Here is a 54,277-nt window from a genome sequence, read left to right on the forward strand (position 1 = left end):
CCGCACTCGTCCAAACGGCACTGGACGCGGCCCGTGCGGAGAACGCGAAGGTCGTCCCCCTCTGCTGGTTCGTGCGGGAGTGGATCGACCGCCACCCCGACTACGCCGATCTCGTCGAAAACACCTGAACCTCCCCGGGCGTCTCGTCGCCTGTAACGCCCCATACCGAGCGGGTTTGTGTCATTCGCGCTTCGGGTAATCGAGTCGGAGCGAGTGAACGCGCTGGTCGTGCCCGTGGCGGACGCCACCATTCCCGGGCGGTCGAGGACCGGAACCTCCGGGCGGGTAAAGTGGCCGCTTCACCGGGGTTATCGTGAGAACCAGGACGGTTTCGCGACAAGACTCACGGTAGATCGTGATCGTCGGAACGCGTTCCGTACGGCATGATGCTGAAAATCACCCGGTTGGTGTAGATCGGCCCTGGGCCTGTCGTACGGACCGGATCACCGCCCGATCCCTTGCTAGGCTGCAGGGAACCGTTCGAACCGGGCGTTGTCTCACCCCGGCAGGTGAGACTTCTCAAGAAGTGGGGTCACACCGTGAAGAAGTTGCTCGTTCTGGCGCTCGTCGCCCTCGGGGGGCTGCTGGTCTGGCGCAAGGTGCAGGCCGACCGCGCCGAGCTCGACCTGTGGACCGAGGCCACCGGCAGCGAAAACTGACATACGCGGCTACCGATTCGGGTGCTTTCATGGTCCTTGCCCAAGATGGAATAACACCCATCAGGCTTGTCTGCCTGGATCTGGCAGGCACCACGATCGGTGATGTCGCCATGGTCGAGCGGGCGTTCGCCGAGGCGATCGCCACTCAGGGCATCGTGCCCGGGACCGGTGCGTACGCTCGTGCCATGGTGCACGTGCACCGGTCCCGGGGATTTCCCACGATCGACGTCTTCCGAGGCATCTTCCCGGACAACGAAGCCCAGGCCCAGGCGGCCAACCTGACCTTCGAGCGCTCCTACGAGGGCGCCATCGCACGCGCGGGCCTGGCCCCGCTCCCCGGGATCGTCGGGGCACTCGACAGGCTCCGCGACGCCGACGTCAAGATCTGCCTCACCACCGGCTTCAGCCGCGTCACCCTCAGCCGCGTGCTGAGCGTCCTGAGCTGGTCCGACAGGCTCGACCTCGCCCTGTGCCCGGAAGACGCCGGACGAGGACGCCCCATGCCCGACATGATCCTCAACGCGGTCATGCGCCTCGGCATCGAGGACGTACGCCAGGTCGCCGTCGTCGGCGACTCCGAGAGCGAGATGCTCAGCGGCCGCCGGGCCGGCGCGACGATGGTCGTCGGCATCATGACCGGAGTCCACAGCAGGGAACGCCTCCTCAACGGCGGGGCCACCCACATCCTCGACTCCATCACGTGCCTGCCCGGCCTCCTTGGCGGCGTTCCCGCCGAAGCACCCTTGGCCGCCGCGTCCCGCTGACGGGAAAGCGACCCGCCCCGACAGCGGGAAAAACAGGGCCGAACAGAGATACGTCCCTCCCATAGGTGAATGGGAATTTCCGCGCATTCGACCGTCATTCCCAGAATGTCGTCTCAGGGGAGGACGTCGAGTCGAGCGTTACCGGCCGGACTCTGCGCCGTGGCTGCGGGGTAGGTCGTAGCCGATTTCCCAGCGTTCGCCGGACATTCGACAGTCGTTGACTTCCAGAATCTGTCCGTCTGCGGACCGGGTGGTCCGAATGAGGCGTAGCAACGGGACGCCCGGTGCGAGCTTCAAGGAAGTCGCTTCGCTCTCTGAAGGTGCCGATGCGACGACGACCTCCGACCACTGCAACGGAGCATGGCCCGCCTCTTCGAGGCGGTCATAGATGCCGCCCGGCCCGGTGTCGACCTCGGCGAGAACGGTGTTTCTGGCCAGGTCCGCCGGAAGGTAACTCGTGGCGAGCTGGACGGGATCCCCTGTCTGCGGATCGCCCATTACCCGGTCTCTGATCAGCACCTCCGTTCCCGGCTCAATGCCCAAGGAATGCGCGATGTCATGGGGAGCGGGCCCCCAGCGGACCACCGGAGGACGCAAAGCGGTCCAGGGGCGCGCGGCCGGATCGAAGTAGTAGCCGCGCTCGTCACGGTAGACCGTCCGGGCACGGGTGATCCGGTTGCGTTCGTGCCGTTCCCTGACCTTCGTTCCACCTCTGCGGACCGGTGTCAGCAATCCTTCGGCGCTCAGCTGAGCGACTGCTCTGCGTATGGTCGAACGGCTGACGCCGTGAAGTTTTTCCAGTTCTTCCTCTTTTGGAATAGTGTCTCCCGGTCGATATGTACCATTAAGAATCGCTTCGCGAAGTGAAGCGGCAACAGCATGCCATCGCGCCAAGTAACTTCTCTCCCTTCGAATACATCAGTATCTATTGACAGGGATTCGACGGCCAGTCGAGACTGAATAGGTAGCTATCTATTGGAGAGGAGGTTGTCCGAGATGCCCATGCTCGCTCACAGGATCTTGATCTCGGTCACGTGGCCCGCGAGAACTCGGCAATCCCCGTCCGCCTCCACGATGAGCACCGGAATGCCCTCGCCCAGGCGTAGTCGTCTGCGCTCTTCCGGGGTGGGCATGCGGGTTCGAATGAGTGCCGGGCCTCGAAGAGACACCGAGACGGGTTCGACTCGATCCCGAACATACGTCCCGTCTCGGCTCACGGTACGAACAAGACCTTCGCCGCGTAACTGGGCCAGCGCATCGCGAAGGGCGTCCTTGCCAACGCCGTATTCATGAGCGAGGCGCGCTTCGGGTAGGAGTTTCTGTCCAGGTGCGAGACTTCCGTCTTCGATACGCCGACGCAGGTCATCGGCGATCTGGTGGTAGGCGGGAACGTATGAGTCCGGGTCGATTCGCACGAGAGCATCGCAACAGGCCTCCTGGCTACCTCCCCTGTTGGCCAACAAGCCAACAGAATATCGCTCAGGAAGTAACTTTTCGACCGATTCACGGCGCTATCGCGTCGTACGCACACCTCGATCAGGAAGGGAGCGCTGACCCGTGAACAACCCTGGTGCTGCGGTTCTCGACCGGACCAAGGCAAGTGGCTGCGGTTGTTTCGCCGAGGTGCCGCCGATGCCGATGGGGTGTGCCGTCTGCGGGCATGCCCCTTACGCGCACGGCTGCCCTGATCGGCCCGCCGATCACGAGTACGTCCAGCCTTCCGGCGACCTGATGGCCATCCGGCTGCGGGTCCGTCGTACCGGAGACCGTTCCCTGCCGTGTTTCGAGCCCGCCCCTGTGGCCTCGTCCGCCGTGATCCCCGCTCAGGGATCCATCGAGGGGATGCCGCCGATCCCCGAGCAGCGTCGTCCTGAGCGGAGTGCGTCCGCCGAACGGCTCGTACCGGTGTCGTCGCTTCGGCGGAGGCTCTGTCGCCCGCGTCCGGCGTCGCCGTCAGGGACCGCTCCTGCCAGGCCGTCTGGGCTGGGCTCCCGGCATCGCCTCGTGTCCCGTCCGAGGCGAAGAACCACCTGCGCACCGAACCGCTCAGCGGTCACCCCATCTTCGTGCCGGTCACCTGGCCGGTACGGCGAACCCCTCCATTTCATGAGGCAGGCCCGCCCCACGCTGCGAACGACCGGGCGGGCCTTTGATCGGATCGAGGTCCAATCAGTGACAGATGGTAGTTCCACCCACCCAGAGCCCACCAGTAGTCCCACGACGATTCCCGGCTGGCGGCTGATCCTCAGCGACGCCGGACGGCTGTGGGCCAGCCGCGAACGGCCCTTTTCAGAGGTGGCCACCCATGCCGGGGCCGAGCGGACCGTCGACGCCGACGACCTGGAGGCGTTGCAGGTCGAGACCACCCGCCAGGAGACCTTCGCCCGCGAGGTGGAGGAGGCAGCACACGAACAGGTGGCACGGGAGATACCTGAGCGGGAGCAGGCCGGGCAGGTGATCTCATGATCCGCCGCTGCCTGTCCGCCGCCAGGGGCCGCCACCGCGACGGCCAGGCCGTCATCGCGGTGCCGCGCTACACCTGGGATCACGAGGCCCGCGCCGAGGCCGCGATGCTGCAGGCCACCCGCCCAGGCTGGTCGGTGCTGTACGGCACCGGCAGCCGCCTGTTCCACGCCATCGCCACCTGGCCCACCCCGGAGCCGCTGATCATCTGCGACCGGACCCTGGAGGGGCTGAAGACCCAGATGTACGAGGCCGAAACGACCGTCCTCCACCGCTGGGCCCTCACCTCCAGCTCGGTCACCATCGGCCACTTCTGACGAACGGGCACGGCGGGTGCGTCGGGTCCGTGACGTACCCGACGCACCCGCCTCGCCCCTGCGATCCAGGCTTGCCCGCTCGGCTCAAGCCAGTACCGGTCCGCCCGATAGGTTGATCGCCAAGGCCGCCCCCTTGCCCTGGAACCCTCCAGACCTCCGGTTGTTTCGCTCAGTACGACATGCCGGCGCCCCGCCAATCCAATTGGCGCCAGGGCGGCTCCTGTTGCTACCGTGTACGACTGAAGCAGGTCCCCTCTCAGGTACCCGCTTGAATCTCGGGGCCTTAGCTCAGTTGGCAGAGCGCCTGCTTTGCAAGCAGGATGTCAGGAGTTCGAATCTCCTAGGCTCCACTCCCTCTCGGACACGAAAAAGCCCAGGTCAGGCATGGTTGCCGTAACCTGGGCTTTGATCTTCATTCGGCCTTCTTTCGCTCTCGTGCCCGTTGTGTGCCCGATCCCTTCGCGAGCGCCCCACGGGCGAGGCCGTCAAGGCGACGGCGCGGCGCGCCGCCGCACGGCCCGGCGCCTGCCTGCCTGCCTTCCGGGCGTGCGGCGTGGGCGCAGACACTCCGCGTGCCCGTCAGAAGGGTGATCAAGGGAGAATCACGGGGAACCGCGGATAATCGGAACCCTCCCTCGCAGGTCATCGTCTCTCCAGCTCAGTGACCAGGTGCGATAGAGACTTCCCAAGCTGATGTTGTCGCTGGAAGAGCACCTGATCTTATTCATCATCGTCGTCACTCGTGTACGCGTCATATAACTTGCGGCGGAGGAGATCGGTTCGGACAGTCAGGGCACCAAGAAGTTCCTCATCGCTCAGCCCATCCGTGGTCCTGAAGGCCCATGAGGAGTGGCCTTCCTCATCAAGGCACTTCACGAGAACTATCGCGCCCAGAGCGGTCCATCCTTCGGGAAGCGAGTAGACGTTGAGACCATTCAGGGCCTGGCCTACGGGTATTTCTTTCTCTCCCTCTGTCACGGAGCCTCCTGATGGCCGGTAGTGGCACGAATCGAGATGTGCTGCTCAAGCGCGTCGCAGCAAACATCGAAACCACTGTGTCGAGGGCACTCGACTTCACCAGCTCGCGGGCAGTAGTAGATGTTCGAGCAACCGCAGTCGAAGAACACAGGCAAGGGGTCAGGCAGGCCAGCCATGTTTCTGATCATGTGCCGTTGGTTCCCTGCCGTGCAACTGCTTTGATCTTCGATGGTCCGGTAGTACCCAACAGAGGCACATGGCGGCTCATGTCCACCCCGTCCAGCACCGGTCAGGAGCAAGTTCCGAGTCACTGATCATGGCCGGGACAGTCCTGATAAGGAAGCGATCAGGCCATTGAGGGAGCCCTGGCTGTACAGCCATAAGTACAGCCAAGAGGGCGAACGACGCCGGGACTCAGCGAACGTCCACGGACACCGCCCCCAGGCCAGAGCCCCAGACCTCGACTAGACCGACTTCTTTTAATCCGCAGGTTGATCGTTTTCGTCGACTGGCAGTGCACTGCACGCGCTTTCAAGCTCTCCAGTCGCGATCATGTCTCGTACGGCGTCGGTCATCGAGACGAAGCCAGGCTTGCGGATGATGACCAGGTCCGAGCACCAGAAGTACCGGCCGTTGAGGCATTCGCCCGTACCCCGCCAACGATCCATGGTCCCGGAGATGGTCCCGAGGGTTATAAAGGTGGCATAGCGCCGAGTGCCGTCAGGAAGCGTGATGGTCGCGTCGGCCTGATCGGCGGTCTCGGGATCATGCCCTTCCCAGCGGGGGATCAGCATCTCGAAGCCAGGGTCGCTGATGCGATAGAAGGGGCCGTCGATCTCGATCATGTGGTGAGTCTGTCAGCCGTGCCCGCTGCGTGCCCGATCCGCTGTTGAGTTGCCCTCTCGCGAGGCTGTCGATCTGCTTCGCGACCTGGTGCCCTCGCTTGTCGGTAGCGTGCTTGTAGATGATCGCGGCGCGTGTGCTGGAGTGGCCCGTTATGATCTTGTGATCCGCGCGCGGGCTGTGCCCTACGATGTCCGTCACTGTTCGGGGCGGCACCCAGGGCGAGCGGCGCGGCGCCTCTGCCGTACTAGGTTCCTTGCCGTCTCTGTGTCACGGAGGAGATGGTCACGTTGACCAAGTATGTGATCGGGCCGGACGTGGCCCTTCGATTGGCCCATAACGAGGCCGTGATCCCCGGCGAGCATCAGATCCTGGCTCCAACGCTTCTTCGCTCACAGATGCTGTCGCTTCTCTACCAAGCAGTTGGCCGCGGTGAGATGACCAAGAAGGACGCCGATCGCCTGCTCAACTACGTGCGAGGGCTACGGATTCGACTGCTCGGCGACCGTGTCCTTCAGAGCACCGCGTGGAAGATCGCCGACCAACTCGGGTGGCCGGACACGTTCGCCGCCGAGTACATCGCCCTGACCCTGCTCCAAGCCGATGCGTTCATCACGCTCGACGCGGAGCTCGCTCAGGCCGTGCAGGAGCTGGTGCCCACAGCACCCATCGAGGCCCTGTCTTAATCGGGCACCGGCATGGTCGGGGTGCAGCGCCAGGTGGCCGACTCTTGGCGAGATCCGGCGCCTGTTCGTTCGTCTGCGCGACCGGGCCACCTGCATTGTGGCGGACGTCCTGCACTGGTCCTATTGGAGGCGACGCCGTTAAGTCCGCTCCCGGTCAGCCACTACCGGCGGGAAGCCGCACGCGAGGCGTGATCAGGATCTACGGTTGGAGTACAAGGTCCACCGCAAAGGCCACTTCCCATGATCAGGAAATGGTCTTTCGGTGCCGGCGGCGCGGTGAAGTATGGAAACGGTGCCGATCCCTCCGCCCAGATAGAGCCTTACTGCTCAGGAGTCGAGTACGGCGGCGACGGCTTCGATTTCAACGAGCTGGCCGTCGTAACCAAGCACGGTGACTCCCATCAAGGTGCTCGGTACGTCATGGTCACCGAACGAGTCCCGGACTACCTGCCAGGCAGCCACCAAATCCTCCCGCCGGGTGGACGCGACGAGAACCCGTGTGCTGATGACGTCCTGCAATGATGCGCCAGAGGCAGTGAGAGCCGCCCGCATGTTCTCGATGGCTTTCGCTGCTTGGCCCGCGTAGTTTCCAATCGCTGCCGTCGAGCCGTCCTCGTTCAGGGGACACGCTCCGGCGAGGAAGATGAGTCGTGACTCGGCAGGCGCCGTGGCTGCGTAAGCGTACTCGGCGATGTCGGACAGAGAAGCGGAGCGGATCAAAGTGATGGCGCTAGGCATGGTCGCTCAGTTCCTTTCATATCGGGCACAGAGCGACCATCCTGACGTGGGCCTCCTACCGGTCGCCTCCTATTTTCACAGGCCAAGCCGCCCGTACCTCGTGGCCCGCCCATGGTCACGCCGCCGCACAGATACAGCCCTACGATCGCCACTGCGTGGTCGGACGCCGTACGTGGTCGGGGGCCGATCGCTGATCCGGGACTTCGTTCCTCACCCTGGATCAGCGAGGTGGAGTGCTGTAATTAGCGCGAGACGTCAAAGTGTAAAGATCGGGCTGAAGCCCTTCACCGTGTTGGGCACGAGTGGGAGTACGTTCTCAGATGAGGCGATGGATCGCTGCGTCGGCCGTCATGCTGGTCGTCCCGATGGTGGCTGGATTCGGTACCACCGCAGGCGCCCAGGGAGCTCCCGTTGACCCGATCGACGCTCTCAAGCGCCGGCTCGTCGAGAACCGGGGTGTGAAGATGTCGATGGTCCGCACCGTAACGGAGGAGCAGAAGGATAAGGACTACGTCTGGACCAAGGCCGTCGCCGAGTTCGGTAAGGGCAAGATCGTAGCCGTCGATATGACACATGACTCCGACCGCATAAAACGGGTCGATCCCGTACGGCAGATCATCTTTGAGGGCCGCCAGTACATCCAGAACGACTACTTGCCCGACGGCAAAAGCTGGTTCCTCAACGAGGACGACGAGGTCCGTCCGGAATTGGACGCCGGCTGGATCAAGCTCGCCGATCCAGCCATGCTGAAGGCGGTGCTGGCCACTACCAAGGTCAAGCGCCCCGCAGGCGTCTACGACGGCACTCGTACCACGCTCTACCAGGGCACGATGACCGTCGGTCAGCTCTCCAAGGCCTCTCAGGGATTCCCCTTCGGACTCGTGGTGATGCTCACCGAAAAGGAAGCGAAGGCCAAGATGTCTTGGCGACTCTGGCTCGGTGAGGACCAGCTGGTGCGCAGGGCCTGGGGTTCATGGAGCCAACCGTTTTCCAAGAACGGTGGTGTCCCTGTCTCGTTTGTCGTTGATGCTCGTCTGACCGGCTGGGGTGCCGAAACCGACATCGCCGCGCCTTCCGCCGATGATGTGATAGACCCCTCGCACTGGTCGATGCCCGAGACTTCCGTCCCCCTGAATCCGGCTGCCGAATAGTAACCGCCGCTCCAAGCGGCCAAGGCGTCCTGATATCCAGTACACACGAGGGAGCTCCAGCCGAAAGGCAACGATTTATGATTGGAGCGCTGATTTTACGTAAGAGGCGCCATCAGGATGGAACTCGTGTCTGGCGAGCAATAGACGTCTCAGGCGGGCCCTGAACGGCAGAAGAATCAGGTAGGCAATTCCCGATACCTTCAGCAGGGGCCAGTACGGCAACGGTATAGGAGACTGGATCAATGTGAGATACAGGCTCCAGCCAAGCACGGCGAAGACCACATGCCGTTCCAGGAAAAATCGGCCTTGGATATCGTCTCTGGCCCACCAGCGATATTTCCAGGGCAGTCGCCAGCCGAATGCCCGATAGGGCAGCCAGTGCCACACCGGCGGGTGCTCGCGCAGGCGCAGCGTGAGTCCGCCACGGAGCACGTCCAGGCCGTCGCGCAAGGTTGGGCTGCTCTGCCCTGGTTCGGCCAGATCCATCAGGGTGCTCAGCAGTTCGGCACCGCGGAACTCCCGGAAGCGGGCTGGGTAGGCCAGACGCATCAGCAGTCGGCAGCGACGCTCGTAGGTAGAGGTGACCTCGGGGGTCATCACATCCCCATCCCGGGCTGGAGGCTCAATCGGCGCTGAGCGGTGGCGGCCAAGCGCGTCAGGCGGGCGGTCTCCTCGGACAGCACCTGACGACCGTGGCCGGTGAGATCGTAGTAGCGGCGATGACGGCCGGAAACGACCTCCTCCTTGACCACGATCACCAGTCCGTCGCCCGCCAGTCGATCCAGAGCGCCGTAAAGAGTGCCCGCGCCAAGGCGTACACGCTCTTCGGACAGTTCCTGCACTGCTTTGATCACCCCGTATCCATGGAGCGGGCCTTGGGACAGGGCCAGCAGGATCAGGTAGCTCTGCTCGCGTAGCGCCATAACTGATATATATCGCCATTCGTACTATTGGTTCAAGAAGACCCATCGATCCTCCAACGTCAGGTCGGTGGCCGGCTGCTCCGCTCTTCGAGGTTGCCACCCGAGGGCCGAATCTCTTCTTCGCTTCTGGTGATCTGCCTGGCAGGCCGCCTCCGTCGTCTCGGTGGAGGGGGCGGTGTGCTCCCGAAACATAAAACCGACAGGCCGATTGTTTCAGACACATTGCCGTAAGAATATTGACGCTCAGGTCGGCAGAGCCCTAATGTCCTGGATCAATGACCGGTGTGACATTCCGAAAGTTTCATGTTCAAGAGCGATGTCAGAAGGCTTCGCAGGTGAGGCGGCAGGTCGGCATGGCGGTGTCGAACCTGTCCGGCGTTCGCGATCCGGAGTCTGAGGCGGCGCGGCACCGTCCTGCGCGCGGAGGAGGTGCCCGGCGAGCGCGGCGCGTCCTCGCGTTGCCGGGCCGCACATCGCATCCCTGACCACAGCAAGCGAAAAGAGGTCGCCGTGAAGTTCCGTAACGTCTCAGCGGTCGTGTTGGCCGCTACCGCGGCCCTCAGCATGGCAGCGTGCTCAGGCTCGTCGTCCGGGACTCCCTCCGGCGAATCGGGCGGCTCGTCGTTCGAGTTCTGGTCGTTCACCGGGATCAACCAGAAGGCGTCCGTCGCCGAGTACCAGAAGAAGAAGCCGGACGTGCAGGTGAAGCTGACCGAGGTGGGGAACGCGCAGGAGACGGCGCAGGCACTCACCACCGCGCTCGCCGGCGGCAAGGTGCCCGACCTGGTGCTGATCCAGGGCGACGACCTGCCCAAGTTCGTCCAGCAACCGCAGAACTTCGTCGACCTGCGCACGCTGGGTGCCGACAAGGTCAAGGGTGACTACCTGGACTGGGTGATCAGCCAGCCCACGGCCAAGGACGGCTCGATCATCGGCATCCCGACCGACGTCGGCGGTATGGCCATCGCCTACCGGACCGATCTGTTCAAGGAGGCCGGGCTGCCGACGGACCGTGAGGAGGTGGGCAAGCTCTGGCCCACCTGGGACGCCTTCATCGAGGTCGGCAAGAAGTACAAGGCGGCCACCGGCAAGGCGTTCATCGACAACGCGGGTGGGAGCGTCTACTCGCAGGTGGTCAACCAGGGGCAGGAGAAGTACTACGACCCCGCGGGCAACCTGGTGTACGAACGCAGCCCTCAGGTCAGGGCCGCCTTCGACCAGGCGCTCAAGGCCGTGGCCGCCGGGATCACCGCGAAGCAGAGCTCGTTCACCGAGGGGTGGAGCGCCGCGATGAAGCGGGGGGACTTCGCCGTCGCCGCCGCACCGGTCTGGTTCCTCGGCCAGATCCGCGACAACGCCCCGGACACCAAGGGCAAGTGGGACATCGCCACGATCCCCGGCGGCTCGGGCAACTGGGGCGGCAGTTTCCTCGCGATCCCCAAGAACGCCAAGAACCCGAAGGCCGCCTGGGAGTACATCGCCACCATGCAGTCGCCGCAGGGCCAGCTCGAACACTTCTCCGAGGCCAGGTCGCTGCCCGCGACCCCGTCGGTCTACCAGGACCCGAAGCTCACCTCCGCCAAGGACGAGTTCTTCTCCGGCGCACCGATCGGCAAGATCTACACCGATTCGCTGCTCGGCCTCAAGCCGTTCCTCATCGGGCCGGAGAGCACGACGATCGGCACGGAGTTCACGAACGCCATCACCAACGTCGAGCAGGGCAAGGGTGATCCCGCGAAGGCGTGGGACGCGGCGGTGACCAACATCAAGACCGCGATCGGTGGTTAGGCCCCTTCGCGAGCGTCGCCGGCGCGGGCCGTTCCAAGGGGCCCGCGCCGGTGGCGGGGAAGCGAGCAGACCGTGACGACGAGCATCAGCCCCACCAAAGCGGACCTGCCCCCGGCCCCGCCGGTGGAGGCGGCGCGGCGCGGTTTCGCCGAGATCGTTGCCCCCTACGCCTACATCGCCCCGTTCTTCGTGCTCTTCGCGGTGTTCGGTCTCATCCCGCTGCTGTTCACCTTCTACGTGGCGCTGTTCGACTGGAACCCGATCGGCGAGCAGGTGTTCGTCGGCCTGGACAACTTCGATCGGCTGCTCGGGGACGTGCGGTTCTGGAACGCGGCGCGCAACACCGTGAGCATCTGGCTGCTGTCCACCGTGCCGCAGTTGCTGGTCGCGCTGCTGCTCGCGCACCTGCTCAACCACGTACGGCTGCGCTTCGCCGTGTTCTTCCGCATGACGATGCTCGTGCCGTACATCACCTCGGTGGCCGCCACCGCCATCGTGTTCGTCCAGATGTTCGACCGCGACTACGGGGTGCTGAACTGGCTGCTCGGCCTGGTGGGCGTCGAGCACATCGACTTCACCCAGTCGGTGGCGGGCAGCCATGTGATGATCGCCGTCATGGTGGCCTGGCGGTGGTTCGGTTACACGACTCTGCTCTACCTGGCCTCCTTGCAGGCCGTTCCCCGAGCGATCTACGAGGCGGCCGCCGTCGACGGAGCCGGAGGTGTGCGGCAGTTCCTGCACATCTCCCTCCCCGCCCTGCGGCCGGTCATCGTGTTCACGATCGTGACCTCGACGATCGGCGGGCTGCAGATCTTCACCGAGCCGCTGCTCGTGAACCGCGGCGCGGCCACCACCTGCGGGCCGATCCGTCAGTGCCAGACGCTCACCCTCTTCCTGTTCGAGCAGGGGTTCACCCAGTTCAAGTTCGGTTACGCCGCGTCGGTCGGCGTGGCGCTGTTCGTGATGGTCGTCGTGCTCGCCGGCCTCAACTACTTCCTGTCCACCCGGATCCGCCCGGTCAAGGGCTGAGGAGGCGATCGTGAGCACGACGAGACCACGCTCCGGCGATCGTGTCCGATGGTGGACCTACGCGCTGCTCGCGCTCGCCGTCTTCTTCTGCCTGTTCCCGCTGTACTGGATGTTCATCGTCGCCACCACCGACACCGCGACGGCGACGAATCTGCCGCCCGAGATCGTGCCGGGCGACAACTTCTTCCACCTCGCGGGCCTGGTGTTCTCGACCGTGCCGTTCGTCCAGTCGATCGTCAACAGCCTGATCGTGGCCGGGTCGATCGGCGTGGGCCAGGCGGTGCTGTGCGCGCTGGCGGGCTTCGCGTTCGCCAAACTGCGCTTCCGCGGCCGCAACACGCTGTTCCTGGTCGTCGTTCTGACGATGACCGTGCCGACCCAGCTCGCCATCGTCCCGCAATACATGATCATCTCGTCGCTGGGCTGGGTGGACACGCTCCAGGCGCTGATCGTCCCCGGCCTGGCCAACGCCTTCGGTATCTTCTGGATGCGCCAGCACATATCGTCCGCCATCAGCGACGAGATCCTTCAGGCGGCCCGCATCGACGGGGCGTCGACCTGGCAGATCTTCTGGCGGGTCGCGTTCCCGCTGGTACGCCCCGCCGCCTTCGTGCTCGGCCTGCTGGGCTTCGTCACCGCGTGGAACGACTTCCTGTGGCCGTTCGTGGTGCTGAAGTCGCCGGAGATGTACACCGTCCAGATCGCGATCAAGGCGTTGCAGAACAGCTTCAGCATCGACCTCGGGCTCGCGATGTCCGGCTCCTTCCTCGCCACCCTCCCGCTGCTCGTCCTGTTCGTCTTCGTCGGGCGGCGCATGGTGGCCGGGATCATGAACGGCGCCTTCAAGGGCTGAGGCCGCCGCTCACCTGTCCCTCGGCTCCACTTCAAAGGCCACCTCTCGTGATCGGGAAGTGGCCTTTGTGATCCCGTGCGGCAGTGAAAAGCGGTAGCGGCGAATCCGGTCGCTCACCGAGCCGCTTGAGAGATCGGGAGCTGTGGAATTCGAACCGGGTCAAAGAGGCTTCCAGGCCGGTAGGGCCGACCGCCTCACCGAACGAGGTGGTCGGCCCATGCCACGTCAGGAGAGGGTCATCTTCTCGTGCCAGGTGTAGTAGAGGTAGGTGCTGCCGGGGCCGGTCAGCGTGCCGTAGACCTGCCAGAAGCTGTTGGGAGCGAGCGTGTAGCGGAAGATCTTGTCCCCGGGCCGGTCGTCCACGAACGACGTCTGTGTCCCGTTGTTCCAGATCCGTACCTCGATGGTGAACGTCGAGGTGTCCGGGATGTCAAGGCAGATATCGAACGTGTACGTCAACGAGCCGCCGATGTTGTAGCTGCGGCCGTCTATCGCCCCCCTTTCGAGGTTGGTGGGCATGTAGCTGTTCAGGACCCGGGTGTACTCGCCCGTGGAGCAGTCGACTGCGGAGGTGGCCGCGGACGCGGGGCTGACGCCGGTGAGCGTGGCGCCAAGGGCGACGGCGGCGACGAGAATGGAGATGATGCGCTTCATGCCTCTCCTCATCCGTGCAGTGACCCTCCAACCAATTAGTTGAAGGCTGAACTGATTTTGACTCGGTTACCGAATCCGAACAAGCCCGGGCAAGCATTCGTGCGGTTCCGAGTCAGGCGAGTCGTGTTTCGCCCTTCATCGATGAACCTGGCCTGCGTGTTCTCGTGAAAGCGCGGTTCGCGAGGGTGCGGCACCACCTCGCACAGGCACACGAGGTCGAGTCTCGACCAGCTCTGGAGCAGGGCGAGGAGCCCGCTACGTCGCGAAGGGCTCCCGTTGGTGAGCGGGAATTCAGGGGTTGGAATCTTCGCGGCTCCACGGTGACACCATGAAGGCCGATGAGCGTCGACTTACCGCCTCAGCCTGACAGCCGTCGGTGCTCATTCCTTACCAAGGGTGATCGGCGTATCTGTCCGCAGGTCACCGAGGTCGGTGGCCCTTCTTCTTGCGGCCGGTCGGCACGGTCCGGCGACCGGAGCCGTTCTGCGCGGGTTTCTGTGCCTGCCGCTTCGCCGGTTTCTTCGCGGGGGAGGCGGGGGTACGGCCCCGCGAGCTGTTCACCGTCCGGCCGCGGACGATGCCGATGAAGTCCTCCACCAGGTCGGTGGTCGCGTCCGTGGGCCAGACCAGCGCGACCTGAGACTGCGGCGCGTCCGGCACCGGCCGGTAGGTGAGATCCCTGCGGTGGTGGAGGCGTGCCAGCGACAGCGGAACCAGGAGAATCCCGGCGCCGGACGCTGTCAGCTCGACCGCGTCCGCCGTTGTGGCCGGGCGGGTGAACGCGGGCAGCCCGGGCCGGACCGTCCACTCGACGGTGTCGTCCAGAGGGTGGAACACCTCGTCGTCGTCAAGGTCGGCGAGGGCCACCTCGTCGGCGGCGGTCAGCACGTGGTCCTTGGGCACCACGACCACCGTGGTCTCCGTGTAGAGAGGGATCACGCTGAGCCCGTCCCGGTCGACCGGCAGCCTGGCGAATCCGGCGTCGGCACCGCCGTTCCGCAGGAGTCCCACCACCTCGGCGGCGGGAACCGCGACCAGGGTGATCGGCACCTCGGGCATTCGCTCGATCCAGACGTTGACCCATTTCGCGGGTGTCACCCCGGGCACGTACGCCAGTCGAAACGTCCCGCCGGTCTCTCCATCAGTCACTTCCCCAGGGTAGCGATGTCAGGGGAACCTGTTCCGGCTGACTATTCTTGACGTCATGACCTCGCCCAAACCGAAGACCACCCAGACGATGAAGCCCGCGACCGCGGCCAAAAAGCTGGGTGTCCCTCTGCCGGCCACTCCGGCCGAGTTCCAGGCGGGTGTCATCTCCAGGGACGAGCTGAACGAGTTGCAGGCGACGCCACCCGCCTGGCTCGCCGACCTGCGCCGCAACGGCCCGCACACCAAGCAGGTCATGGCCGCGAAGCTCAGGATCTCCGTCGCCGGCCTGCTCAGGGGCGGGATCACCGAACCCCTCACCACCGCCGAGATCGACGCGCTGAAAGCGGAGAACCCGGCGTGGCTGGAGCGCGAGCAGAGTCTCCAGGCCGAGGTCCGCAAGGAAGCACTCCGCCTCAAGCAGCGCGACAGCTGAGATCCCGTACGTCTCCGACCCGGGTCGCGCCTCCAGGCCGTCGCCGCCGTCGCCTCGCCGAGCGACTATCCGGGTGAACTCGCCGACGACGGCATCGACCTCATGATCTGAAAGTCCTCCGAAGGTGGTTTGCTCACCACCCGGACCTGCTCCCACGTTCCGACGACCGACCCGAGGTCGCCCGGCGTACCGGTCGCGACGAGGGTCTTTTGTCCGTTGACGCGCTTGGTGGCCGCATCGCTCAAGACGACCCGGCCGTCCTCGGCACGGTCGACGTCGAACGGCTCCTCCGTCCCTGACAACCGGACGGGAACCCCAGAGATCCGGACACGGCCTGCCCGGCGTCGTTCCGGCCACGGCATCGAACTGTTTCGATCCTGATCAGAACCGAGAGCGGAAGTGCTCGGCGGCGGCGACGTCGGTGACCGGCCGGCGCGTGCGACAAGCCGGGTCAGGATCAGCGGCGGAAATTGTCCGGCCATTGTCAAAGTGGCCAGGAAATGTCCGACGGCGGTCCTGGTGATATCCGGTCTGTTTGTCGGGAGACGAACTCACCTAACGGGCGGCTGGGGGCAGGCGGCTTTTTTTCGTGCTCCTTCGCCTGCGCGAAAATCGGAGAGGGCCGTGGCATGAATGTCACAGAACAACGCTGGCATGTCCTGATGGCGCACCGGCCGAGGCTGCTGGCCTTGGCGGCGCGCATGGGGGCGGGGGCGGACGCGGAGGACGTCGTCCAGGACGCGCTGCTGCGCACCGCCACCTTCGCCAACCTGATGGAGGAGCGGGCGTGGCCCTTCCTGGCCACCGTCACGGCGCGACTCGTGGTCGACCACCACCGTCGAACAGCTCGTGACCAGCTGTTAAGCCGTCATGCGGCGCTGATGCCGCGCCCCCAGGAATTCGAGGAGGCCGTGGCCGACGGGGACGAGGCCCGGCGTGCGGCAACCCTGATCGCGCGGCTCGACCCCGAGATCCGCCACCTGCTCCGCCTGCGGATGGAGGGCGCGACCTGGGTGCAGATCGGGAGCGCGCGCGGTGAGTCGGCCGCCGCCGTCGAGATGCGGTATCGCCGTGCGACGGCCCCCGTGAGGCGGGCCGTAAACCGTGCGGCCGGAAGTCGGAAATAAATTTGTCGAGCTTCCCTTCCAGGGCCGTACTACTAGTGGAAGGTCCATTCACTCAGGCCGATATGCGATTCTTCGCGATCGCGGAAGAGGACGGCAATGAAAAGCCTGCGAAGGCGTGTTCCGCTCGTACGACATGCGTTTGTCCTGCTGCTGGTGGCGGCGCTCACCTGCTTGACGCTCGCGCCCGCGGCGGGAGCGGAGAGCACGATGTCCCAGAAGGTCTCGTCGGCGGATCCGGACACCGAACTGGCCACCGTGGAGAACGGCGAGGAGCCGTTGGAGACCGTCTCCACCGAGGACTATCTCGCGAAGCTCGCCCAGAACGAGGTCATGGTCTCCGCGGAGGAGCGGGCCCAGATCATGGTGAGCTCGTGCTGGATCTCGACCGTTTACCGGGGAGGCAAGAACCGTGTCGGCCAGTGGCTCTGGAAGTACTTCCAGAGGATGGACTACTGCCGCGACGGCACCCGGATCACCAGCGCCCACTTCTACACCAGGTGGGCCGAGGTCTACATGGTGGGCTGGTCGTTCAAGGGCCACGAGTCGCTGGTGAGCAACGGCGGCCGCGGCTCGACCCAGTGGCGCAAGCGGACCCAGGGCGTCTTCTGCCTTGTCCCGTACCTCCAGTGCATCCAGGAGTCACACCCCTGGGTGGACCTGACCGTCTTCGGTAACGGCGCGACGTCCTCCAGCGGCGGCGGCTGACGCCGAACGCGCGCGAGCGCCGGGCGTGGGCGATCCGTGCCCCGCCCAGCGGCGGCTGACGCCGAACGCGCGAGCGCCGGCCCGGGGCCTTCCCGGGCCGGCGTCCCGTGTCGTTCACGGCGACCACGGGGCGACCGCGGGACCAAGCGTCATGATCTTCCCCGGAACCGCGACGGCGAGACCCCGGCCCATGCCACGAACGCCTGCCGTAAGGACTCGGCGGAGGCGAACCCGCACCGCCGGGCGATGGCCGCGACCGGCTCACGGGTCGCGGTGAGCAGTTGCGAGGCCGCTTCGAGGCGCGCGTCGCGGACCACCCGCGAGGGGGTCCGGCCGACGCACTCGACGAACAGCCTGCTCAGATGCCGCTCGCTCACCCCGGCGAGCGCGGCCAGGCGGGCGACGCTGAGGTCCTCGTCGAAGTGGCTGACCACGTAGTCGATGGTCCGCCGGACCAGGACCTGGTCGGAGTGCGGAATCCTGTTGAACAGGCTCACCTGCGCCTGATTCCCGGGGCGTTTCAGGTAGGTGACCATGCCCATGGCCACGCGACGGGCGAGTTCGGACCCGTGGTCCTCCTCGATGAAGGACAGCGTGAGATCCAGAGAAGCCGTGACCCCGCCCGACGTCGCGACGCTGCCGTCCCGGACGAAGATCGGCGCGGGATCGACCCGCACCTGCGGGAAGCGGGTGGCGAGCCGTCCGGCCTCGTACCAGTGCGTGGTGGCCCGGCGGTTGTCGAGCAACCCGGCGGCGGCCAGCACGGTCGCCCCGGTGCACACCGACGCGACCCGCCGCGACAGCCTGGCGAGCCGTACGACCTGGCTGACGAACCGAGGGTTGGCGGCGGCGGTCTCGTGCCCCTGGCCACCAGAGACGATCAGGGTGTCGATAGGGCCGTCCATCGTGTCGATCCGGCCCTGCCCGGGCAACTCGAGTCCGGAGTCGCACCGCACGGGCCGGCCCATCGGGGTCGCGAACACCACCTGGTACGCCGGGTCGGCCCCCTGCCGGTTGGCGTAGTCGAAACCGGTCGTCACACACGCGACGTCGACGAGCTCGATGCCGTCGAAACCAACGACGACGACCAGCCGTCCCACCATGGCTACACCATATGGGCGGGCGACGGGGACATGCGACAGGAATCCCAGCGAATCGGACGACGCGGCTGGGTGTCGGCCCATGTCATCGGTCCAGCAGAGGGGATGGGTGCCGGCCTTCCGGCTTGAGGCTCGCGCGGCGCTCGCTCCTGCGAATATCGCACACTGATGTGGTGGACGACGTGGCAGAGCTGTTGGACCGCATCTGGCGGACGGACGCGGCCGGCATGCTCGGTGCGCTCAGCCGGCGGCTCGGCGACTTCGACCGGGCAGAAGAGGCGCTGTCGGACGCGCTGGCCGAGGCTCTCAAGCGCTGGCCCGACGAGGGAGTGCCGCGGAGTCCCACCGGTTGGCTGGTCACCACGGGCTGGCGCAAGGCGCTGGATCGGCTACGCCGCGACGCCGTCGGTCGCGAGAAGCTGGCACGGGTGGCCGCGGAAGCGCCGCCGGAACCGGGTGCGGACGATCGGCTCGCCATGATTTTCGGGTGTTGCCATCCAGATCTCGCCGAGCCGGCCCGGGTCGCGCTGACGCTGTACGCCGTCGGCGGCCTGAGTACGGACGAGATCGCCGCCGCGTTCCTGGTGCCGGTGCCGACGATGGCGCAGCGGCTTTCCCGGGCCAAGCGTCGGCTGCGGGAGCGCGGTATCCGGTTCGAGGTGCCACAGCCGCATGAGTACGTCGACCGGTTACCGGCCGTGCTCGCGGTCATCTACCTCGTTTTCAACGAGGGGTATCTGTCCGGTGGCCGCTCCGCCCAGCGGCGCGAGTTGGCCCGCGAGGGGGTCGAGCTGGCATGCCGGCTCGCCGAGCTACTGCCCCGCGAGCCGGAGGCCGCGGGCCTGGCGGCGTTGCTGGAACTGCACCATGCCCGCGCCGACGCGCGGTTCGACTCGTGGGGTCGCATCGTGCTGCTCGAACAGCAGGACCGGCGGCTGTGGGACAAGGCGGCGATCGGACGGGCGGTGCTGCGGTTGCGGGCGGCGGTGCGCCAGGGCCGGCCCGGGTCCTACCAACTGCAGGCCGGTATCGCCGCGCTACACGCCCTGGCCACCTCGTACGAGGCCACCGACTGGGCCGACGTGAGGGCACTGTACGACCGGCTGTACACGCTGGGCCCGTCGCCGGTGGTGCTGCTGAACCGGGCGGTGGCCACACGGTTCGCGGTGGGGCCTGCCCCGGCGCTGGACGAGGTCGACGCGCTCGGGGCGCGGTTCGCCGGTTACCACCTGTGGCACGCCGCCCGGGCCGATCTGCTGACCACGCTCGACCGTCCGGCCGAGGCGCTGACGGCGGCGGAGCGGGCTCTGGAGTTGGCGAAGAACCCGGCCGAACGGGAGCTGATGTCGCGCCGGGTGGGGGAGCTGAGGCGCCGCCTGTGAGACCGGCGCCCAGCACCACCGCTACTCGCGGTTCGTCACCGGACGGACCTCCAGCGCGCTCATCCCGGCAGTGAGCGGCCAGGTGGCCGCGATCCGCCCGGCTTCGTCGATGTCGTCGCACTCCAGCATGACGATCGCGCCGATGACCTCCTTGAGCTCCAGATATGGCCCGTCTGTGATCACCGGTTGACCGTTAACGTCGGCGCGCACCGTCTTCGCCGTGTCCCGGGGCCGCAGTTCGGCACCGCCATCGGCGATCTTGCCGGTCGGCTGCCACCGCTCGTACCACTCGTAGATCCGCTCCATCGTCTCCTGCTCCTCGGCAGGGGAGAGCGCACCCCACTCGCGATCGTCGCCGAAGATCAGCATCGCGTACCTCATCGTTGCTCCTCGTGGTCGGAAGGGCTGTGTCGTACGGGTGACGAACGGCCGCCACCGGTTTTCGACAGGTTCCGCCGAATTTCCTGCCCGGGTTCCGGTGTCCGATTGCGCGGCCCCTCCGGTGTCGGAGGGGCCGCACCTGTTCCTTCGCCGGTCGGGCCTCGAGGAAGCGTTGCCGGTCAGACCACGGTGCAGGCGATGCCGTTGAGGGTGAAGGCGGTCGGCTTGGCGGTGTTGCCGGTGTGGTTGGCCTGGAAGCCGATGTCGATGGTGGCTCCGGGGGCGAGCGTGGCGTTGTGGCTGACGTTGACGGCGCTCACCTGGCCGCTGGAGGGCGAGTAGGTGGCGTTCCAGCCGGAGGTGATGGACTGGCCGGAGGGCAGGGTGAAGACCAGCGTCCAGCCGTTGATCGTCGTGTTTCCGGTGTTGGTGATGCTGATGTTGGCGGTGAAGCCGTTGTTCCAGGAGTTCATCGTGTAGGCGATCCGGGGCGCCGTCCCGCCACCGGGGGTGGGGCTGACGGTGGGGGTCGGGGTGGGCGTGGGGTCAGGGGTGTTGGTCACGCCGGTCACGAAGGTCATCATGCTTCTGGCGGGAAGCGTGACGGTGAGGGAGCCGTTCGACATGGTGGTCGTTCCCTGGGGTGCGACGGTCCTGCTCGCGTCGGTGAGCCAGGACGAGACGCTGGACGATCCGGTGGTGTTCGACACGGTGAACTGCTGACTCACCGCGGAGGTGTTCTTGTTGACGACGACGATGACCGTGGAGTTACCGCCCCGGTACGCCGAGACGTAGACGTTCGACGCCGGGTTCGCGGTCGCGTCGACCCGCACGTATCCGGGGCGGACGAACCTGGCGAAGTGCGCCATCATCGCGCCGCGCTTGCTGATCTGGCCGTCCTCGCGCATGGGGCCGTAGCTGCGCCGGATGTACCACCAGATGTACGCCTGGAACTCGGCGTCCACCATGGCGCGGTGGATGTGCTCTCCGACGTCGAGCGCCTGGGGCCAGAGGTCCGCCGAGTCGCTGCTGTTGGGGTGGTAGACCTCGGTCATCCAGAGTTCTTTGCCCGCGCCCTTCTGCTTGAAGAGGGGGTAGGGGAAATTGGAGAACTGCGTGCCGTAGAGGTGGGCGCCGAGGATGTCCATGTTGGCGAGCGCGGTGGAGTCGTTGAGGATCGGGTCCGAGATGTTCTTCAGATACTGGAAGGACTCGGGCGCGATCACCTTGGTGTTGATCGAGCCGGCGTTCTCCCGCATGAATTTGAGGATCTCCGCGGGGGTCCACCACGTCCAGTCGTGCGCGTAATCGGGCTCGTTCTGCACTGAGATGGCGTACAGGTTCACGCCGTTGTTCCGCATGTGCGTGTTGAAGTCGTTCAGGTGCTGGGCGTAGGCCGCGTACATGTTGGCCCTGAGGCGTTTCGCGTTGGTCTGGCTGCCGCGGGTAAATGTCTCGATCATGTTGGCGGGGGGATTCCACGGCGACGCGATGACGGAGGCCCCGAGTTCGATCGCGCGCTTCGCCGTCGCCACGTCACGGCTCCAGTCCGCCTGGTTCTCGGGGACGGGGATTCTCAGCACGGAGAACCCGAGCCGGCCCTCGCCGGTGCCGAACGCCGTTTCCCGCTGGGCGGCCGTGAGGTCGCCGATCCAGGCCGCGAAGGTCATGCCGCCGAAGCCGCGGATCGTCTGCCGCTGCGCCGACGGGTTGATGACCGCCGTTGCGGCGGTGGCCTCCGTGGCCGCGACGACGGAGGCCGCGCCGAGGACCGGCAGGGCTCCCAGCGTGGTCAGGACGGCCCTGCGGCTCAGCGGGTTTCGCTCGCCGTTCTCGGGCTCGTCGTGGTTCTGTGTCATGTCTCCTCCTCGTGGCTGTGGATGCCGATCCGCGCCTTCTCGGTCCCGTCGGCGCCGGTCTTCGGTGCCGACGGGATGATTCCTGGTCGTTTCGGTGTCGATCGGCTCCCACGATTGTTAGCGTTAACATTTCCTCGCGTGGACCGGCACGCGAGTGCGACGGGAATGCGGATCGCTCACGTGGTCGCGCGGAGGGGTGATACTCCGGCGGAGTCTGACCCGGCCCTCGGCGGGGGGCAAGCACGAGACAGGCCGAATAACAGTGAACTGTAGAAATGCCTCGCCGAGCGTGAAAATTTCAGGTTAAAAATCTGCGGCCTCGCGTCTGTTCCGCCGTCGAAGATCGTCATATGCTGAGCCCCTCAGGCAAAGCGGATGGCAAGACACCCCCCCAAAAGTGCTTTCCTGGGTGATCACCCGAGTGGCGAAGCCTCCGGGAGAGGTCGGACGACGGTGGGCCGCCGTGGAACCGCACCTCCACCGGACGGTTCGGAAACCATCCGCATCACATGACCGTGCTGGAGAGCATGTGCCTGTCTTGAGCAGCCCTTGGCGGGCTCCGGTCGTCCTGGCGTACGCGACCTTCGTACTGGCCGGGTTGAACGCCGGTGTGGGCGGAGTGCTGCTGCCCACGCTGATCGGTGACTACGGCGTCGACATGACGACGATCGGCATCACCTTCTTCGTCTCCTCCGCCGGGTTCATGCTCGCCGGATCCACCACGGGCCCGCTGCTCGAACGCCTCGGTACGCGCCTCTCCCTCGCCGTCGCCGGCGGCCTGTACGTGATATCCACGCTGTACATGGCGACCCGTCCCCCGTTCGCGGCCTTCGTGGCGGTGCAACTGCTGGTCGGTTACGGCACCGGCGTGCTGGAGTCGGTGCTCAACGCCTATCTCGCGGAGCTGCCCTCGGCCACGACGCTGCTCAACCGCCTGCACGCGTTCTTCGGTGTCGGCGCGCTGCTCGGTCCGTTGCTGGCCGCCTGGACGCTCACCTTCCTGCCGTGGACCGCCGTGTGGCTGGTGCTCGCGTTGGCGTGCCTGCCGCTGCTGGCCGGTTTCCTGGTCGCCTATCCCAGGCGCACCGCCGACGTCGCCGATGCCCTCGATGCCTCCGTGAAGCCTGGCGTGCCTGTGCCTCCGGCGGTCCCCGAGCCCTCCGTGAGGCCCGGCGCCCCGTCGTCCGAGCCCTCCGCCAAAGAGGAGGCCCCGTATCCGGACCCCCCGGTGCCTTCGGCGGGTCTCCTGGGTTCCGAACCGGAGCGGAGCGGTCTGCTCACCTCCGTGCTGCGTACGCCCGCGGTGGTGCTCGCCTCGGTGTTCCTCGCCGTGTACGTCGGCCTGGAGATCAGCGTGGGCAACTGGGGGTTCACCTTCCTGGTGGAGGAGCACGCGCAGACCGGTCTCACCGCCGGCTACATCGCCAGCGGTTACTGGCTCGGGCTGACCCTGGGGCGGTTCCTGATCAGTCCGGTCGCCACCAGGGTGGGGCTGACCGCGGTCGGCATGACCTACGTCTGCCTGGTCGGCGTGACGGCGAGCACGGTGCTCACCTGGGTGGCGCCGGGAGTGGTCGTGGCGACCGCCGGTTTCCTCCTGCTCGGCTTCTTCCTCGGGCCCGTCTTCCCGACGGCGATGGCGGTGGTGCCCACCCTGACCACAGCCCGGCTGGTGCCGACGGCCATCGGCATCATGAACGGGGTGTCGGTCATCGGCGGTGCGGCGCTTCCCTGGCTGACCGGTGCCATCGGGCAGAGCGTCGGGATCTGGACCCTGATGCCCGCTGTCGTGCTCCTCGCCCTGCTGCAACTCGCCCTCTGGCGGACGATCGTCGCCCGGATGGCTCCTGCCTGATCCGGCACCGGAGCGAGTTCCCCGAGGCGAACAGCACCCGTACGGCCTCACACGGTGATAACGATCTTCGCTCGCGCGTGCTCCTCGCTGAAGTACCGCATCGCCTCGGGGAGCTCGCTCAGCGGGTAGGTCTTCTCGACCGCGGGTGTGATCCGCCCGGACTCGATCAGATCCTTGAGATCGACGAGGCTCTCCCGGCTTCGCATCGCCATGCACGGGCGCAGGTTCTGCCGTACGAACGGCGCCAGCACCAGCGCCCCCAGGAGCCGGAGCACCGGACCGAAACAGCGCCCGCCTTTCGAGCTGGACAGTACGAGGGTCCCGCCGGGGCTCAACGCGCGCCTGCAGTCGGAGAGCGAGTGGTTTCCCGCCAGGTCGAAGATGAGGTCGTAACGTCGGCCGCTCCTGGTGAAGTCCTCCCGGGTGTAGTCGACGACATGGTCGGCACCGAGCGAACGGACCAGCTCCATGTTTCTGGTGCTGCACACCCCGGTCACCTCCGCCCCGTACGACGCGGCGATCTGTACGGCGAAGGTGCCCACGCCGCCCGACGCCCCGTTGATCAGGACCTTCTGCCCGGCCTTTATCCCGCCACGGTCGCGGAGACCGTGCAGTGCGGTGTTTCCCGCGCAGGGGACGGCGGCCGCCTGTTCGAAGGTGAGGTTGGCAGGCTTCGGGCACGGCAGGTCCTCGGGGACGCGGACGTACTCGGCGAAGCCTCCGCCGTTGACCTCGACGTACACCTCGTCGCCCGGCCGCAGGCGCGTCACGTTCCTGCCGACGGCCTCGACCTCTCCGGCGATGTCGCGGCCGGGGACCTTCTGCTTCGGCGTGGGCAGCCCGAACACGAGGCGGCCGAGGTACGGCACGCCCGTTATGGTCGCCAGGTCGCCGTGGTTCACCGACGCCGCGCGAACGCGCACCAATACCTCGTCGTCGCCGGGCACCGGCTTGTCGATCTCGTCGAGTCTCAGGACGCCGGAGAGGCCGTACCTCTCCTGGGTGATCGCTTTCATCGTGTCCTTCTTCTGGGTGGTGGGCCTGTTCATGGGGAGTCCTCCTGGTGGGCGACCGGTGGTGAAGCAGGAACCCTCACGGGTGACCGTGGGGAATCCCCTCCCTTCTGGGAGGGGAGGAGGTCATTCGACGGTCCGCAGGATCTGCTCGATCGAGGTCGCGCGCGCTCGCACGTCGGAGAGCTCGGTCGACATCCGCTGCTGGGCGTCCATGGTGTTCTCGGCGAGTTGCTCGTAGCGGCGTACCAGCTGTCGCAGGTCCTCCTGGACGGTGGCGGATATCTTCAGCTTGCGGAACTCGTGCACCGTCGCCGCGGTGCCGATGAGCAGGATCAGGGCGAGGAATGACAGGCCCAGGATCAGGACCGTGCCAGGCCAGGTCGTCGCGTCCATTCAGGACTTCTCCTTGGGGGCGGGACCCTTCTCGGGGTCCGATCGGGTGAGGGTCTGGACCGCCTCGGCCAAGGTCGAGGCGGTGAGGCGCAGGTGGAAGTCCGTGACCTCGTAGTACTTCATGGCCTTGCCGTCCTCCGAGAGCTCAAGGCTGCCGACGACCAGCCCGGCCGCCTCCAGCCGCTGCAGGTGCATGTGCAGGAGGGGGCGGCTGATTCCGATGTCGCGGGCCAGGTGGCTCACGTAGTCACGCCCGTCGGCGAGCCTCGCGACGATGCGCAGCCGCAGCGGGTTGGCGAGCGCCGCGAGCACCACGACCAGTTCGTCGCCGGTCGGCACGGCCCCTGTCATGACGCTCCTTCACCTGTAATAATTTTCTTACAGGTGAAATATAACTCATGCATGCCGATCCGACCAGAGTCGATGGTGTCGATGACCGTGAACTCGTACTCGCAGGGCCGCCGGCGACGGCGGCACGCATACGGCGCGGAGGGTCTCGTCGATCCGGGCGATGATCGACGAGACCCTCCGCGCCGTTGGGGTCACCGGGGAAGAAGCCGGTGAAGATCTCCGACGCCGTCGTCACATGACGGCGTCGTCCGAGGCGGGCGGCGAAGAATTCGCCGCCTGTGGTCAGGCGAGGTACACCTCCAGGTCAGGCACGGTGCACCTCGAACAGGAAGCAGCCGAACTCCACCGCCCGTACGTGCACCAGCGCCACGCCCGGGTCCGCGAACTGCTCCGCCAGGACGGCCTCCGCCGTGGCGGCGTCGAGGCTGAGGTGGCGGTCCACCAGCCGTCCGCCGAGAATGTTGCCGACCGCGTCGTAGGCGCGGAAGACCCGCCGCTCGCCGCACATCTCGACGGGAAAACCCGTCCCGCCGGGTCCCTCGCACTGCGCGGCGTGCACGAACACCGGGCCCAGCTCCTCGTACGGGCCGGGATCGCCCCCGGTCCGTGCCGCCCACCTGCGCAATGGCGCGTACGCGAGCAGGGCGAGCCGCTCGCCCGGCAGGCTGCGACGCAGGCAGCATCGCAGCGGAGCGCCTCCCTCGGTGTCGGTGACCACGCGGGGCGGGCGCCCGGCGTCGTCGCGGACACGCAGCTCGGCGGCGACCTCGGCTTCGATGGCGAGCGTACGAAGAGTACTCATGGATCCATGCTCGGCCGCGCCGAGGCGGCACGCTGGCGGAAATCGGCCGTCGTCGTGGGCTCCGCTGCCGCCCCTTCGCGCGGCCGGCCGATTTCTCGGTGCGGCTTTCTCGGTGCGGCGGACGTGCGAGGGCGTGCCCGCGGGGGCGGGCACGCCGATCAGCGGCGGGCGGGCACGAGAGGAACGATCAGTGCCCCTTGACGGCCACCACGTTGTACGGGGTCGTCGGGGTGGGGGTCGTGGTGAAACGGGCGTTGGGGAGATAGAGGCGGTCGCGGAAGGAGGCGACGGTGGTGGGAACGTCGAAGCGTTCGTCGACGAGTTTGCGGACCACCTTCCCTGAGGTGGCGGCGCGGTCCAGGGAGAGGGAGGTGAGGAGGTTCAGGCGGTTCTGTACGACGTGGAGGGTACGGCCCTCCAGCAGCAGGCCGTCCCCGCCTTCCAGGGACTCGGCGCCGATGTCCACCAGGGTGGCGACTCCGGTCGAGGGGTCGACGCGGAACAGCCTGCCGGTGTTGGACTGCACGACGAGCAGGCCCTTGCCGTCGGGGGTCTGGGCGATGCCGTTGGCGTTGTTGCCGGTCGTGTAGACGATGTCCCCGCTCAGCGGCACCTTCGCCGCCTGGGACGGCAGCGCTCCCCCGCGCCCGAACGGCAGCCTGTACAGCACGGGGTTGGCCGAGTCGGTGAAGTACGCCGCGTCGCGGGTGAGCACGACGTCGTTGACGAACGCGGCGCCGGTGGTGAGCCGGTAGCTCGCGAGCACCTTGCCGGTGCGGGTGTCGATCACGCGGGCGTCGCCGCCCGTGCCGCCGGCGACGAACAGCCGCCCGCGCGGGTCGACCTTGAGACCGAGCGACGGGGTGCCGGGTCCCGGATTGATGATCCGGCCTTTCCCGGTGCGCAGGTCGGCCCGGTAGATCGCGCCGGTCCCGCGCGAGCCGAAGTACGCGGACGGCCCCGGGCCGATGGCGATCCCTTCCGGCTGGAAACCGTCGGGAAGGGAGAACTCGGTGGGATAGGCCGGCTTCGCGGAGGAGGCGGAGGCCGGGGAGTCGCCGGTCCCGGCTCCGGTCTCGGCCGCCACCGGGGGCGGGACCGCCACGAGTATGGCCAGGACCCCTGCCGCGATAGATATCGCCTTCATTGGGAAACATCCCATCTGTCGCGAATGCGATGGTCTATCGGGATGCCCGGTCGGATGATGGATCTAACGTACGACGCCCGGTTCGCTCCCGTCCTTGGATAGCGTCGAGGTCATGCGGCTTCATGTGGGATGCGCGATGTGGACCCTCAAGTCATGGCAGGGGACCTTCCTGCCCCACCCGCTCCCGCCGGGAGAGCGCCTGCGGGCCTACGCGTCCTGGTGCAACGCGGTGGAGGGCAACACGACGTTCTACGCGACACCGTCGAGGAGCACGGTGGAGTCGTGGGCGCGGCAGACCGCGCCCGACTTCCGGCTGGTGGTGAAGCTGCCCAAGTCGATCACGCACGAGAGGCGCCTCACCGGCGTCGACGAGGAGGTCCGGTCGTTCCTGGAGACGATCGAGCCACTCGGGCCGCGAGCCCACGCCCTCTGGATCCAGCTGCCGGGGTCGTTCGCCCCGACCGACCTCGGCACCCTCGCCGCTTTTCTGCACCGGCTCCCTCGTTCGCACAGGTACGCCGTCGAGGTCCGCCACCGCGCGTTCTTCGACGACGCGCGGTCCGCGCGGCTTCTCGAAGGGGTTCTCGCCGGTGTCGGCGCCGAGTGGGTGCCCTTCGACACCACGACGCTCTTCCGGAGCCCTCCGACCAGCGACACCGAACGGGAGGCGTGGTCGAGGAAGCCCCGGATGCCGCTCCGGTCGGTCGCCCTCACCGACCGGCCGATCGTCCGCTACCTCGGCAGGGACGACACCGAGAGCACGATCGAGGGCTGGCAGCACTGGATCGGCACGGTCACCGGTTGGCTGCGCGAGGGCCGCTCGCCGACCGTGTTCGTGCACACCCCCGACAACGCCGACGCGCTCACACTCGCCCGTCGCTTCCACGACGACGTACGGGCCCTGCTGCCGGAGGTCGAGCCGCTGCCCGAGCCCATGCCCGCCGAGCCGCTCACCCTCTTCTGACCGGCCCGGGCTGCCGCAGCACGACGAGCGCGACGGTGAAGGCGGCGAGGAGCAGGGCGGCGGCGACACCGAAGGCGAGGTGGTAGCCGCCGGTGAGCGCGGAGGCCGTGCTCTCTCCCGCCGAGAGCAGTTCCTCGGTACGCCGGGCGGCCAGCGTGGACAGCACCGCGACGCCGACGGCCATGCCGATCTGCTGGGTGGTGTTGAACAGCCCGGACGCCAGGCCCGCGTCGTCGGCCCCCGCGCCGGACATGCCGAGCGTGGTGAGTGCCGGGAGCACCAGCCCGCCGCCCGCGATGAGCAGCATCACCGGGAGCAGGTCGGTGACGTAGTTCGCGTTCACCGGTACGCGGGTGAGCCAGCACATCGCGCAGAACAGGAGCACCAGGCCCGCGAGCAGGACGGCGCGCTCGCCGAAACGGGTGTTGAGCCGGGCGGAGAGGAACAGGGACACGCCGCCGATCGCCACCGCCGCGGGGAGCATCGCGAGGCCGGTGTCGAGGGCGCCGTAGCCGAGGACCCGCTGCATGTAGAGCGCGACGATGATCTGGAAGGCGAACATGGCCGACAGCGTCAGGATCTGGGCGAGGTTCGCGCCCGACACGTTGCGCGAGCGGAGGATCCGCAGCGGCATCAGCGGGGTCCTCGCGGTCGCCTGGCGGACGAGGAACGCGGCGAGCAGGGCGATCGAGACCGCGCCGAGGCCGAGGGTGTGGGTGGCGAGCCAGCCGTACTCCTCGATCTTGACCACGGTGTAGAGGCCCAGCATCAGCCCGCCGGTGACCAGTACGGCGCCGAGGACGTCGGCTCCGGCGGCGAGCCCGATCCCGGGCTCGCCCGGCAGCGCCCGGATCGCGAGCGCGATCGTGACCAGCCCGATCGGCAGGTTGATGAAGAAGATCCAGTGCCAGCTGAGCGCGTCGGTGAGGACCCCGCCCAGGACCTGGCCGATCGAGGCTCCGGCGGCGCCGGTGAAGCTGAAGACGCCGATCGCCTTCGCACGCTCCCCGGGCTCGGTGAACAGCGTCACCAGGATGCCCAGCACGACCGCCGAGGCCATCGCGCTGCCGACGCCCTGCAGGAACCGGGCGGTGATCAGCATGCCGGGCCCTGTGGACAGTCCGGCCAGGAGCGACGCGGCGGCGAAGACCGTGTTCCCCGCGAGGAACATGGTCTTGCGGCCGATGAGGTCGCCCAGCCGGCCGGCGAGGAGGAGCAGCCCGCCGAAGGCGATGAGGTAGGCGTTGACGGTCCAGCTGAGCCCGGCGGGCGAGAAGCCCAGGTCCGCCTGGATGGTCGGCATCGCCACGGTCACGATGCTGCCGTCCAGGATCGTCATCAACATCGCGGCGGACAGCACGGCGAGCGCCGTCCAGCGCGAGGGAGACGTATCGGCGGGGCGTGCGGAAGGTGCGGTACGCGACATGGGGTCGCCTCCTGTTCAGGGGGAACAGGAGAGACCGTAGCAGATAGTTTTGTTGTAGACGATCCTCTATGGATTCACTTTGTGCGCTGCCGTGCCCGCCGGACTCCCTGCGGTGCCTCCACGGGGGTGGCGAGATGTCCGGCCACCAGGCGCTTCAAGGCTCGTACGAGCACCTCGCCCTCGTCTCCCGGCAGCGCGGCCAGGGCCGCCCTGTGCACGCCGTCGACGATCTCCTGGCTCTGCCGCGCGACCTGCGCGCCCTTCTCGGTGACCGCGATGATCCGGGCCCGCCGATCCGTGCTCGACGGGCGGCGCTCGGCGAGGCCCGCCTTCTCCAGGGCGTCGACCGTGACCACCATCGTGGTCTTGTCCATGTCGCCGAGCTCGGCGAGCTGGATCTGCGTGCGCTCCTCCTCCAGGGCGTGGACCAGCACGCAGTGCATCCGTGCGGTGAGCCCGATCTCGGCGAGCGCCGCCGCCATCCGGGTCCGCAGGACATGGCCGGCGTGGTCCAGCAGGAAGGAGAGATCCGGCTCGGTACGGGCGGGTGCCATCGCGGTCATGCTCCTCACCATAGCCAACCGGTACCGTTCCGGATTATCCGCAAGCGGACGCACCCGCCGGGCCCCGGCCGACCGCGTTCGCCCGGCGAAGTCCCGTCGCGGTCCGCAGTCCCGCAGGGGGCCTGCCGGAAACGAGGCGAGAAAGGCACGGCCGGCGGGCGCGAACGGCCCCGGTTCTCCACGCGCGTCGTGATCGACGAGGGGTTGATCCTGACACGGTGGCAGGGCGTAGAACGGAACCATGAGCAGCGACACACTCAACGACCGTCTCGCCCTGGCCGTGAAGCAGGGCCGGGTGCCCGACCTCCACGGCGTGGTCGCCGTCCGCCACGGCCAGGTGATCCTTGAGCACTACGGCGAGGGCGAGGACTTCAAGCTGAACGAGCCGCTCGGCCGGGTGCGCTTCACGCCCGACACGCTCCACGACCTCCGCTCGATCACCAAGAGCGTCGTCGGACTCCTGTACGGCATCGCCCTGGCCGACGGCGAGGTGCCGGAGCCGCGCGAGCCACTGCTCCGGCACTTCCCCGAATACTCGGACCTCCCGCAGGATCCCCGGCGCGCCGCGCTCACGGTCGAGCACGCCCTCACCATGACGCTCGGCCTGGAGTGGGACGAGAGCGCCCCCTACACGAGCACGGCGAACAGTGAGATCGCGATGGAGTTGTCCCCCGACCGGTTCCGCTACGTCCTGGAGCAGCGCATCGTGGAGGAGCCGGGCACGAAATGGTCCTACTGTGGAGGCGCTTCCGCGCTGGTGGCGCGGCTCATCGCGAAGGGCACCGGACGGGCGCTGGAGGACTACGCGCGTACCAGGCTGTTCGAACCGCTGGGGATCACGCGCTTCGAGTGGTCGTCCGGCGAGGACGGGACGGCGATGGCCGCCGCCGGGCTGCGGCTCACCCCCCGCGACCTTCTCGCGATCGGGCGGCTCGTGCTCGAAGGGGGTGGCGACGTCGTCCCCTCGTCCTGGCTGAAGACGGCCCTGCACCCGCACGTGCGGATCGCCGAGGACCTCCACTACGGCTACCACTGGTATTCGGGCGACACGTGGAAGGGAGGGTCGGGCAACGGCGGTCAGGTGATCTACGTGGCGCCCGCGCTGGACCTGGTCGTCGCCATCACCGGAGGGCAGTACAACACGCGCGATCGCTCGATGACCTCGATCGTGCTCGAAGAGGTGATCCTGGAGGGGATCAGGTCCTGAAGACACGCCCGTGGGTGATGTCGATCGCCGGACGCCGCCAGGTGGCCGGGGAGTCGGGGACGTGTTCGACCGTGGGTCCGTCGGCTCGCCGGGGCGTTCTCGTCCGGCCACCGGAGGGCGCGTCGAATGTGCGCGACAGCGTCCCTCCACGCAGGGAAGTGCGTCAGGGATTCTTCGCCCGCGGCCGCTGCGTGATCGTGTTCCTCACGATCCACAGGACGCTCTGGTGGATCGCCACCCCGGCGGAGACGTTGAGCACTCCCAGCGCGGCCGCCGTCATGAGTGACCCGTCGAGCCCGATCGCGTCGCCGGCCAGGAGCACCACGGGCCAGAACACGGCGGCGGCGAGGAGGGAGGCGCGCCACCAGCGCCCGAAGACCAGGCCGAACAGGATCATGGTTGGTATCACGATGCACGCCCTTCGGAATGATCAGCCGACATCCTCATCATCACCTCGGGACATCGGTTCTAAGCTTCCGAGATCGGCTCGATCGGCGTACAGGCCGGGATTTTCGCGGCGGAACCGGCGCGGGGCGCCCGCACGGCTCGTCGCCAGGTGTCCGCGCGCAGGTGGGGGCGCATCGCGAGCCGGGCCAGGCCCGCTCGGCTTGTCACAGGCGCCCGCACCCACCCGGCCACGACCTCCCCGCTCCGATGCGCCCGCACGCTCACCGGCGGCCACCGGTGTCACCTCCCGTCCGCCGGCCGGTGGAGCGCCCTGGACGCGAGGATTTCTTGGACGAGCGGTGCGGAGCCTCGACAGGTCGTGCCTTCGGGATTCGCGGGCGCCGCTCCCCACGAACCCTCATCGCACGTCCGGTGGGAGCCTCCGGGCGGCGGACGTACACCGGAGTCCCCGGCTGAAGGAACCGGTAGAGGTCGAGGGCGTTGTGCAGCGGGACCCGGACGCACCCGTGGGACGCGGGGAAGCGGGGGACGAGGGTGGAACCGTGGATCGCGATGCCGCCGTTGAAGTAGACGGGATAGAACATCGCCCCGAGGATCCCCGTGGACCAGCCGGGGACCCGAACCCCCACCCGATAGTCGCCGACCGGGGTCGAGGCGAACCCGCAGTGGCCCTTCTCGCAGTACGGCCTGCGGGCGCCGGTGGAGATGTGGGTCACCAGCACGGGTTTCCCGTCTCTCCACGCGACGAGGAGTCGGCGCCGCAGATCGATCTCGGCCCTTTCCCGCTCCCCGTACGTCACCAGGGGCCTGATCCGGCGAGGGCGCAGGAGGGCCTGCCAGGTCGGCAGGTCGATTCTGTCGACGGGTTTCAATCCGTTCGCTTTCTGGAACGCCCATACGGTCATTCGCAGAGCGGAGTCGTACAGAGGGCTGAGATTCCCCGGGGAAAATCCCAGATCCTTGAGTCTTTTCTTCGCGTTGTGCACCTCCATTCCCCTGCTGCCCGTTCTGAGGACCGTGAATTGATCCGGGAGGGGGAGGTGCCGGGAGTCGGGGGTGGGGTCGGCCACGGCGGGTGCGATGCCGAAGGGGAGGGTTGTGGTCAGGGCGAAGACGGTGCCGGTGATCAGGGAACGTCGAACTGTGCTTCGCATGGTGTGACGTCTATCCGCTGTCGGGCGTGACCAACCCTTTGACATTACTTGCCGGAGAGTGAGACTTGTACATCCGCATGCGATTCACGGGTTATCTCGGCTGGATTTTCTCGGGTAAATATTCATATATGCCCCGGTGGCGTTATGCGACGATATCAATTAGATATTTCGGAAAACGTTCACCGGGTGCGCGTGGCGGGCCGTCCGGTCGCGAGTGCGGAAGCCAAGCGTCTCCCATCGCCGTGCGGACATCGGATGCCTCTCACCGAGCGGGAGCTCCCGGCGGCCTCCGCTTCCTCCGTGGCCGGGCGGTCATCGGATGTCCCGCCCCGGGAGTGACGTCTCCTGCCCCTCGGGAGCGGGTGCGATCCGCCGAGACCGTCCTGGCCGCCGGGCGAAGCGTATTGATTCACGTGAAACCTTCGCCGACGTCCGGGGAGGTCATCGGTCACGGTCCACCCGTCCGGTCCACCCGTCCTGCCTGCTCGGCCGGCTCCGTTCGGCTCGCCTGCTTGGCTCGCTCGCGCGGCCCGGCCCGCCACGTCCGAAGCCGAGCGGTCAGCTCAGCCTGATGATCCCCTTGGAGACCTTGATCTTCTTGCGGGCCAACGGCCGCTTGGCGGGGCCTCTGGCCACCGAGCCGTCGGCGATCCTGAATTTGCTGCCGTGGCAGGGGCAGTTGATGGTCCCGCCGCGGACGGTGGCGACGGTGCAGCCCTGGTGCGTGCACTTCGCGCTGAAGGCACGGAAGGTGCCCTTCACCGGCTGGGTGACCACCCATGTTCCCTTGATGATCCGGCCGCCGCCGACGGGGATGCCGCTCGTCTTGGCGAGGATGGGACCTGCGGTCTCCTCGGACTCCTGGGTCTCCGAGGATGCCTGGGCGGGGCGTACCCATGTGGCGGCCGACGCGATCACGGCGGCGGCGCCGCCCGCGAGACCTCGGAAGATCATCAGTCGACGGGTTGGGGCGGGCATGGTGGGCCTCCTGGGGAGTGAAGGGCGCCGTGATAGATCACCTGTGGGGTTCATATCACAGGAAAACGGGCCTGTAGCCAGGCTTCGCGATCTTTCCCCGCGACGCGCAGGCTTCCACCGTGCCGTACCGCGATGTCCCTCGCGATGGCGAGCCCGAGCCCCGCACCGCCCGCGTCCCTGTCCCTGGCCTCGTCCAGCCGGGTGAAACGGTCGAAGACCGCCTCGTGGTGCTCGGCGGGAATGCCCGGCCCGTCGTCGCGCACGTCGAGCACCGCCTCGCCGCCGTCCACGGCCAGCCGGACGGTGACCGTGGAACCCGCGTGGCGTACCGCGTTGTCCACCAGATTGGCCACCAGGCGGCGCAGTTGGCCGGCGGAGCCCATGACCACGGTGTCGGCCGCCACCTCCAGCGTGACCTTGACCTCCGGCCTGGGCCTCGACCTGGCCGCCTCCTCGGCGGTCACCTGGCCGAGATCCACCTCCTCGTGACAGGCGGGTTCACCGGCGTCCAGGCGGGCGAGCAGGAGGAGATCGGAGGTGAGCGCCTGGATCCGCTCCACGTCGGTCAGCGCCTCGGCCGCGAGCGGCCCCGGCTGGGCCAGCTCCAGGCGGGTCCGCAGGATGGCGAGCGGGCTGCGCAGCTCGTGGGCCGCGTCGGCGACGAAGCGCTTGTGCCGGCCGACGGCCAGTTCGAGCCGGTCGAGTGTGCTGTTCATGGTCTCGGCGAGGCGGGCGATCTCGTCGCGCGATTTCGGTACGGGAACCCTTCGGTGCAGGTCGTTCGCGGTGATGTCGGCCACCTCGGCGCGGATGGCCGAGACCGGTGCCAACGCCCGGCCGACGGTGAGCCAGGTCAGGACGGCGACCAGCAGGAGCAGCGCGGGAATGCCGGGAAGCAGCAGGCCGCGCAGGGACCTCAGGGCGTCCATCGTGGGCTCCATCGATGCCCTGGCCTGCACGAACAACGTTCCGTTCGCGGTGTCCACCGGCATCGTGGCGAGGGCGAAGGAGTCACCGGACGCCCATGGCGCCGGCTCGGCGAGTTGGAACGCCGGCGCGCCCGCCACGCTCCGCAGCGCCACCGCCGGGGGTGACACCTTGTTCGCGGTGCCCTTCGCCGCCGCTTCCGAGGGCGACGCGGTGCCCTTCGCCGCCACCTCCGAGGGTGACGGGATGCCTTTCGCCGCCGCTTCCGAGGGTGACGCGGTGCCCTTCACGGCCGCTTCCGGGGGTGACGCCGCGTCCGATGTACCTTTCGCTGCCGCCGCATGGGGCGACGGCTCGTCCGCCGTGCCCCGGATGGCCACCTCCGGGGGTGACGTCGTGCCCTTCCTCTCGGACGATGGGCCCGCGACCGCCGGAGCCGGCCATACGGGGTGCGTGAAGATCTTGATGTCGGGATCGAGAAGGGTCGCCTCCGAATGCCGGAGGACCCCGGCCGCCGTTCCGGTGACGGTCACCACGGTGGCCGACGGAGCCTCGGCCGTCGCGGGAACGGCGGCCCGCGTGACGTCGATCGCCGGAACGTCGAGCATCACCGTGCCACCGGCGAGGACGTCGGCGGTCGCGGCGGCGCGGCGGGTGGCCTCGTCGGAGGCGCTGCGTGTGAGGCTCCCCGTCAGCACGCCGACGAGCACCGCCGACGCCACTCCCAGCGCGACCGCGACGATCGCGGTGGCCGCGAGGGTCGCCCGGAGTCGTACGGAAAGACGTGATGCCATCTCAGGCCTCCAACCGGTAGCCGGCGCCGCGCACGGTCACCAGTGACGAGCGGCCGAACGGAGCGTCGATCTTGCGGCGCAGCGCACTGACGTAGACCTCGATGATGTTCGGGTCACCGTCGTAGGAGAAGTCCCACGCCTGGGCCAGCAGCTCGCTCTTGGAGACGACCTCGCCCTGTCTGCGCGCCAGGCCGTGCAGGACCGCGAACTCCTTGGGCGTGAGGGAGATCTCCGTGTCGCCCCGGCGGCAGCGGAGCCCCGCCGGATCGACGGTCAGGTCGCCGACCACGATGGACACCGGCCGCGCCCCGCCGCCCCTGCGCACCAGCGCGCGCAGCCGGGCCAGCAGCACCACGTAGGAGAACGGTTTGGACAGGAAGTCGTCCGCGCCCGTGTCCAGGGCCTCGGCCTCGTCGTGCACCCCGTCCTTGGCGGTCAGCATCAGGATCGGCGTCCAGTTCTCCGCGTCGCGGAGCTTGGCGCAGACGGCGTAGCCGTTCATCCGGGGCAGCATGACGTCGAGCACGATCACGTCGTACGGGTTCTCGGTCGCCATCCACAGGCCGTCGCGCCCGTCGTACGCGACGTCGACGGCGAACCCCTCGCCTGCCAGCCCTTCCTTCAGGAGATGGGCCAGGCGTTTCTCGTCCTCAACCAGCAGCACGCGCATGCCGCTCAGACTGCCGTACCGCGCCTAAAGCCAACCTGAAGACGACTTCCGGCGCCTTCAGCCTGGGTTCAGGCAGCGGGCGGGAAGCTGTGGTCTCCGGAACCGCGGGCCGGTCCGCTTCCCGATTCGTTCATCGATCCGCCTGACATATCGATCCGTCTGACAAGGAGAACAAACACATGCGTATTCGCATGCTCGCCGCCGCCGTGGTGACCGCGGGGGCTCTGATGGCCACGCTGACCGGGGCCGCCAGTGCCGACACCCCCACCCCCGCGCCCCTTCCCAAGGATGGTGTCGCGCGGCTCGTCGACTGCGAGGGCGGCGGCAAGATAAGCCTGACGACGCGCACGCTCACCGAGGCCGAGCGCAGGGAACTGGAGAAGGGCGGAGCCGCTCTCGCGGTGCCCGCCGTCCCCGCCCCGCCGCTCGGGGAGACCGGTGAGGCCAGGAAGGCCGAAGCCGGCCGCGTCACGATCACCAAGGACTTCAGGGCGGCGAAGCCGGCCGCGGAGCCCTCCGCCCTGCCCGAGGACGTCACGGTCATGGCCGTGCCCGCCGTTCCCGCAGGGGTACCGGAGTCCGGCGAGGCGGCCACACTCTCCACGGCCGTGCCCGTCCCCGACGGGGACGCGGTCACCGAGGTGAGGGTGGCGCAGAAGTCCTCGGAGGGCGACGTGCCCACCGTCACCTGCGTCATGAAGGCCGAGGAGAAGTGACCTCGCGGGGACGCCGTGCGAGCGGAGAGGCGTCCCCGTGAAGACCTGCGAACCGGCCGGGGCATCCGTGCGGGAATGGTCCGGCCGGTTCGCAGCCGGTTGCTCGGAGGCGATCCGGGAAGCCTGGCAGGTCCGTGGCCACCGGGTCACGGAGCCACCGGGCTACAGAACCGCCGGGGACGACCTCGAGCGACCGCAGGACCGGCCCGGGAGTCCGCGCCGTACGGGGGACGGTGCGGTTCACCCTCCGGTAAGGTCTTCCATCGCTCGTGCCCGGACTCGGGAAGAACGGGCTCCGAGCGATGGAAGACCTCCCGAAAGGGACGCGGTGTTCAACCTTCGGGGAAGGACGGGTGCGGCCCCAGGGCCCAGTACTCGTACAACCCGTAGCCGATCCGGCCGTCGTACTCGAAGCGGCCGACCGCGTCGACCATGCCCCACATCTTCTGGGCGTCCTCGGGCAGCGTGTGGGTGACGCCTTGGACCACCGGGTGGGAACCCTGGTACATGCCGTGCTTCCAGTCCGATTCCAGGCCATATCCGGTGCCCACCATCAGGTGCACCGGGAGAATCGGGACGCAGTGCAGGTCGAAGGGCTTCCCGCCCGGCGGGGAGAAGGAGATCGTCGCCTCGCGCACCTCCCGGGTGCCGTCCAGGTACGTCGGGCGATACTCGGGACGGCCGAGATACTCCTCCTCACCCTCCCGCGCGGACCCGAACCCCCACACGCGCACCGCCTCCTCCAGGACTCGGCGGCCCTTCTCGTCCTCCTGGATGATGCAGAGGATGGCGTGGTCGTCGAACCGGACAGGCGTGTAGAGCCAGTAGAAAGTCCCCGCGTTGCGTGCCTGGATGCCCGGGGGCTCGGGCTCGCCGACGGGGCGGATGCCCCACGAGCGGTCGCGGGTGCCCTGCCAGCGGTCGGGGGTGACCTCGACGCGCTCGTCGCCGATCAGGATGTGCCCGGTCCACCGGCCGGTCTGGGCCATCCGCGAGGAGTCGAACACCACGCGCTCCTGCCAGCGCAGGAAGTGCCGGGGTTCGAGCGTGGCCGGTACGGTGCCCTCCCAGGTGAGGTCGAAGGACAGGCCGTGCTCCGTGGGGTCGAGCACCACCCGCAGCCGTCGCAGTCCCTCGATCACCTCGACCCTGAACGGGCCGACCCTCGTGTCCATCCGGTCGTCGCCGAGCTCCCGGGAGGCCCTGACCACGCGGTGCAGGTTCCGGTGGCGCACGCAGGCGAACGCGTCGGTGACCCCGAGGTTGGGATACTGGCCGAGACCGACGATGAGCATCAGCTCGTCGGATCCGGCGTGGCAGTTGAAGTAGTACCGGTCGTAGAAATTGCGGTCCGACGTCGTGACGTGCCGCATCACCTCGGACGACTGGTGTACGGGATGGTCGTCGAGGGGCGACAGCGTCATCGGTGCTCCTTGGGCCGGGGAACACGTTCTAACAAGTGCTTGGTGATCGGTCAACGGGTCGCCACCCGGAAGTTCGGTCAATGGGGTGCCGCGCGCAAACACGGCCGACGGGCCGCCACACGAAAGTACGGCCCGCACCTTCGCGGTGCGAGCCGTACTTTCTGCCGACGTCGTACGCCGTGATCGGTTGCGCGCCATCTCCGGGGCCGAGCGGGAGCCCGGTCATCCGAGAGGCGCGCCCCGTCCCCTAAGGGGTTCTCTTCGGCGTTTGCGACGTGTGCGACGCGTGTTCGGCCTTGGTGTCGGCAACCTTGTCGGTGACCTTGGCGCCGACCTCCTCGGCCTTCTTCACGGCGTCGTCCACCGCGCCGGAGGTCTTTCCGGCCACCGCCTCCGTCTTCTGACCCACCCACTGGGACGCGTCGGAGGCGCTCTCCTTCAGAGTGTCCGCCCACTGGTCGGCGTTCTTGCGGTACAGAACGTAGCCCGCCGCAGCGATCGCGATGCCCGTGAACAGCAGGAACATCGGTGTTTTCCTGGACTTCACGGGAGTGGGATCGATCCTCGCGGCGGCCTGGGACAGCGCGGCGCTGAGTTTCGGCGCGAGCTGCTCCTCGATCGAGTGTGCGGCGGCGTCAAGCCTCGGTGCCGCCCACCCACGTGCCACGATGATCTTCTCGCTCGCCATGCCGCGGGCCTGGCCGGCCACTTCACGGGCCTGACCGGCCATCTCACGGGCTTGACCGGCCACATCGCGAGCCTGAAGGGCTACGTCATGTGCGTGCTGACTTGCCGCGTCACGGGCATGACTGGCCATTGGGCCGACCCGATCCGCGGCTCGGACGGCCTGAGCCTTCACGTGGCGCAGCCGCCTTTCCGGTGCCACGATCTTCATGTGGCGCTTTCCAAACAGTGCTAGAGGCACAACAACCTCCCCATTCGTTGGGGCCCCGTCGCCACCCCTTCCCGCTCGAAGGCGGCTCAATCATGACGGCCCGTGGGAGGATGCTTGGGGATGCGGCCACGGCCGAAATCGTCAAAGTGCCACAAAAGCAATACGTTGCTCAGGTATTGCCTACGACCTGAAGGGGGCAGTCCGATCATGGCTGAGAAGTTGATCGCGAACCTCAACACCAACCGCGGCAGCGTGAAGGTCCAGCTCTTCCCGGATCACGCGCCCAAGACCGTGAGAAACTTCGTCGAGCTCGCCGAGGGCACCCGCGAGTGGGTGCACCCGGAGACCGGCCAGAAGTCCACCGCCAAACTGTACGACGGCACGATCTTCCACCGGGTCATCTCGGGATTCATGATCCAGGGTGGCGACCCGCTGGGTCAGGGCGTCGGAGGCCCGGGTTACAAGTTCGACGACGAGATCCACCCGGACCTCTACTTCAACCGTCCCTACCTGCTCGCCATGGCCAACGCCGGTGTCCAGTTCGGCCGCGGCACCAACGGCTCGCAGTTCTTCATCACGGTCGTGCCCACGCCGCACCTGAACGGCAAGCACACCATCTTCGGTGAGGTGATCGAGGGCCAGGACGTCGTCGACGCCATCGCCAAGACCGACACCGACGCCCGTGACCGTCCCACGGAGCCCGTGGTCCTGGAGTCGGTGACCATCGAGCGCGTCCAGAGCTGATCTCATGCTCGGCGGCCTCCGTCGGAGGCCGCCGTTCGCGTTCCCGCACACCCTCGTCCGGCCCCTCCGGCCCCACGCGCTGCCGCCGGGACGCGCCGGTCCCGTGCAGCCTCACCTCGGTCCTCGCCCGGCTCTTTCCGCCCTGTCCTTCGGACCCGCCCCGTCCCTCGGCGGCGCCCGCGCCGTCCCTCGGACCCGCCCCGTCCCTCGGATTCGCTCGTCCGAGACCGCCTCACCTCGACCTGGGCTTCGCCCGGTGCGGCTCAGTCGCCGTTAGCGGGTGCACAGGCGCTCGGGATCGTGAATAGGCTGGCAGTCTGTGGATAACAGCACGCTCGAAGGGGCCAGCCACACACATGACCACCCAGCCGTCCAACGAGCCCGACACCGTTGTCCCCACCTGCTACCGGCACCCGGAACGTGAGACCTACGTCCGCTGCCAGCGCTGCGAACGTCCCATCTGCCCCGACTGCATGCGCGACGCCTCGGTGGGCTTCCAGTGCCCCGAGTGCGTGAACGAGGGCAACAGGGGCATGCGGCAGGCGCAGGCGGTCTTCGGCGGCCGGGCGGTCACCACCCCCCGGGTCACCTGGACGCTGCTGATCGTCAACATCCTGGCGTACGCCGTCGAGACCGTGAACACCAACTGGGTGCTCGCGAACTTCACGATGAACGCCTACGAGGTCGGTTATCAGGGTGAGTGGTGGCGCCTCATCACCGGTGCGTTCCTGCACCAGCCGCTGGGTGGCTCAAGCTGGGCACTGACCCACATCCTGTTCAACATGTGGGCGCTCTACGTCATCGGCCCCGAGTTGGAGCGGCGCCTCGGGTCGGCCAGGTTCCTGACGCTGTATCTTCTCTCCGCGCTCGGCGGATCCGTCGCGATCTACCTGTTCGGCATCGCCGCGGTCGGCGCCTCGGGCGCGATCTACGGCATGTTCGGCGCGCTGTTCGTGCTCGCGAGGAGGCTCGGCTACAACGCCCAGGGCGTGCTCTGGCTGATCGGCGTGAACGCCGTGATCACCTTCGTGATCCCCGGCATCAGCTGGCAGGGGCATCTCGGCGGTCTGATCGTCGGCACCCTGGTCGCCGTGATCTTCGCCTTCGCCCCCGCCAAAAACCGCAGCGCGATCCAGTGGGGAGGTTGCGCGGTGATGCTGGTCGTCCTGGTCGCGATGGTGTTGGGTCTGCCACCGTTCGCCGTCCAGGCCGAGCTCGGGATCTTCGGTTGATCTCCACACCCTGATGCTTCCCCAGGGTGTGGACAATTCCTGTGGAAAAGCTAGCGCCACCGAGTGGACAGGACCACCCCGAGGATGATGAACGCGAACCCGACCAGCAGATTCCAGTTCTGAAGGTCGCCGAGGAGGGGCGCGGTGGGCGCCACATAGTAGACGGCGATCCACAGGATGCCGACGATCCAGCAGGTCACCATGACCGGCGCCAGCCAGCGCGGGCTGACCTTGATCTGCTGTGACGTCTGCGGCGGGGTGTAGACCGGCTTCTTACGAGTCTTGGGCTTGGGCACTGGGGTTCTTCTCCTGCGTCAACCCTGCGCGATCCGGATCGTGCGCAGGCCGTGTCGGTGAGCGTGGTCGCTAGCGTGTGAAGTTCCGTGTAAGGATAGTCGGCGCAGGTGGGCCGTGGCGATTCCACAGGGCACCATCCTGTGGCAAATGTTATGCCGGGCCCGTGATCCGGCTCGCCGCGGCGGCCTTTCCCGTCACTACCCTGCCCCCATGAGAGCAGCGCTGAGGGCTCTGGGCGACCTCAGCCTCACCGCGGGGCTGGTCGTCCTTCTCTTCTGCGCCTACCTGCTGTGGGGCACCGGTTCCTACACCGCCGAGCAGCAGGCGCTGCTGCGTGAGGAACTCCTGGCGCAAGCCCCACCGGGCGGGAAGGCAGGGGGGCGGCGGGACAGGGCGGCCTGGCCGGTCCGGCTGGGCGGTGCGGTGGCGATGCTGACGATCCCCAGGCTCGGTGACGACTACCGGTACGCCATCGTGGAGGGCGTCGACCAGGATCGGCTGAGGATGGGCCCTGGGCACTACCCAGGAACCGCCATGCCAGGAAAAATCGGTAATTTCGTACTTTCGGGCCATCGGACCACCTACGCCGCCCCCTTCAACCGCATCGACGAGCTCCGCAGGGGCGATCTCATCCTGGTCGACACCCGCGAGACCCGCTACACCTACCGCGTCACCGGCAAGCGCGTCGTCGACCCCACCGAGATCGGCGTGATCGCCCCGGTCCCCGACCGGCCGGGCCGCGAGCCGGACAGAGCGCTGATCACCCTGTCCACCTGCCACCCGGAGTACTCGGCCGCCCAGCGCCTCATCGTCTCCGGCGAGCTGGAAGGCCGTGAGAACCACCCGGTACGGCCCGGGTAACCAAGATCGGAAAGAAGGCGGGTCTCATGTACGGCTGGATCTGGCGGATGCTTCCCGGCAACCTCGTGACCAGGGTGTTCGCCACCCTGGTGCTGGTCGGGCTGGTCGCCGTCGTACTCTGGTATGTCGTGTTTCCCTGGATCGAACCTCGCATCTCCCTCGACCTGACCACCGTGGGCCGATGAACCGCGCCCTACCGGCCGTCGTGGGCCGACGAACCGCGGGCCGACGAACCGGCGTGGACCGTTGAACAGGACCTTCCTGACCGCCCAGGGCCCGACGAACCGGTGTGGGCCGTTGAACGGGACCCTCCTGACCGCCCAGGGCCCGACGAACCGCGTCGCCTCGATCGTCGTGGGCTGATGAGCCGGGTCCTCGTCGTCGACAACCACGACAGCTTCGTCCACACCATCGTTCAGTATCTCCGCGAACTCGGTGCCACCTGCGACGTGCGCCCGCGCGACCAGGTCACGGTCGAGGACACCCGTGGCTTCGACGGGGTCCTGATCAGCCCCGGCCCCGGCACCCCGGAGGACGCCGGGGTGAGCGTCCCGCTCGTCGGCCACTGCGAGGCCCACGGCATCCCGCTCCTCGGCGTCTGCCTGGGACACCAGGCCATCGCCGTCGCCCACGGGGCGACCGTGGCGCGGGCCCCCGAACTGGTGCACGGCCGCACCAGCGCGATCGAGCACGACGGGCAGGGTGTCTTCGCCGGCCTGCCGTCCCCGGTGACCATGACGCGCTACCACTCGCTGGCGGTCCTGCCAGAGACGGTTCCCGAGGTCCTCACGGTCACCGCGACCACCGAGGACGGTGTGATCATGGGCTTGCGCCACCGTACCGCCCCCGTCGAGGGCGTGCAGTTCCACCCCGAGTCGGTGATCTCGGAACACGGTCGTCAACTGCTCGGAAACTGGCTGGAAAGATTGTTGTAACGCGGGACCCATCCTGGACGATTGACCAGTGAGAGCCCTTCCGCCATCGCCCCCGAGTGGCGGAAGGGCTCTTCCCCGTTTCAGGGCCCACCTGTTTTCCAGACCTCCCCGTCCCATGGCCCCCGCCTTCAGGACCTTTCCCGTTCGCGTGTCCCGTGCGCGTGCCTCTCAGCTTCGCGTGCCTCTCAGTGGGAGACCGCGCCGGGTCGGAGGACGGGAGACGACGAAGGCCCCCGCGGTCGCGAGGGCCTTCATCGGATGATCCGGTCAGCTGCTCGGATCAGAACTCGTCACTGGGCGCCTCGTCGAAGATCGTGCCCTCGTCGGGATTCGTGGGCGTCTCATCCGGCTGCTCGTCGGGAACGGTCGGCTGCTCGTCGGGGAAGGTCGGCTGCTCGGTCGGCTGGGGCGGCGCCCCGCTCGACACGATCAGCGTGATGGTCGTCCCCGGCTGATACTTGCTGCCCGCCTCGGGAGACTGGCTCAGCACGGTGCCCTTGGGCAGGTCGCTCGGCTGCTCGGAGATCTTCGCCTTGAAGCCCGCCTCCTTGAGCGCCCTCGTGGCGTCCTCGACCGTGAGGTTCACCACGGACGGGACCTCCATCGCCTCCTTCGGGACGTAGATCCGGACGGTGCTGCCCTTGTTGGCCTTTTTGCCCGCCTCGGGCACGGTCTCGAAGACGATTCCCTGCTTGCGGCTGGAGGCCTTCGTCTGCACGCTGACCTTGAAACCGGCATCCGCAAGGACCTGCTTGGCCTCCTCCGTGGTCATATTGAGCACGGAGGGCACCTCGACCTTCTCGACGCCCTTGGAGACCTTGAGCGTCACCTCGGTGTCCTTCTCGACCTCGGCGTCGGCCGCGGGATCGGTCTCGATCACCGACCCCTTCGGGATCTCGTCGTCGTACTCCTCGACCGTCTTCACCTTCAGGCCGAGCTCGGTCAGCTTGTTGGTCGCCGCCTCCTCGGTCTGCGAGACCAGCTGCGGGATCGTCACCTTGGCCGAGGCGGTGGGATCGCCGGGCGAGCTGAGGAACTTGACGCCGACGCCGATGAAGGCACCGATGATCAGCAGCGGGACGATGATCCACGCCGCGGTCTTGACCGCGGTGTTCCCGCCGCTCTGCTGCCGGCGTCGGCCGCCCCCGCCGGTGCGCCCGCCGCCGCCCTCCTCGCCGTACTCGTACGGGGGGACGGCGGTGGTGCGCTGGGTGGCGGGGCCGCCGGGGCCTGGCGGCTGCATCATCGTCCGGGTGCCCGCGCCGTAGTCGTTGTTGGCGCTCAGGGCCATCGTCTGGGCGTCCGTCGGAATGCCGGACATCGCCCGCTGGATGTCGGCCCGCATCTCCCCGGCGCTCTGGTAGCGGTGCGCCGGATCCTTCGCCATCGCCTTGAGCACGATGGCGTCGGCCCACGGCGGGATGTCGGGGTCGATCTGCGACGGCGGGATCGGATCCTCGCGCACGTGCTGGTAGGCGATCGCGACCGGGGAGTCACCGGTGAACGGCGGCTGCCCGGTCAGCAGCTCGTACAGCACGCAGCCGGTGGAGTAGAGGTCGCTGCGGGCGTCGACCCGCTCGCCCCTCGCCTGCTCCGGCGAGAGGTACTGGGCGGTCCCGATCACCTGGGCGGTCTGCGTCATGGTCGCGGCCGAGTCGGCCATCGCGCGGGCGATGCCGAAGTCCATCACCTTCACGTCGCCGTTGCGAGTGATCATGATGTTCGCGGGCTTGATGTCGCGGTGGACGATGCCGCCGCGGTGGCTGTAGTCCAGCGCCCGCAGGATCCCGTCGACCAGCTCGGCGGCGCGCTCGGGCAGCAGCCGCCGGTCGGCCCGCAGCAGGTCGCGCAACGTGCGGCCGTCGACGTACTCCATCACGATGTAGGGCACCGGTGCGCCCTCGGAGACGTCCTCGCCGGTGTCGTAGACCGCGACGATGGACGGGTGGTTCAGTGACGCGGCCGACTGCGCCTCCCGGCGGAAGCGCGCCTGGAAGATGTGATCCCTGGCCAGGTCCGCGCGGAGGGTCTTGATGGCGACGATCCGATCCAGCCGGATGTCTCGGGCGCGATAGACCTCGGCCATGCCGCCACGCCCGACGACGCCGTCAAGCTCGTAGCGATCGCCGAGGCGTCGGGGCTGAGTCATTTCCTGCACTGTCCCTTACCGTTCATCTTGGGTGCCGGTGAGCTCTTGGGCCACCGGTGTCCATCATCGACCCGTTCCCGCATCACGTCTCCTCGTTCGGTGGCTCTGTGTCACCGGGTTCAGGAGTCGGGCTCGGTGTGGGGCTCGGTGTCACCGTCGGGCTGGGTGTCGGGCTGGGCGTCGGGCTGGGGCTGGGCGGTGGCGACGTACTCGGCCTTACGGTGGGCGTGGCCGATGTGCTTACCGTAGCCGACGGCGTGACCGAAGGGCGGGCCGAGTTCGTCGGTGAGAGCGGCGGTCTGCTCGTCGGAGACCTGGTTTCCGTCGGTCTGGCCGTCGGAGACCTGGTGGCAGGGCTCGACCGTACGACCGGCTCTCCCGGCTCGTTGTCACCGGGCTGGTTCGTCAGCTCGTGGACCGCGAGGGCGCCCAGCCCGACCGCGGCGGCGCACCCCGCGACCGCTGCGACGATCACCGTCTTCCTGCGCAGGCCGCGGCGCCCGCGCACCGGAGCGGTGCCCGCCCCGTTCGCGCCCGCCCCGTTCGTGCCGGCGCCGTGACCGGGCCCGGGACCGGAACCCCCGCCCTGACCGGCCCCGGAACCCACGCCCGCGCCGAAACCCGCACCCGCTCCCGCACCGACACCTGCTCCCGCACCCGAACCGGGGCCGGACTCGGGCCGGGGAGGGACGGCGAGGGCGGAGGTGACCTCCTGAGGCCACTCGCTCGCGGGCTCCGCGCGCCAGCCCACCGGGTCGGTGAGCATGCCGAGACCGGTGGAACCGGTGGAGGTCAGCGCGTCGAGCAGCATGTCCGCCCGCTCCGACAGCTCCCTGGCACCGGCAGGCCGCCGCAGCGGGTCCTTGGCCAGGCACGCCATGACCAGCTCGCGAACCGCGGGAGGGACGCTCGACGGCAGTGGCGGCGGTGGCTCGCCGATGTGCATGAGGGCGATCGCCACCTGCGTGTCGGCGCGGAACGGCGGCCGACCGGCCAGGCACTCGTAGGCGACCACCCCGAGCGAGTAGATGTCGGTGGCGGCCGTGAGCGGCTCGCCCGACGCCTGCTCGGGGCTGACGTACTGCGCGGTGCCCATCAGGATGCCGGTCTGGGTGACCGGCACGGCCTCCAGCGCTCGCGCGATGCCGAAGTCTGTGATCTTTATCACGCCCGCCTCGGTCACCAGAAGGTTCCCGGGCTTGATGTCCCTGTGGATGATCCCCGCGCGGTGCGCGGCGTGCAGGCCCATCGCGGTCTGGCGGACCACGTCGAGGGTGATCTCCGGGCTCAGCGCGCCGTCGCGTGCCAGGATGCCGGCGAGGGACTGCCCCGGCACCAGCTCCATCACCAGGTAGGCGACGCCCTCACCCTCGCCGTAGTCGAAGACCTGCGCGATGCCGGGATCGGACAGCCCGGCCGCGATGCGCGCCTCGGAGCGGAACCGCAGGCGGAAGGCCGGATCCTCCGCCACATGAGGACGCAGCAGCTTCACGGCGACCTCACGGCCGAGGAGCTCGTCCTCGGCCCGCCACACCTCACCCATGCCGCCCGACGCGATCCGCCCCAGCGGGCGGTATCGGCCCCCGAGCAACGCGGTCATCTACCCAGCACCGCTTCCATCACGCTCTTGGCGATCGGGGCGGCGGTCTGACCACCGGAGGCGTCGCTGCCGGCGCTCCCGGACTCGACGATCAGCGCGACGGCGACCTTGGGGTCCTCGGCGGGGGCGAAGGAGATGAACCACGCGTGCGGGTCACGGCCCCTCGCGGTCTCGGCGGTGCCGGTCTTGCCGCCGACCGTCACCCCCGGGATCTGCGCCGCGCTCGCCGTGCCCTTGTTGACGACATTGACCATCATCTCCTGGAGCTTGCGCGCGCTGTCCTCGCTCATCGCGGTGTCCAGCTCGTCGGGGTCGGCGCTCTCGATCTCGCCGCCCTCGGCGTCCGCGATCTTGTCCACCAGGTACGGCTTCATGACCACGCCGTTGTTGGCGATGCCGGCGGCGACCATGGCCATCTGCAGCGGGGTCATCTGGTTGCTGCGCTGGCCGATCGAGGCCTGGGCGAGGGCCGCCTGGTCCTCCTCGGGGCCGATTCCGCTGCCCGCGACCGGCAGCGGGATCTCGATCGGGTCGCCGCCGATGCCGAACTTGAGCGCCTGCTCGCGCAGCGCGTCGTAGCCGAGGTCCATCGCGATCTTGCCGAACGGGGTGTTGCAGGACTTCTCCAGCGCGAACGAGAGCGTCACCCGCCCGGCTCCGCACGCCGCACCGCCGTAGTTGGGCAGGTCGGCGGTGGTGCCCGGCAGGTCGAGCCGCTGCGGGGCGTCGACCTGGGTCTCCGGGCCCACGGTGTCGTCGCTCTCCAGGTATGCGGCGGTGGTGACCACCTTGAAGGTCGAGCCGGGCGGGTAGGTGCGCTCGATGGCCCGGTTGAGCAGCGGCTGGTCGTCGTCGTCGCTCAGCTTGTTGTAGGCCTTGTTGACCTCGGCCTTGCTGGGCTTGGACAGGGGGTTGGGGTCGTAGGTGGGGATCGAGACCATGGCGAGGATTGCCCCGGTCTTCGGCTCGATCGCGACCACCGCGCCCTTCTTGCCGCTCTCGCCCAGCGCCTTGTACGCGGCCTCCTGCGCCCTGGGGTTGATCGTCAGATCGACGTTGGCGCCCTTGGTCTGCTTGGCGGTGAACAGGTCGATGCTGCGCCGGATCAGCAGGTCGGCGCTGCTCCCGTCGAGCAGGCTGTTCTCCGCCCGCTCCATGTCGCGCTCGCTCTCCGGCGCGAAGAAGCCGGTGATGGGCGCGTAGACCTTGCCCTCGGGATAGCGCCGCTGGAAGCGGAACTCGGAGTCGCCGGTGTCGATCGACTCGGCGAGGATCTTGTCACCCGCGGTGATGCGACCACGCTCGACCTCGTACCGTGCGAAGAAGTTGCGCGTGTTGCGCGAGTCGTCGCGCAAATCCTCCGCCCGTACGGCCTGCAGGTAGTTCACGTTGATCATGAGCAGGCCGAACATGAGCAGGCAGGCAAAGGCGGCGCGCTTGAGGGGACCGTTCATCGCTGGAACACCTGCGTCATTCCTTCGTCCTGGATGGCCTGGGGCGGAGGCTTCCTCGCCGTATCCGACATGCGTACCAGCAGCGCGATAAGAATCCAGTTAGCCAGCAGCGCCGATCCGCCCTGGGACATGAACGGGGTGACCAGTCCGGTCAGCGGGATCAGGTTGGTCACGCCGCCCACGATGATGAAGACCTGCCAGGCGAGGATGAACGACAGGCCGCCGGCCAGCAGCTTGGAGAACGGCTCACGGGCCGCGATCGAGGTGCGCAGACCGCGCTCGACCAGCAGGGCGTAGACCATCAGCAGGGCCATCAGCCCGGTGAGGCCGAGCTCCTCGCCGGCGGCGGTGAAGATGAAGTCGGAGAAGGCGAGCGGGATCAGGTTGGGATGTCCCTGGCCGAGCCCGGTGCCGAGAACGCCGCCCTGCCCCATGGCGAACAGTCCCTGCATGAGCTGGAAGCTGCCGCCGAGCTCGCGGTCGTACAGCGCCGGGTTCTCCGGGTCGAGGAAGACCTCGAAGCGGGCCGCGACGTGGTCGAAGATGAGCCCCGCCAGGACCGCGCCGCCGACGAAGAGCAGGATGCCGATGAGCACCCACGAGGTGCGCTGGGTGGCGATGTAGAGCATCGCGATGAACGTGCCGAAGATCAGCAGCGAGGAGCCGAGGTCCTTCTGCAGGATCAGCACGCCCAGGCTGAGACCCCAGGTGATGAGGACAGGTCCCAGGTCGCGGGCCCTGGGCAGGTCGATGAAGAGCAGCCGCCGCCCGGCCAGGGCGAGCACGTCGCGCTTGGCGACCAGATAGCCGGCGAAGAAGATGACCAGGGCGAGCTTGGTGAACTCCGCGGGCTGGAGGGTGAAGCCGGCGATCTTGATCCAGATGGTCGCGCCGTTCTCCGAATGGCCGATGAGAGGCAGCAGCGGAGCGATCAGCAGGACCAGGCCGACGGCGCCCATGGTGTAGGTCAGACGCTGCAGCGCGCGGTGGTCGCGCAGCACGATCAGCGTCACGGAGAACATGACGACCCCGACGGCGGTCCACAGCAGCTGAGTGGTGGCCGAGGCGCCGCCCATGCCGGAGGCCTCAAGGCGGTAGATGACCACCAGCCCGATACCGTTGACCAGCGTCACCAGCGGCAGGATCAGCGGATCGGCCCAGGGGGCGAACTTCGCCAGGACCAGGTAGGCGGCGAGCATGAGACCACCCAGGCCGAGGCCGTAGGTGAGCATTCCCGATGGGATCTGGTTGTCGAGGGCCAACCCCACGTTGGCGTACGCCAGCATCACGATGGCGACCGCGAATGCGAGCATCGCCAACTGGGCCACCCGCCGTTTGGCGGGAAGCGGGACCGGCTCGGCGCTAGGGGTGCTCATGTGTCTACTGTGACCTTGTGGGTTCGGGGGCCCTGGCGGGCGCGGAGGACGCGGAGGCGCTCGGGGTCGCGGTCGGCTCTTCCTTCCGATCGGCTTTGGCCGCGGACGACTTCAGCTCTTCGATCTTCTTCAGGCCCGCTTCGACGGTGGGAACGGGGATGCCGTCGCGGACCTGACCCTGCTGGAACGCTCCGAGGGAGGTGATCGATTCCGCGGTGCTCTGGGCCACGTCGAAGAGCTCGAAGGGGCCGAGGTTGGTCTTCACGCCCTGGAAGACCACGATCTCGTTGCCCTTGGCGCCCACGAAGTACTGGTCTTCCAGCCACTGGCCGCCGAAATACCAGCCCAGGCCGCCTCCGACGACGACGACGCCACCCACCACGGCCAGGAGCGGCCACAGTCGGCGGCGTTTGGCGGGTCGGGCCGCGGCCCTGATGATCGGCTCGTCGATGTCGTCGTCGTCGGAGATGACGGGCTGCGGCATGGTGACCGCGCTGGCGCGACCCGCGGGGGTGTCCGGCAGCTCCGACCGCGGCATGCTGGAACCCGCGGCGCCGACCACGGCCGCGTCGGTGCGCGGCACGTGGCTCTCGTCCACTTCCAGCACGTCGGCGAGGACGCAGGTGATGTTGTCGGGGCCGCCGCCACGGTTGGCCAGGTCGATGAGGGTGCGGACCACCCCCTCCGGGTCTTCGATCGTGGAGAGCGTGTGGTGCAGTGTCTCGGCGCTCACCACCCCGGACAGGCCGTCGGAGCAGAGCAGGTAGCGGTCGCCGACCTGGGCTTCGCGCAGGGACAGGTCGGGGTCGACCTCACCGCTGCCGTCGAGCGCCCGCAGCAGGATCGACCGCTGTGGATGGGTGGCGGCCTCGTCCTGGGTGATGCGGCCGTCGTCCACCAGTGACTGCACGAGGGTGTGGTCGTGCGTGATCTGGTAGAGCTCCCCGGCGCGCAGCAGGTAGGCGCGTGAGTCGCCGACGTGGACCAGGGCGACCCTCGTCCCCGACCAGAGCATGGCGGTGAGGGTGGTGCCCATGCCCTTGAGGCTGGGATCGCGCCCCACCATCTCGTGCAGCTTGCGGTTGGCGTCGCGTACCGCGGCCTCGATGGCGCTGAGCAGGTCACCCCCTTGGGCGTCCACGTCGAGCGAGGACATCGCGGCGATGGCGACCGAGCTGGCCACCTCGCCGTGTGCGTGGCCGCCCATGCCGTCCGCGACGGCGAGCAGGCGGCCGCTGGCGTAGGCGGAGTCCTCGTTGCCTTCGCGGAGGAGGCCGACGTCGGAGCGGGCGGCGTAACGGAGTGCGATGGTCATTTGCGCAATTCGATGACGGTCTTACCGATGCGGATCGGAACACCGAGCGGCACCGGAGTCGGACGGGTGACTTTGGAGCGGTCGAGATACGTGCCGTTGGTCGAGCCGAGATCTTCCACGATCCACTGACCGTCCTGGGGAAAGAGCCGGGCGTGCCGGCTGGAGGCGTAGTCGTCGCTGACTACCAGCGTCGCGTCGTTCGCCCGGCCGATGGTGATGGGCGTCTCCGAGAGGGTAATGGTGGTGCCTTGGAGGGGGCCACCGGTAACGATCATCTCCCGTGGCTCCCCCTTCCTGGATTTGGCCGCGGGCTTCACAGGCTTGGGGGCCTTGCGCGCGGGGACGGCGGCGGCCGTGCGTGATCCGAACAAGTCTGTCCGGATCACACCGACCGCGGCAATCACGAAGAACCACAGCACCGCGAGGAAGGCGAGCCGGATCAGCAGCAGCGTGAGCTCGGACATGGACCGTCTGTTTACCTTTAATCGCGCCGGAAAACCAGAGTCGTTCGCCCCAGCGTCACACGAGTGCCGTTCTGGAGCTCGACCCGGCGAACCGGCTGGCCGTTGACGAAGGTGCCGTTCGTGGAGCCGAGGTCGACGAGCGCGACCAGGGGGCCCTCCACTCGCAGCTCGGCGTGGTGCCGGGACACACCCGGGTCGACCAGCCGTAGATCGCAGTCGGTGCCCCTGCCGAGCAGGGTCACCGGTGTTGTCAGGTCGAAGGACCGCTGGCCCTGCGGGTCGTCCTGGGTGGAGACCAGCAGGCGGGGGCGGCCCCCGAAGGCGTGCGACCGTGCGGGGGGCACGTCGCTCACCGGGGTTCGGATCTCGTCCTGCTCGACCGTCGCCCCGCGGATCACGCCCGAACGGATGCGGAACAGGCCGACCGCGAGGTCGTCGGCCGTCTCGAAGCGGACCCTGACCGGTCCCACGAAGGAGTAGCCCTGTTCCTTGGCGTACTCCCTGGCGAGGTTGGCCAGCTCGTGGCTGATGCTGTCGGAGTAAACCTCCAACCGCTCGCTGTCGGTCGTGGACAGTTCGACCACGAAGTCGTTGGGCACGAGAGTGCGGCCCTGGGCGACGATCGCCGCCCGCTCGTCCATTTCCCGTTGGACCGCACTGGCGACCTCTACCGGCTGAAGGTCAGATTTGAACGCCCGCGCAAAGGCTCCCTCGACCAAGCCTTCGAGCCTCCGCTCGAAACGCTGAAGGACTCCCATCGGGTACCTCCCCTCCTCCGTCTATCTGGTCGCGGCCGCTTGGGGGCTCGTTGGCTCGTTCCTCGCTCTCTCGCACCCAGCTGCTCCGCTTCCGCATCTAGGAGGATCGTATCCGGGTTCATGGGTACCGGCTGATTCGTGCTAATGTTTCGACCGCACCCAACAAGGGCGGGTGGCGGAACGGCAGACGCGCACGGTTCAGGTCCGTGTGTCCGAAAGGACGTGAGGGTTCAAATCCCTCCTCGCCCACAAGATCACTACCCCGGTCATGCGAGCATCGCGACCGGGGTCTTGTCGTTTTCCGGGAAACCGCGTATTCATCTGAGCCGTCCGTAAGGTCTCGTGCCGGACCGAGTGGATCATCGATCAAGATAGTCGCTCGCTCCGTTATAGAGAAGTCTCAGGGGTTACGCATGGGTCTTGTGGTTTTTGGCCCACTACGGCATGCCTCACCCTTCTACCCTGCCGTGCTTGCTGATCACTTTCGGATGACTTGCAGGGGTTCGCCGGTGTCCGGATTACGCTGACAGAGAACACGGGCCGGGGAAAGAATCTTTCCCCGGCCCGCGCCGTCTCCCGCCGATCCCGAGACCGGTTCTGCCGGCTCCCGACGGCTCCCGCCGGTCGGCGGGTCGCGAGTCAGGAGGGCCCGCTAGCGGGTCGCGAGCACCCGCACGTCCAGGACCTCGCCGAGCAGGTCCGTGAGGCTCACCATGCCGACCACCTCGCCGCCGTTCTCGGTGACCAGGCCCAGGTGTGCGTGGGCGTCCTGGAGTGTGGAGACCGCGTCGGGGATCGTGGTGGCCTTGTCCAGGCGGGGCACCGGGCGGGCGAGCTCGGCGGGGCTCGCCTCCGGCCGGACGAGGATGTCCCTGACGTGCACCACGCCCAGGACGTCGCCCGGCCTGCCGGAGGTGACCAGCATGCGCAGGTGTCCGTCGCGTGCGGCGACCTGGCGCATCTGCTCGCTCGTCGCGTCGTCGGGCACCGAGGTGGTCTTCTCCAGCGGCAGCATCAGCCGCTCCACCGGCTGCTGGTGAACCCGCAGGGCCCGGGTGAGCAGGTCGTGCTCGTCGCGGTCGAGCAGGCCCATCCGGCCCGACTCGCCGACCAGCATCGCCAGCTGGACCGGGGTCCTGGTGGTGGCCAGCTCGTCCTTGGGATCCACTCCGAACAGCCTCAGGATCCCGTTCGTCAGGCCGTTGAGCGTGGCGAGCACCGGCCTCATGAGCCAGGTGAAGCCGCGGAACGGCATGGCCAGCCCCATCGCCGCGGTCTCCGGGTGGGTGAGCGCCCACGACTTGGGGGCCATCTCGCCGATCACCATGTGCAGGAAGGTGACGAACGCCAGCGCGATCACGAGCGAGACCGCGACCCGCAGCGATTCGGGCAGGCCGACCGCGCCGAAGACCGGCTCCAG

General features: G+C 67.9%; 58 protein-coding genes, 2 tRNA genes and 1 pseudogene (2 of these 61 cut by a window edge). 25 read left to right on the forward strand and 36 right to left on the reverse strand.

Translation table 11 applies throughout. The features are described from left to right. The 3 genes from AB0B96_RS24195 to AB0B96_RS24205 all read left to right on the forward strand — a co-directional run. Positions 1-128, forward strand: the final stretch of a protein-coding gene (locus tag AB0B96_RS24195) for a GNAT family N-acetyltransferase (RefSeq protein ID WP_362902014.1). It extends 157 nt beyond the left edge of the window; 128 of the gene's 285 nt are visible here — the last part of the coding sequence; its start codon lies beyond the left edge, outside the window; the stop codon is at positions 126-128. 411 nt (positions 129-539) lie between these two features. After that, complete coding sequence (locus tag AB0B96_RS24200) at positions 540-659, forward strand: DLW-39 family protein (protein ID WP_211264163.1); 120 nt, start codon at positions 540-542, stop codon at positions 657-659. Between the two features lie 29 nt (positions 660-688). Beyond that, positions 689-1,423, forward strand: a complete 735-nt coding sequence (locus tag AB0B96_RS24205) for an HAD-IA family hydrolase (RefSeq protein WP_362902016.1) — start codon at positions 689-691, stop codon at positions 1,421-1,423. A gap of 138 nt (positions 1,424-1,561) precedes the next feature. On the opposite strand, the gene AB0B96_RS24210 is transcribed toward AB0B96_RS24205, so the two are convergent. The 3 genes and pseudogenes from AB0B96_RS24210 to AB0B96_RS24220 all read right to left on the reverse strand — a co-directional run. Next, the gene (locus tag AB0B96_RS24210; RefSeq protein ID WP_362902018.1) at positions 1,562-2,317 is read right to left on the reverse strand and encodes a GntR family transcriptional regulator; all 756 of its coding nucleotides are present in this window, start codon (positions 2,315-2,317) and stop codon (positions 1,562-1,564) included. 116 nt (positions 2,318-2,433) lie between these two features. Beyond that, a complete protein-coding gene (locus AB0B96_RS24215) occupies positions 2,434-2,556 on the reverse strand; it encodes a hypothetical protein (protein WP_362902166.1) in 123 nt (40 codons plus the stop codon). A 72-nt stretch (positions 2,557-2,628) separates the two neighbouring features. Then, a pseudogene (locus tag AB0B96_RS24220) lies at positions 2,629-2,838 on the reverse strand (winged helix-turn-helix domain-containing protein); the annotation flags it as partial. A gap of 757 nt (positions 2,839-3,595) precedes the next feature. Between AB0B96_RS24220 and AB0B96_RS24225 the strand changes: the two are divergent. From AB0B96_RS24225 to AB0B96_RS24235, 3 genes are all read left to right on the forward strand, one after another. Next, complete coding sequence (locus tag AB0B96_RS24225) at positions 3,596-3,889, forward strand: hypothetical protein (protein ID WP_362902020.1); 294 nt, start codon at positions 3,596-3,598, stop codon at positions 3,887-3,889. Further along, entirely contained in the window at positions 3,886-4,203 is a 318-nt protein-coding gene (locus AB0B96_RS24230; RefSeq protein ID WP_362902022.1) for a hypothetical protein, read from the forward strand. The genes AB0B96_RS24225 and AB0B96_RS24230 overlap by 4 nt, the downstream gene beginning before the upstream one ends. A gap of 277 nt (positions 4,204-4,480) precedes the next feature. Continuing rightward, positions 4,481-4,553 (forward strand) — tRNA-Ala (locus tag AB0B96_RS24235). Between the two features lie 370 nt (positions 4,554-4,923). Here the strand turns inward: AB0B96_RS24235 and AB0B96_RS24240 are convergent. After that, entirely contained in the window at positions 4,924-5,181 is a 258-nt protein-coding gene (locus AB0B96_RS24240; protein ID WP_362902024.1) for a hypothetical protein, read from the reverse strand. 479 nt (positions 5,182-5,660) lie between these two features. Then, positions 5,661-6,026: a hypothetical protein gene (locus tag AB0B96_RS24245; RefSeq protein ID WP_362902026.1), complete on the reverse strand. Its 366-nt coding sequence runs from the start codon at positions 6,024-6,026 to the stop codon at positions 5,661-5,663. Between the two features lie 288 nt (positions 6,027-6,314). Between AB0B96_RS24245 and AB0B96_RS24250 the strand changes: the two genes are divergently transcribed. Further along, complete coding sequence (locus tag AB0B96_RS24250) at positions 6,315-6,710, forward strand: type II toxin-antitoxin system VapC family toxin (RefSeq protein WP_362902028.1); 396 nt, start codon at positions 6,315-6,317, stop codon at positions 6,708-6,710. A 327-nt stretch (positions 6,711-7,037) separates the two neighbouring features. Here AB0B96_RS24250 and AB0B96_RS24255 read toward each other — a convergent pair whose 3' ends face one another. Then, positions 7,038-7,448 (reverse strand): Rid family hydrolase, encoded by a 411-nt coding sequence (locus tag AB0B96_RS24255; RefSeq protein ID WP_362902030.1) that lies wholly within the window; start codon positions 7,446-7,448, stop codon positions 7,038-7,040. Between the two features lie 320 nt (positions 7,449-7,768). On the opposite strand from AB0B96_RS24255, the gene AB0B96_RS24260 reads away from it, so the two are divergent. After that, complete coding sequence (locus AB0B96_RS24260; RefSeq protein ID WP_362902032.1) at positions 7,769-8,599, forward strand: hypothetical protein; 831 nt, start codon at positions 7,769-7,771, stop codon at positions 8,597-8,599. 75 nt (positions 8,600-8,674) lie between these two features. Here the strand turns inward: AB0B96_RS24260 and AB0B96_RS24265 are convergent, their stop codons facing one another. Both AB0B96_RS24265 and AB0B96_RS24270 read right to left on the reverse strand, forming a co-directional pair. Then, the gene (locus tag AB0B96_RS24265; RefSeq protein ID WP_362902034.1) at positions 8,675-9,196 is read right to left on the reverse strand and encodes a hypothetical protein; all 522 of its coding nucleotides are present in this window, start codon (positions 9,194-9,196) and stop codon (positions 8,675-8,677) included. Further along, positions 9,196-9,522 carry a helix-turn-helix transcriptional regulator gene (locus tag AB0B96_RS24270; RefSeq protein WP_362902036.1) on the reverse strand — a complete coding sequence of 109 codons (327 nt, stop codon included), beginning with the start codon at positions 9,520-9,522 and terminating at the stop codon, positions 9,196-9,198. The genes AB0B96_RS24265 and AB0B96_RS24270 overlap by 1 nt, the downstream gene beginning before the upstream one ends. Before the next feature lie 510 nt (positions 9,523-10,032). On the opposite strand from AB0B96_RS24270, the gene AB0B96_RS24275 reads away from it, so the two are divergent. The 3 genes from AB0B96_RS24275 to AB0B96_RS24285 all read left to right on the forward strand — a co-directional run bounded on the left by AB0B96_RS24275 (position 10,033) and on the right by AB0B96_RS24285 (position 13,192). Next, positions 10,033-11,310 (forward strand): extracellular solute-binding protein, encoded by a 1,278-nt coding sequence (locus tag AB0B96_RS24275; RefSeq protein WP_362902038.1) that lies wholly within the window; start codon positions 10,033-10,035, stop codon positions 11,308-11,310. Positions 11,311-11,382: 72 nt separating this feature from the next. Next, positions 11,383-12,339: a sugar ABC transporter permease gene (locus AB0B96_RS24280; RefSeq protein ID WP_362902040.1), complete on the forward strand. Its 957-nt coding sequence runs from the start codon at positions 11,383-11,385 to the stop codon at positions 12,337-12,339. 10 nt (positions 12,340-12,349) lie between these two features. Further along, positions 12,350-13,192 (forward strand): carbohydrate ABC transporter permease, encoded by an 843-nt coding sequence (locus AB0B96_RS24285; protein WP_362902042.1) that lies wholly within the window; start codon positions 12,350-12,352, stop codon positions 13,190-13,192. A 225-nt stretch (positions 13,193-13,417) separates the two neighbouring features. Here the strand turns inward: AB0B96_RS24285 and AB0B96_RS24290 are convergent, their stop codons facing one another. Both AB0B96_RS24290 and AB0B96_RS24295 read right to left on the reverse strand, forming a co-directional pair. Then, on the reverse strand, positions 13,418-13,846 hold the full coding sequence (locus AB0B96_RS24290) for a hypothetical protein (RefSeq protein WP_362902044.1): 429 nt from the start codon (positions 13,844-13,846) through the stop codon (positions 13,418-13,420). A gap of 420 nt (positions 13,847-14,266) precedes the next feature. Continuing rightward, positions 14,267-14,995, reverse strand: coding sequence for a LysR family substrate-binding domain-containing protein (locus AB0B96_RS24295; protein WP_362902046.1), 729 nt, complete (start codon positions 14,993-14,995; stop codon positions 14,267-14,269). A 55-nt stretch (positions 14,996-15,050) separates the two neighbouring features. On the opposite strand from AB0B96_RS24295, the gene AB0B96_RS24300 reads away from it, so the two are divergent. The 3 genes from AB0B96_RS24300 to AB0B96_RS24310 all read left to right on the forward strand — a co-directional run bounded on the left by AB0B96_RS24300 (position 15,051) and on the right by AB0B96_RS24310 (position 17,260). Next, the gene (locus AB0B96_RS24300) at positions 15,051-15,428 is read left to right on the forward strand and encodes a DUF5997 family protein (protein WP_350941965.1); all 378 of its coding nucleotides are present in this window, start codon (positions 15,051-15,053) and stop codon (positions 15,426-15,428) included. A gap of 629 nt (positions 15,429-16,057) precedes the next feature. Further along, complete coding sequence (locus AB0B96_RS24305; protein ID WP_362902049.1) at positions 16,058-16,555, forward strand: sigma-70 family RNA polymerase sigma factor; 498 nt, start codon at positions 16,058-16,060, stop codon at positions 16,553-16,555. Positions 16,556-16,651: 96 nt separating this feature from the next. After that, a complete protein-coding gene (locus AB0B96_RS24310; RefSeq protein ID WP_362902051.1) occupies positions 16,652-17,260 on the forward strand; it encodes a hypothetical protein in 609 nt (202 codons plus the stop codon). Positions 17,261-17,409: 149 nt separating this feature from the next. Here AB0B96_RS24310 and AB0B96_RS24315 read toward each other — a convergent pair whose 3' ends face one another. Then, positions 17,410-18,363, reverse strand: a complete 954-nt coding sequence (locus AB0B96_RS24315; protein ID WP_362902053.1) for a helix-turn-helix domain-containing protein — start codon at positions 18,361-18,363, stop codon at positions 17,410-17,412. 170 nt (positions 18,364-18,533) lie between these two features. Here AB0B96_RS24315 and AB0B96_RS24320 point away from each other — a divergent pair, with 170 nt between their 5' ends. After that, the gene (locus tag AB0B96_RS24320) at positions 18,534-19,742 is read left to right on the forward strand and encodes a DUF6596 domain-containing protein (RefSeq protein ID WP_362902055.1); all 1,209 of its coding nucleotides are present in this window, start codon (positions 18,534-18,536) and stop codon (positions 19,740-19,742) included. Positions 19,743-19,763: 21 nt separating this feature from the next. Here the strand turns inward: AB0B96_RS24320 and AB0B96_RS24325 are convergent, their stop codons facing one another. Beyond that, positions 19,764-20,123 (reverse strand): YciI family protein, encoded by a 360-nt coding sequence (locus AB0B96_RS24325; RefSeq protein ID WP_362902057.1) that lies wholly within the window; start codon positions 20,121-20,123, stop codon positions 19,764-19,766. A gap of 179 nt (positions 20,124-20,302) precedes the next feature. Continuing rightward, positions 20,303-21,982, reverse strand: a complete 1,680-nt coding sequence (locus tag AB0B96_RS24330; RefSeq protein ID WP_362902059.1) for a cellulose binding domain-containing protein — start codon at positions 21,980-21,982, stop codon at positions 20,303-20,305. A gap of 529 nt (positions 21,983-22,511) precedes the next feature. On the opposite strand from AB0B96_RS24330, the gene AB0B96_RS24335 reads away from it, so the two are divergent. After that, positions 22,512-23,837, forward strand: a complete 1,326-nt coding sequence (locus AB0B96_RS24335) for an MFS transporter (protein WP_362902061.1) — start codon at positions 22,512-22,514, stop codon at positions 23,835-23,837. 47 nt (positions 23,838-23,884) lie between these two features. Here the strand turns inward: AB0B96_RS24335 and AB0B96_RS24340 are convergent, their stop codons facing one another. The 5 genes from AB0B96_RS24340 to AB0B96_RS24360 form a co-directional block, all read right to left on the reverse strand. Further along, positions 23,885-24,886 carry an NAD(P)-dependent alcohol dehydrogenase gene (locus AB0B96_RS24340; RefSeq protein WP_350941973.1) on the reverse strand — a complete coding sequence of 334 codons (1,002 nt, stop codon included), beginning with the start codon at positions 24,884-24,886 and terminating at the stop codon, positions 23,885-23,887. Between the two features lie 90 nt (positions 24,887-24,976). Next, on the reverse strand, positions 24,977-25,246 hold the full coding sequence (locus AB0B96_RS24345; RefSeq protein WP_362902064.1) for a hypothetical protein: 270 nt from the start codon (positions 25,244-25,246) through the stop codon (positions 24,977-24,979). Continuing rightward, complete coding sequence (locus AB0B96_RS24350) at positions 25,247-25,597, reverse strand: winged helix-turn-helix domain-containing protein (protein WP_350941975.1); 351 nt, start codon at positions 25,595-25,597, stop codon at positions 25,247-25,249. A gap of 304 nt (positions 25,598-25,901) precedes the next feature. After that, positions 25,902-26,399 carry a DUF1203 domain-containing protein gene (locus tag AB0B96_RS24355; protein ID WP_350941976.1) on the reverse strand — a complete coding sequence of 166 codons (498 nt, stop codon included), beginning with the start codon at positions 26,397-26,399 and terminating at the stop codon, positions 25,902-25,904. Positions 26,400-26,586: 187 nt separating this feature from the next. Beyond that, positions 26,587-27,546: a superoxide dismutase gene (locus tag AB0B96_RS24360; RefSeq protein WP_362902067.1), complete on the reverse strand. Its 960-nt coding sequence runs from the start codon at positions 27,544-27,546 to the stop codon at positions 26,587-26,589. 112 nt (positions 27,547-27,658) lie between these two features. Between AB0B96_RS24360 and AB0B96_RS24365 the strand changes: the two genes are divergently transcribed. Next, entirely contained in the window at positions 27,659-28,510 is an 852-nt protein-coding gene (locus AB0B96_RS24365; protein WP_362902069.1) for a DUF72 domain-containing protein, read from the forward strand. Here the strand turns inward: AB0B96_RS24365 and AB0B96_RS24370 are convergent. Both AB0B96_RS24370 and AB0B96_RS24375 read right to left on the reverse strand, forming a co-directional pair. Then, complete coding sequence (locus AB0B96_RS24370) at positions 28,497-29,936, reverse strand: DHA2 family efflux MFS transporter permease subunit (protein ID WP_362902071.1); 1,440 nt, start codon at positions 29,934-29,936, stop codon at positions 28,497-28,499. The two genes, AB0B96_RS24365 and AB0B96_RS24370, sit on opposite strands and share 14 nt — an antisense overlap. 74 nt (positions 29,937-30,010) lie before the next feature. Further along, entirely contained in the window at positions 30,011-30,499 is a 489-nt protein-coding gene (locus tag AB0B96_RS24375) for a MarR family winged helix-turn-helix transcriptional regulator (protein WP_350941984.1), read from the reverse strand. A gap of 241 nt (positions 30,500-30,740) precedes the next feature. Here AB0B96_RS24375 and AB0B96_RS24380 point away from each other — a divergent pair, with 241 nt between their 5' ends. Further along, positions 30,741-31,706 (forward strand): serine hydrolase domain-containing protein, encoded by a 966-nt coding sequence (locus tag AB0B96_RS24380; protein ID WP_362902073.1) that lies wholly within the window; start codon positions 30,741-30,743, stop codon positions 31,704-31,706. A 163-nt stretch (positions 31,707-31,869) separates the two neighbouring features. Here AB0B96_RS24380 and AB0B96_RS24385 read toward each other — a convergent pair whose 3' ends face one another. The 5 genes from AB0B96_RS24385 to AB0B96_RS24405 all read right to left on the reverse strand — a co-directional run bounded on the left by AB0B96_RS24385 (position 31,870) and on the right by AB0B96_RS24405 (position 36,637). After that, positions 31,870-32,115, reverse strand: a complete 246-nt coding sequence (locus AB0B96_RS24385) for a hypothetical protein (protein WP_350941987.1) — start codon at positions 32,113-32,115, stop codon at positions 31,870-31,872. A 259-nt stretch (positions 32,116-32,374) separates the two neighbouring features. Continuing rightward, positions 32,375-33,268 carry a L,D-transpeptidase family protein gene (locus AB0B96_RS24390; RefSeq protein ID WP_362902075.1) on the reverse strand — a complete coding sequence of 298 codons (894 nt, stop codon included), beginning with the start codon at positions 33,266-33,268 and terminating at the stop codon, positions 32,375-32,377. 558 nt (positions 33,269-33,826) lie between these two features. Next, entirely contained in the window at positions 33,827-34,246 is a 420-nt protein-coding gene (locus AB0B96_RS24395; protein WP_362902077.1) for a Rieske (2Fe-2S) protein, read from the reverse strand. A 50-nt stretch (positions 34,247-34,296) separates the two neighbouring features. Beyond that, positions 34,297-35,967: an ATP-binding protein gene (locus AB0B96_RS24400; protein ID WP_362902079.1), complete on the reverse strand. Its 1,671-nt coding sequence runs from the start codon at positions 35,965-35,967 to the stop codon at positions 34,297-34,299. Position 35,968: 1 nt separating this feature from the next. Further along, a complete protein-coding gene (locus AB0B96_RS24405) occupies positions 35,969-36,637 on the reverse strand; it encodes a response regulator transcription factor (protein ID WP_350941994.1) in 669 nt (222 codons plus the stop codon). Positions 36,638-36,816: 179 nt separating this feature from the next. Here AB0B96_RS24405 and AB0B96_RS24410 point away from each other — a divergent pair, with 179 nt between their 5' ends. Then, complete coding sequence (locus tag AB0B96_RS24410; protein ID WP_362902082.1) at positions 36,817-37,353, forward strand: hypothetical protein; 537 nt, start codon at positions 36,817-36,819, stop codon at positions 37,351-37,353. A 332-nt stretch (positions 37,354-37,685) separates the two neighbouring features. Here the strand turns inward: AB0B96_RS24410 and AB0B96_RS24415 are convergent, their stop codons facing one another. Further along, on the reverse strand, positions 37,686-38,777 hold the full coding sequence (locus tag AB0B96_RS24415) for a hypothetical protein (RefSeq protein WP_362902084.1): 1,092 nt from the start codon (positions 38,775-38,777) through the stop codon (positions 37,686-37,688). 247 nt (positions 38,778-39,024) lie between these two features. Next, entirely contained in the window at positions 39,025-39,672 is a 648-nt protein-coding gene (locus AB0B96_RS24420; protein WP_362902086.1) for a hypothetical protein, read from the reverse strand. A 207-nt stretch (positions 39,673-39,879) separates the two neighbouring features. On the opposite strand from AB0B96_RS24420, the gene AB0B96_RS24425 reads away from it, so the two are divergent. Further along, a complete protein-coding gene (locus tag AB0B96_RS24425; protein WP_350942001.1) occupies positions 39,880-40,416 on the forward strand; it encodes a peptidylprolyl isomerase in 537 nt (178 codons plus the stop codon). A gap of 356 nt (positions 40,417-40,772) precedes the next feature. Beyond that, positions 40,773-41,648, forward strand: a complete 876-nt coding sequence (locus AB0B96_RS24430; protein WP_362902088.1) for a rhomboid family intramembrane serine protease — start codon at positions 40,773-40,775, stop codon at positions 41,646-41,648. Between the two features lie 50 nt (positions 41,649-41,698). Here the strand turns inward: AB0B96_RS24430 and AB0B96_RS24435 are convergent, their stop codons facing one another. Continuing rightward, positions 41,699-41,944: a cell division protein CrgA gene (locus tag AB0B96_RS24435; RefSeq protein WP_362513423.1), complete on the reverse strand. Its 246-nt coding sequence runs from the start codon at positions 41,942-41,944 to the stop codon at positions 41,699-41,701. 211 nt (positions 41,945-42,155) lie between these two features. Between AB0B96_RS24435 and AB0B96_RS24440 the strand changes: the two genes are divergently transcribed. The 3 genes from AB0B96_RS24440 to AB0B96_RS24450 all read left to right on the forward strand — a co-directional run bounded on the left by AB0B96_RS24440 (position 42,156) and on the right by AB0B96_RS24450 (position 43,741). Next, complete coding sequence (locus AB0B96_RS24440) at positions 42,156-42,806, forward strand: class E sortase (protein WP_362902090.1); 651 nt, start codon at positions 42,156-42,158, stop codon at positions 42,804-42,806. A gap of 26 nt (positions 42,807-42,832) precedes the next feature. Then, positions 42,833-42,991 (forward strand): hypothetical protein, encoded by a 159-nt coding sequence (locus AB0B96_RS24445; protein WP_350942005.1) that lies wholly within the window; start codon positions 42,833-42,835, stop codon positions 42,989-42,991. A gap of 177 nt (positions 42,992-43,168) precedes the next feature. After that, a complete protein-coding gene (locus tag AB0B96_RS24450; RefSeq protein WP_362902093.1) occupies positions 43,169-43,741 on the forward strand; it encodes a gamma-glutamyl-gamma-aminobutyrate hydrolase family protein in 573 nt (190 codons plus the stop codon). A 280-nt stretch (positions 43,742-44,021) separates the two neighbouring features. Here AB0B96_RS24450 and pknB read toward each other — a convergent pair whose 3' ends face one another. The 7 genes from pknB to AB0B96_RS24485 all read right to left on the reverse strand — a co-directional run bounded on the left by pknB (position 44,022) and on the right by AB0B96_RS24485 (position 52,857). Then, on the reverse strand, positions 44,022-45,890 hold the full coding sequence (pknB, locus tag AB0B96_RS24455) for a Stk1 family PASTA domain-containing Ser/Thr kinase (RefSeq protein WP_362902095.1): 1,869 nt from the start codon (positions 45,888-45,890) through the stop codon (positions 44,022-44,024). Between the two features lie 82 nt (positions 45,891-45,972). Continuing rightward, a complete protein-coding gene (locus AB0B96_RS24460; protein ID WP_362902097.1) occupies positions 45,973-47,490 on the reverse strand; it encodes a protein kinase in 1,518 nt (505 codons plus the stop codon). Next, complete coding sequence (locus AB0B96_RS24465) at positions 47,487-48,944, reverse strand: penicillin-binding protein 2 (protein WP_362902099.1); 1,458 nt, start codon at positions 48,942-48,944, stop codon at positions 47,487-47,489. The genes AB0B96_RS24460 and AB0B96_RS24465 overlap by 4 nt, the downstream gene beginning before the upstream one ends. Further along, a complete protein-coding gene (locus AB0B96_RS24470) occupies positions 48,941-50,320 on the reverse strand; it encodes an FtsW/RodA/SpoVE family cell cycle protein (RefSeq protein ID WP_362902101.1) in 1,380 nt (459 codons plus the stop codon). Before AB0B96_RS24470 ends, AB0B96_RS24465 begins: the two co-directional genes overlap by 4 nt. 4 nt (positions 50,321-50,324) lie before the next feature. Then, positions 50,325-51,635: a PP2C family serine/threonine-protein phosphatase gene (locus AB0B96_RS24475; protein ID WP_350942013.1), complete on the reverse strand. Its 1,311-nt coding sequence runs from the start codon at positions 51,633-51,635 to the stop codon at positions 50,325-50,327. After that, positions 51,632-52,099 carry an FHA domain-containing protein gene (locus AB0B96_RS24480; RefSeq protein ID WP_350942014.1) on the reverse strand — a complete coding sequence of 156 codons (468 nt, stop codon included), beginning with the start codon at positions 52,097-52,099 and terminating at the stop codon, positions 51,632-51,634. Before AB0B96_RS24480 ends, AB0B96_RS24475 begins: the two co-directional genes overlap by 4 nt. Before the next feature lie 17 nt (positions 52,100-52,116). Continuing rightward, the gene (locus AB0B96_RS24485) at positions 52,117-52,857 is read right to left on the reverse strand and encodes a DUF3662 and FHA domain-containing protein (protein WP_350942016.1); all 741 of its coding nucleotides are present in this window, start codon (positions 52,855-52,857) and stop codon (positions 52,117-52,119) included. Between the two features lie 166 nt (positions 52,858-53,023). Between AB0B96_RS24485 and AB0B96_RS24490 the strand changes: the two genes are divergently transcribed. After that, a tRNA-Leu gene (locus AB0B96_RS24490) sits at positions 53,024-53,106 on the forward strand. 403 nt (positions 53,107-53,509) lie between these two features. On the opposite strand, the gene AB0B96_RS24495 is transcribed toward AB0B96_RS24490, so the two are convergent. Continuing rightward, on the reverse strand, positions 53,510-54,277 hold the 3' portion of the coding sequence (locus AB0B96_RS24495; protein ID WP_350942017.1) for a hemolysin family protein. Its footprint extends 267 nt past the window's final position; only the last 768 of its 1,035 coding nucleotides appear in the window; its start codon lies off the right edge, out of view — the gene reads right to left on this strand; it ends in the stop codon at positions 53,510-53,512.

It is taken from the genome of Streptosporangium sp. NPDC049046 (assembly GCF_040649155.1).
GTDB lineage: Bacteria > Actinomycetota > Actinomycetes > Streptosporangiales > Streptosporangiaceae > Streptosporangium.

Bases quoted from the DNA above. Each gene is read 5' to 3' on its own strand.
- AB0B96_RS24205 (WP_362902016.1), top strand. From the start codon at position 689: ATGGTCCTTGCCCAAGATGGAATAACACCCATCAGGCTTGTCTGCCTG.
- AB0B96_RS24215 (WP_362902166.1), bottom strand. From the start codon at position 2,556: ATGCCCACCCCGGAAGAGCGCAGACGACTACGCCTGGGCGAGGGCATT.
- AB0B96_RS24230 (WP_362902022.1), top strand. From the start codon at position 3,886: ATGATCCGCCGCTGCCTGTCCGCCGCCAGGGGCCGCCACCGCGACGGC.
- AB0B96_RS24245 (WP_362902026.1), bottom strand. From the start codon at position 6,026: ATGATCGAGATCGACGGCCCCTTCTATCGCATCAGCGACCCTGGCTTC.
- AB0B96_RS24255 (WP_362902030.1), bottom strand. From the start codon at position 7,448: ATGCCTAGCGCCATCACTTTGATCCGCTCCGCTTCTCTGTCCGACATC.
- AB0B96_RS24260 (WP_362902032.1), top strand. From the start codon at position 7,769: ATGAGGCGATGGATCGCTGCGTCGGCCGTCATGCTGGTCGTCCCGATG.
- AB0B96_RS24265 (WP_362902034.1), bottom strand. From the start codon at position 9,196: ATGACCCCCGAGGTCACCTCTACCTACGAGCGTCGCTGCCGACTGCTG.
- AB0B96_RS24270 (WP_362902036.1), bottom strand. From the start codon at position 9,522: ATGGCGCTACGCGAGCAGAGCTACCTGATCCTGCTGGCCCTGTCCCAA.
- AB0B96_RS24290 (WP_362902044.1), bottom strand. From the start codon at position 13,846: ATGAAGCGCATCATCTCCATTCTCGTCGCCGCCGTCGCCCTTGGCGCC.
- AB0B96_RS24300 (WP_350941965.1), top strand. From the start codon at position 15,051: ATGACCTCGCCCAAACCGAAGACCACCCAGACGATGAAGCCCGCGACC.
- AB0B96_RS24305 (WP_362902049.1), top strand. From the start codon at position 16,058: ATGAATGTCACAGAACAACGCTGGCATGTCCTGATGGCGCACCGGCCG.
- AB0B96_RS24310 (WP_362902051.1), top strand. From the start codon at position 16,652: ATGAAAAGCCTGCGAAGGCGTGTTCCGCTCGTACGACATGCGTTTGTC.
- AB0B96_RS24315 (WP_362902053.1), bottom strand. From the start codon at position 18,363: ATGGTGGGACGGCTGGTCGTCGTCGTTGGTTTCGACGGCATCGAGCTC.
- AB0B96_RS24325 (WP_362902057.1), bottom strand. From the start codon at position 20,123: ATGAGGTACGCGATGCTGATCTTCGGCGACGATCGCGAGTGGGGTGCG.
- AB0B96_RS24330 (WP_362902059.1), bottom strand. From the start codon at position 21,982: ATGACACAGAACCACGACGAGCCCGAGAACGGCGAGCGAAACCCGCTG.
- AB0B96_RS24340 (WP_350941973.1), bottom strand. From the start codon at position 24,886: ATGAACAGGCCCACCACCCAGAAGAAGGACACGATGAAAGCGATCACC.
- AB0B96_RS24345 (WP_362902064.1), bottom strand. From the start codon at position 25,246: ATGGACGCGACGACCTGGCCTGGCACGGTCCTGATCCTGGGCCTGTCA.
- AB0B96_RS24350 (WP_350941975.1), bottom strand. From the start codon at position 25,597: ATGACAGGGGCCGTGCCGACCGGCGACGAACTGGTCGTGGTGCTCGCG.
- AB0B96_RS24355 (WP_350941976.1), bottom strand. From the start codon at position 26,399: ATGAGTACTCTTCGTACGCTCGCCATCGAAGCCGAGGTCGCCGCCGAG.
- AB0B96_RS24360 (WP_362902067.1), bottom strand. From the start codon at position 27,546: ATGAAGGCGATATCTATCGCGGCAGGGGTCCTGGCCATACTCGTGGCG.
- AB0B96_RS24365 (WP_362902069.1), top strand. From the start codon at position 27,659: ATGCGGCTTCATGTGGGATGCGCGATGTGGACCCTCAAGTCATGGCAG.
- AB0B96_RS24370 (WP_362902071.1), bottom strand. From the start codon at position 29,936: ATGTCGCGTACCGCACCTTCCGCACGCCCCGCCGATACGTCTCCCTCG.
- AB0B96_RS24375 (WP_350941984.1), bottom strand. From the start codon at position 30,499: ATGACCGCGATGGCACCCGCCCGTACCGAGCCGGATCTCTCCTTCCTG.
- AB0B96_RS24380 (WP_362902073.1), top strand. From the start codon at position 30,741: ATGAGCAGCGACACACTCAACGACCGTCTCGCCCTGGCCGTGAAGCAG.
- AB0B96_RS24390 (WP_362902075.1), bottom strand. From the start codon at position 33,268: ATGCGAAGCACAGTTCGACGTTCCCTGATCACCGGCACCGTCTTCGCC.
- AB0B96_RS24395 (WP_362902077.1), bottom strand. From the start codon at position 34,246: ATGCCCGCCCCAACCCGTCGACTGATGATCTTCCGAGGTCTCGCGGGC.
- AB0B96_RS24400 (WP_362902079.1), bottom strand. From the start codon at position 35,967: ATGGCATCACGTCTTTCCGTACGACTCCGGGCGACCCTCGCGGCCACC.
- AB0B96_RS24405 (WP_350941994.1), bottom strand. From the start codon at position 36,637: ATGCGCGTGCTGCTGGTTGAGGACGAGAAACGCCTGGCCCATCTCCTG.
- AB0B96_RS24410 (WP_362902082.1), top strand. From the start codon at position 36,817: ATGCGTATTCGCATGCTCGCCGCCGCCGTGGTGACCGCGGGGGCTCTG.
- AB0B96_RS24415 (WP_362902084.1), bottom strand. From the start codon at position 38,777: ATGACGCTGTCGCCCCTCGACGACCATCCCGTACACCAGTCGTCCGAG.
- AB0B96_RS24420 (WP_362902086.1), bottom strand. From the start codon at position 39,672: ATGAAGATCGTGGCACCGGAAAGGCGGCTGCGCCACGTGAAGGCTCAG.
- AB0B96_RS24425 (WP_350942001.1), top strand. From the start codon at position 39,880: ATGGCTGAGAAGTTGATCGCGAACCTCAACACCAACCGCGGCAGCGTG.
- AB0B96_RS24430 (WP_362902088.1), top strand. From the start codon at position 40,773: ATGACCACCCAGCCGTCCAACGAGCCCGACACCGTTGTCCCCACCTGC.
- AB0B96_RS24440 (WP_362902090.1), top strand. From the start codon at position 42,156: ATGAGAGCAGCGCTGAGGGCTCTGGGCGACCTCAGCCTCACCGCGGGG.
- AB0B96_RS24445 (WP_350942005.1), top strand. From the start codon at position 42,833: ATGTACGGCTGGATCTGGCGGATGCTTCCCGGCAACCTCGTGACCAGG.
- AB0B96_RS24450 (WP_362902093.1), top strand. From the start codon at position 43,169: ATGAGCCGGGTCCTCGTCGTCGACAACCACGACAGCTTCGTCCACACC.
- pknB (WP_362902095.1), bottom strand. From the start codon at position 45,890: ATGACTCAGCCCCGACGCCTCGGCGATCGCTACGAGCTTGACGGCGTC.
- AB0B96_RS24460 (WP_362902097.1), bottom strand. From the start codon at position 47,490: ATGACCGCGTTGCTCGGGGGCCGATACCGCCCGCTGGGGCGGATCGCG.
- AB0B96_RS24465 (WP_362902099.1), bottom strand. From the start codon at position 48,944: ATGAACGGTCCCCTCAAGCGCGCCGCCTTTGCCTGCCTGCTCATGTTC.
- AB0B96_RS24470 (WP_362902101.1), bottom strand. From the start codon at position 50,320: ATGAGCACCCCTAGCGCCGAGCCGGTCCCGCTTCCCGCCAAACGGCGG.
- AB0B96_RS24475 (WP_350942013.1), bottom strand. From the start codon at position 51,635: ATGACCATCGCACTCCGTTACGCCGCCCGCTCCGACGTCGGCCTCCTC.
- AB0B96_RS24480 (WP_350942014.1), bottom strand. From the start codon at position 52,099: ATGTCCGAGCTCACGCTGCTGCTGATCCGGCTCGCCTTCCTCGCGGTG.
- AB0B96_RS24485 (WP_350942016.1), bottom strand. From the start codon at position 52,857: ATGGGAGTCCTTCAGCGTTTCGAGCGGAGGCTCGAAGGCTTGGTCGAG.